This is a genomic window from Streptomyces diversicolor, assembly GCF_057537855.1.
Map to the genome: position 1 here is coordinate 225,500 of NZ_BAAJXA010000009.1, position 57,671 is coordinate 283,170.

A 57,671-nucleotide genomic window follows, 5' to 3' on the forward strand; every position below is an offset into this window, starting at 1 on the left:
CCGCCGTGGTGGAGGACAGTTCGATCAGCGGGCGGGCGAGCCCGCCCAGGGCGGCGTCCAGGACCTGGCGGGTGCCCGAGCCGCGTTCACGCAGGATCAGCGGGGTGGTGGCCAGTTCCTCCGCGGCCAGCGGGCCGCGGCGGCGGGCCCAGGGGTGCGCGGGTGCGGTGACGACGATCAGGTGGTCGTGCGCGATGACCGCGCAGTCCAGTCCCGAGGGGACCGTCAGCCCCTCCACGAAACCGAGGTCCGCCTCGTCCGCGAGCAGCCGCTCGGCCACCGTCGTCGAGTTCCCGGCCAGCAGGGAGACCGCCGTGTCCGGGCGTCCCGCGCGCAGCGCCAGCAGCCAGCCCGGCAGCAGATACTCGGCGATCGTCATGCTGGCCGCCACCCGCAGCCGCGAGTCACGCCGGTCCCGCAGCGCCTGCGCGCCCACGTCGAAGGCTTCGGCCGCCTCCACGATCCGCCGCGCCCAGTCGGTCACCAGCGCCCCGGCGTCGGTGAGCCGGGAGCCGCGCGGCGAGCGGTCCACCAGGGCCACGCCCAGCTGCCGCTCCATGGAGCGGATCCGGCTGCTGGCCGCCGGCTGGGTGACGCCCAGTTCCCGGGCCGCCGCGCCGAGGCTGCCGGTGCGCGCCACCGCCAGCAGCAGTTCCAGCGCGCCGAGATCGGGCACCCGGTGGGCCAGCGACCTCGGCCCGCGCCGCTCCTCCACCTCACTCATAAGACCAGCTTATGCCCTGATAGAGACGGACTCCCTGGTGACCGTCCGCGCCCCGCGTGAGGGTGGACCCATGGTCATCGCAGCCCAGCCCCTGATCCCCCGCCGCGCCCCGCGCGTCCGCCACCTCGGCCCCAACTGGTACGCCGCCGTCATGGGCACGGCGGCCGTCGGCTCGGCCGGCGCCGTGCTCCCCTGGCACACCGGGCCGCTGCGCACCGGCTGCACCGCCGTGTGGGCCCTGGCGCTCGCCCTCCTGGTGGCCCTTCTCGCCGCCCGCGCCCTGCACTGGGCGTACCACGGCGACCAGGCCCGCGACCACCTCCTCGACCCGGCGACGGCGCCCTTCTACGGCTGTCTGTCCATGGCGCTGCTCGCGGTCGGCGGCGGCGCCATGACCGTCGGGCGGGACTGGCTCGGCGCGGCGGGCGCCGTGGCCCTGGACGCCGTGCTGTTCGTCGCCGGCACCGTGGTGGGGCTCGTGGCGGCGGTGGCGGTGCCGTACCTCATGGTGGTGCGGCACCGGATCGAGCCCGCTCAGGTCTCCCCGGTGTGGCTGCTGCCGCTCGTCGCGCCCATGGTGTCGGCCGCGCTCGGCCCGGCGCTCGTGCCGCACCTGCCGCCCGGGCAGGCGCGGCAGACCCTGCTCCTCACCTGTGTCGCGCTGTTCGGGCTCAGCCTGCTCGCGACCCTGCTGATGCTGCCCCTCGTGTTCGCCCGGCTGATCGTCTCGGGCCCGCTGCCGCTCGCGCTGACCCCGACGCTGTTCCTGGTGCTGGGACCGCTCGGCCAGTCCACCACCGCCGTGGGTGCCTTCGCGGACATCGCGCCGGGGGTCGTGGCGGCCCCCTACGACCGCGGTTTCCTGGTGCTCGCCGTCCTGTACGGGGTGCCGGTGATGGGTTTCGCGCTGCTGTGGCTGGCGTTCGCGGCGGCCCAGGTGGCGCGGGCCCGGCGGCGCGGCATGGGGTTCACGATGACCTGGTGGGGGTTCACCTTCCCGGTGGGCACCTGTGTCACCGGCGCGTCGGCGCTGGCCCGGCACACCGGTCTTGCCGCCTACGACTGGCTGACGGCCGGCCTGTACGGGGTGCTGGTCGTCGCCTGGGCGGCCGCCGCCGTGGGCACGGTACGCGGGCTGATCAGCGGTGAGCTGCCCGCAGCGCCCCGGACAGCACCCGCGGCGCCTCGGCCAGCGACGGGCCGTACCACGTCAGATGCCGCCCGCTGACCAGGGCGCAGGGCAGACCCGGGAATGCCTCGGGGCCGTCGTCGGCCGTGAACCGGTACGGCTCGTCGGGCAGCACGACGAGGTCGGGCGCGGCGGCCCGCAGCTCCTTGAGCGGGATCCGCGGATAGCGGTCGGCGTGCCCGGCATGGACGTTGTCCACGCCCAGGCGGGCCAGCACGTCGCCGGCGAAGGTGTCCCGGCCGAGCACCATCCACGGCCGTCGCCAGACCGGCACGACCGCCGTCAGGCGCCTCGCGGGCACCGGCAGCGCGGACCAGACGTCCTCGGCCTCGTCAAGCCAGCGTGGCCGGGCCGTGGCGCCGCACGCGGTCAGCACACGGGCCAGCTCCCCGAAGGACCGCGGCACGTCGCGCACCTCGGTGACCAGCACGGTCAGGCCCGCGGCACGCAGCGCGTCCAGGTCGGGGGCGCGGTTCTCCTCCTCGTTGGCGATCACCAGGTCGGGGGCGAGGGCGACGATCCGGTCCACCCGCGGGTTCTTGGTGCCGCCGACACGGGTGACGGGGAGGCCCGCCGGGCGGACGCACCAGTCGGTGGCACCGACCAGCACGCCGGGCACGGTCGCGGCGACCGCCTCGGTGAGCGAGGGAACGAGAGAGACGACGCGCATCATCCGCTCCACGGGGAAGCGCCCAGGCGCCGCTGACGCGGCCCGCGGGTCGTGTGCCTGGCCACGGTGGGGGCAGCCGGCCTGTTCAGCGGGGTCGGTCGTGGACGGCCTCGATGTGCTCGGCCACGGCGACGACGATCACGCGGGTGTCGGGGACCGTGGCGCGCCAGCGGTGGCGCACCCCGCCCGTCAGATAGAGGGTGTCACCGCGGCCCAGGCGGTAGGCGCGGCCCTCGGCCTCTATCTCCACCGCGCCGTCGGCGACGTACAGCAACTCGTCGTTGCGGTGCTGGAATTCGCGGCCCGCGTCGTGGTCGCCGGTGAACTCGGAGGCGTGCAACTGGTGGTGACCGCGCACCAGCGAGCGCACCCGGGGGGCGAAGTCCGTCTCGGTGACCTCGCCGCGCACGACGTCGACGCTGCACGCCGGGTCGGCGGCGGCGAGAAGTTCGACGGCCGTGGTGCGCAGCGCGTCGGCGACCTTCTCCAGGGAGCCGGTGCTGGGGCGTGCCCGGTCGTTCTCGATCTGGCTCAGGAAGGGCACGGACAGGCCGCTGCGCTCCGCCACGACGGCGAGGGTCAGCTCCAGCGCGCGGCGCCGCCGCCGGACGGCCGCGCCCACTCGGACAGGCTGTTGTTCCTTGTGGTCGCCCATCGCTCCGGCTCCCTCCTCCGCTCGTCGTGCCGCCGCCCTCGGGGCCCGACGCCGGGCCCCGTCGCCCTGTTGGGTTCTCTGCACCCTACGCATGTTCGGCAAACCGTTTCATGCGGCCGTCACATCCACGTCAACGTCGGTAAGCGCGACCCTCACGGTTCGCGCCAGTGGGCGGGCGGTCCGCCGCTCGGTCCGGCCGACCGCGGGACGGTGGGCCCATGGCGACCAGCTCCCGGGGTCGTGGCGCGACCGCTGACCCTCGATCAGCACGGGATCGCGCCCCTTATCTTCAATGCGCCGGCGGCTCGCGGTGTTCCCAGCCCGCGCCCCCGATCCGCGCCGTGCGGCGGAGCCGCTGGTCAGGACGGGTGCGGCGGGTGGCGAAAAGGGTGCGGGCCGGGCCCGGCGGGCGACCGCCCGAACGACCGGACGGCGCACGGTCCGCCGTGCGCGCGGTCGACGGCCCGGCGGGCGGTGTGCGCGGGCTCGGGCGGGACCGTGGCGCTCCGTGGTTGGCCGGATCCTTCTCGTGGGCGGCGGCACCACGGCGGGCCCGGCGCCGGGGGAGAACGGTCCCGACGACCCGGACCCGCCGGCCGAGTACGGCGCTCGCGGACGGCGGCGGGTGAGACAACGGGACAGTACGGGTGAAGCGGAACGGGCGGAGCGGTGGCCACGCCTTTCGACGCGACCACCGCTCCCCTTCGCCGGCGGGCCTCAGGCCACGGGTGCCAGCCTGTCCTCAAGACCCGGCTGGGCGTCCAGCCACTGCCGTGCGGACGCCTTCTCGTGCCCGGCGCCGCCCCTCTGTATCGCGACCTCCAGGGAGGCGAGCTGTTCCTCGGTGAGCTTGAAGTCCTTCAGCCAGCCGGACAGCTCCGGGAAGTCCTGGCTGAACGTCTTCTTGCCGACCATGTGGATCCGTTCGCCCTCGCCCCAGGCGCCCTCGGGGTCCTTCAGTTTCTTCAGGTCGTACTTGCCGTACGCCCAGTGCGGCGACCACAGCGTCACCACCACCGGCTCACGCTTCTTGATCGACCGGTCCAGCTCAGCCAGCATCGACGACGTACTCGACGACACCACCTTGTACTCACCCTCAAGCCCATAAGCCTTCAGGACCTTGCTGTTCAACGTCCCCATCATCCCGGCACTCGCCTCAATACCGATGATCTTCCCGCCGAACTTCTTCCCCTGACCCTTCAGATCGGCCAGCGAATCGATCCCCTTCACATACGAGGGAACCGTCAGCTCCAACGACGTCGGCCCGTACCACGACCCCAGATCCTCCAGCCGCGAACCGTACTTGTCCATGTACGCCTTGTGCGTCGTCGGTAGCCACGAGTCCAGCTGGACGTCCATCTGGCCCTGGGCGAGGGAGCTGTAGAGCGGGCCCGGGTCCAGCTGTTTGAGGGTCGGCTTGTAGCCGCGGTCCTCCAGGATGTTCTGCCAGAGATAGGTGCTGGCGATGGCCTCGTCCCACGGGAAGTAACCCATGTTGACGGTCTTGCCCGCGTCCTTGCCCTGCTTCTTGGCGCCGCCGTCGGGAACGGGGGCGAGCCGGTCGACCAGGCCGGGGTTCTTCTTCAGCCAGGCGCGCACGCCGTCCTGCTCATGGCCCTGGCCGGCGCCCTGGATGTCGTTCTCCAGACCGGTCAGCTGCCGCTCGGTGAGCTTGAAGTCCTTCAGCCACTGCGCGGCGACCGGGTCGTCGGCGCTGAAGCCCTTGCGGGCGACGGTGTGGATCCGTTCGCCCTCGCCCCAGGCGCCCTCGGGGTCCTTCAGTTTCTTCAGGTCGTACTTGCCGTACGCCCAGTGCGGCGACCACAGCGTCACCACCACCGGCTCACGCTTCTTGATCGACCGGTCCAGCTCCGCCAGCATCGACGACGTACTCGACGACAGCACCTTGTACTCACCCTCAAGCCCATAAGCCTTCAGGACCTTGCTGTTCAGCGTCGCCATCTCACCGGCGCTCGCCTCAATACCGATGATCTTCCCGCCGAACTTCTTCCCCTGACCCTTCAGATCGGCCAACGAATCGATCCCCTTCACATACGAGGGAACCGTCAGCTCCAACGACGTCGGCCCGTACCAGGACCCCAGATCCTCCAGCCGCGAACCGTACTTGTCCCAGTACGCCTTGTGCGTCGTCGGCAGCCAGGCGTCGGTCTGGAAGTCGAGGTCGCCGCGGGCCACGCCGGAGTAGAGCGGGCCGGGGTCGAGCTGCTTGACGTCGGTCTCGTAGCCGCGCTGCTCCAGCAGTTCCTTCCACAGGTACGTGGTGGCGGTGCCCTCGTCCCAGGGGATGTAACCGATGGTGATCCGCTTGCCCTTGCCGACGTCGGTGCTCGAACCGGCCTGGGCGTCGCCGGAGCCGACCAGGTTCAGGCCACCCGCGACCAGCGCGAGCACGACGACTCCGACGACCGCGACCGCGCCGGCCGGCCGGTAGTGGGCGAACCGCGCGCGTCCCACGAGGGCCGAGAGCTTGGCCGCGGCGCGCCGGCCCAGCGGGGACACCCGCTCGCCCAGGGCGCCCGTCATCCGGTCCAGATACATGGCGAGGATGACCACCGCCACCCCGCTCTCCGCGGCGAGACCCACCTTGAGCTGGGTGATCGCGGAGTACACCTGCTCACCGAGGCCGCCAGCGCCGGCCATGCCGCCGATGACCACCATCGACAGGGCCAGCATGATGACCTGGTTGACGCCGGCCATGATGGTCGGCAGGGCCAGCGGCAGCTGGACGCGCAGCAGGATGTCCCGCGGGGTGGTGCCGAACGCCTCGGCGGCTTCCACGAGGTCACCGTCGACCTGACGGATGCCGAGTTCGGTCATGCGGACGCCCGGCGGCATCGCGAAGATGATCGTCGCGAGCAGACCCGGGGTCGTGCCCACGCCGAAGAACATCACGCCGGGGATGAGGTAGATGAACGCCGGCATGGTCTGCATGACGTCCAGCACCGGCCGCAGCTGGGCGCTGACGCGCCTGCTGCGCGCGGCCCAGACGCCGAGCGGAATGGCGATCACGACGGTGATGACCGCGGCCACGAGCACCAGGGACAGGGTGTCCATGGCGTCGTCCCACAGCCCCAGCGAGTCGATGAGCGCGAGCCCCACGAAGGCGAGGACGCCGGGCAGCAGGCCGCGCAGCCAGGCGGCGATCACGGCGAGGATGCCGGCCAGCAGCAGCGGTTCACCGCCGCTGAGGACGGTGTCCACAGCGCTGTACATGCCGTCGAGCACGGCGTTGACGATGTCGAAGACCCAGGTCAGATGGGACTGCAGCCAGTCGACCGCGGTCTCCACCCAGTCGCCGAAGTGGATCCTAGGCACGGGCGGCCACCTTCCCGCCGCGCGGACGGCAGGGCGCGGGCTCGCCCTGCTCGTCCCCGAGGAACCCGACGAGGCGGTGCCGCGGCACGACGCCGACGAGGGCGCGGTCGCGGTCGACGACGGCGACCGGGTGGTTCACGCGGGCGCTGATCGCGCACAGCTCCGTGAACGGGGTGTGCGGGGCGGCGGTCTCGCAGTCGCAGTCGGCCTCGTCGCCCCGGACGTCGGTGTCCATGACGGCGGCGGCGGTCAGCACGCGCGCGCGGTCGACGTCCTTGGTGAACGAGGCGACGTAGTCGTCGGCGGGGCGCACGAGGATGTCCTCCGCGGTGCCCACCTGGGCGATCCGGCCGTCGCGCATCACGGCGATCCGGTCGCCCAGGCGCATGGCCTCGTTGAGGTCGTGGGTGATGAAGACGATCGTCTTCTTCAGGCTCTTCTGCAGTTCCAGCAGCTGGTCCTGCATATCACGGCGGATCAGCGGGTCGAGCGCGCTGAACGACTCGTCCATGAGCAGCAGATCGGCGTCCGTGGCGAGGGCGCGGGCCAGGCCCACACGCTGCTGCATGCCGCCGGACAGCTCGTCGGGCCAGGACTTCTCCCAGCCGGCCAGGCCGCACAGGGCGAGCGCCTCGTCGGCGCGACGATCGCGCTCGGCGCGGGGCACGCCCTGCACGTACAGGCCGTAGGCGGCGTTGTCGCGGACGCTGCGGTGCGGGAACAGCGCGAAGTGCTGGAAGACCATGCTGATCTTGCGTGAGCGCAGCTCACGCAGTGCGCTGTCGGGCAGCGCGGTCAGATCTTGGCCGTCGAACCTCACGCGGCCCGCGGTGGGCTCCGACAGGCCGTTGAGCATGCGCAGCAGGGTGGACTTGCCGGATCCGGACAGCCCCATCACGACGAAGATCTCGCCGGGTTCCACCTGGAAGGAGGCGTCGATGACGGCGGCGGTGGTGCCGTCGGCACGCAGTTCCTCCCGGTCGGCGCCCTGCCGAAGTCGCTCCACTGCATCGTCGGGTCGTCTTCCGAACACCTTGTAGAGATGTTCGGCCTCTAGCCTGGGTGACACGCGTACCTCTCGTCTCGGGGGCAGGGGACAGAGGCCGCGCCTGCCCCGATCCGAGGAGGGCAAACGCCAGAGTGGTCCACCTCACACCATGTGTGGGCGGGGCCGTCGCCGCTGGTCGCGGGCGGGTGTCAGTGCCGTACGGCATGATGCGGGGCGTGACCGGACGACTCATGCTTCTCGACACCGCCTCGCTGTACTTCCGTGCGTACTTCGGCGTCCCCGACTCGGTGAAGGCACCGGACGGCACACCGGTGAACGCCGTGCGCGGGCTGCTCGACTTCATCGACCGGCTGGTGCGGGACCACCGGCCCGACCGGCTGGTGGCCTGCATGGACGCCGACTGGCGGCCCGCGTGGCGGGTCGAGCTGATCCCCAGCTACAAGGCGCACCGGGTCGCCGAGGAGCATGCGCCGGGCCCGGACACGGAGGAGGTGCCGGACACGCTGTCCCCGCAGGTGCCGGTCATCGAGGAGGTGCTGGACGCGCTCGGCATCGCCCGGGTGGGCGTCGCTCGGTACGAGGCGGACGATGTGATCGGCACGTTCACCGCGCGCGCCGAGGGCCCGGTCGACATCGTCACCGGCGACCGTGACCTGTACCAACTGGTGGACGACGCGCGCGGGGTGCGGGTGCTGTACCCGCTGAAGGGAGTGGGCACGCTCCAGCTCACCGACGAGGCCGTGCTGCGCGGCAAGTACGGCGTCGACGGCCGGGGGTACGCGGATCTGGCGCTGCTGCGGGGCGACCCCAGCGACGGGCTGCCCGGGGTGCCCGGCATCGGTGAGAAGACGGCGGCGAAGCTGCTCGCCGCGTTCGGTGACCTGGCCGGGATCATGGCGGCGGTCGACGACCCGAAGGCCGGGCTGACCCCGTCGCAGCGCAAGCGTCTGGACGAGGCCAGGGCGTATGTCGCGGTCGCGCCGAAGGTCGTCCGGGTCGCCGCCGACGTGCCGCTGCCGGACGTCGACACGGCGCTGCCGCGCGCCCCGCGTGACCCGGCGGGCCTGGAGGCGCTGACGGCGCGCTGGGGGCTGGGCGGGTCGCTGCAACGGCTCCTCGCCACGCTCGCGGGGTGAGCGACGTCGCCACGCTCGCCGGTGAACGGCGTTCCGGCCTGTTCCGGTCCGTGTTCCTGCCGGCCGCAAGGACGTGGTGCTAACTTAGGTAAACCTAAGGAAGTGACATGGAGGCAGCCATGGCAGAACGTCCGGCACGGAGGCCGCGGAAGCCCCACTCCGCGCAGGTCATCCGCACCGAGCGGCTGAGCCCGCACATGCAGCGGGTCGTGCTCGGCGGCGCGGGACTGGCCGATTTCGCGGCGGACACCTGCACCGACCACTATGTGAAACTGCTGTTCCCGGTCGCGGGCGCGACCTACCCGGAGCCCTTCGACCTGGAGCGGATCCGGGCGGAGTTCCCCCGTGAGCAGTGGCCGGTGACCCGGACGTACACGGTGCGTGACTGGGATGCCCAGCACCGGGAGATGACCCTGGACTTCGTGGTGCACGGCGACGAGGGTCTGGCCGGTCCCTGGGCGCTGCGCGTGCGGCCCGGCGAGACCGTGTGGTTCATGGGTCCCGGCGGCGCCTACGCGCCCGACGCGAGCGCGGACTGGCATCTGCTGGCCGGCGACGAGAGCGCGCTGCCCGCGATCGCCCGCGCCCTGGAGACGCTGCCTGCCGGTGCCCGCGCCCATGCCTTCGTGGAGGTGTCCGGGCCGCAGGAGGAGCAGAAGATCGACTCCGACGTGGCGGTGACCTGGCTGCACCGCGGGGACCGGCCGGTCGGCGACGCCCTGGTCGAGGCCGTACGGGCGCTGGAGTTCCCGGCGGGCCGGGTGCACGCGTTCGTGCACGGCGAGGCGGGCTTCGTGAAGGAGCTGCGCCGGCTGCTGCGGGTCGAGTACGCGATCCCCCGCGAGGACCTGTCGATCTCCGGCTACTGGCGGCTGGGGCATGACGAGGACGGCTGGCAGGCGTCCAAGCGGGAGTGGAACGCCCGCGTCGAGGCGGAGCAGGAGGGCACCGCCGCCGCATGACCAGGGCGGCGTTCCGTACGCTGGGGTGAGATGAGACGAAGGACCCGCATCCCGCCCGCCCCGCTGCCCGCGCGCGACGGTGTGGATCCCGTGCGGGTGCGGCTGCCCGCCGAGGGACCTTGGGAGACGGTGCGCGCGCATCTCGTGGCGCGGCTGTCCGGGGCGCCGCCCGGCCTGGTCGACGGGATGCTGGCGGCGGGCCGGATCGTCGGGGCCGACGGGCTGGCGGTCACACCGGACGATCCGTACGTGCCCGGCATGTATGTGTGGTTCCACCGGGAGCTGCCCACCGAGGTGCCCGTGCCGTTCGAAGTGGAGGTCGTCCACCGGGACGCGCACCTGGTCGTCGCCGACAAGCCGCACTTCCTCGCCACGACCCCGCGCGGCGGCCACGTCGTGCAGACGGCGCTGACGCGGCTGCGCCGGGACCTGGGAATCCCCACGCTGTCCCCGGCGCACCGGCTGGACCGGCTGACGGCGGGGCTGGTGCTGTTCACGGTACGGCCCGAGGAGCGCGGCGCCTACCAGTCACTGTTCCGCGACCGGCTGGTACGCAAGGAGTACGAGGCCGTCGCCCCGTACGATCCCGCGCTCACCCTGCCCCGGACGGTGCGCAGCCGGATCCTGAAGGAGCGGGGGGTGCCGGCCGCCCGGCAGGTCGAGGGCGAGCCGAACGCGGTGACCCGGGTCGAGCTGGCCGAGGTCCGGGAGCGCGAGGCGCTGGCCCGCTACCGGCTGACCCCGCACACCGGGCAGACGCATCAGCTGCGGGTGCACATGAACGCCCTGGGCGTGCCGATCCTCGGCGATCCGCTGTATCCGGTGGAGACCGACCCCGGCCCGGCCGGCGACTTCAGTCGACCCCTGCAACTGCTGGCCCGCCGCCTGGAGTTCACCGATCCAATCACCGGAACGGAGCACACCTTCCACAGCAAGCGAACACTCACAGCCTGGCCCGCAGGCTGACCCGCCCGAAAGGGGCGCGAGGAACCGCGCGAACAACCCCACACAACCCGCACCCACACCCCCACAGCCCCCCCCCCAAAGGGGCGCGGGGAACTGCGCGACCGGCCAAAAGAGACCCGCACCCGCCACCCGCCACCCGTCACCCCACCGACGAGTAGGCCACCACACCCCGCAGCAACTGCTCCACCGCCTTACGCGCACTCTTGGCCACGGTCGAGCCCTCCGCAGGAGCCGCCGCCGAGATCTGCCCGAGCACATCGATCACCTGCTTGCACCACCGCACGAAGTCCCCGGCCGGCATCTCCGCCTCGCGCAGCACCTCGTCCAGCCCCGAACCGGAAGCCCACATGTACGCGGCCCAGGCGAAACCGAGATCGGGCTCGCGCTGCCCCACCCCCTCGGTCTGGGTGATCCGGAACTCCTCCTCCAGGCCGTCGAGCCGCCCCCAGATGCGGACCATCTCACCGAGCGCGGCCTTCGCCCGGCCCGACGGCACCCGAGGCGCCAGCGCATCGTCACCGACCCGCGCCTCGTACACCAACGCCGAGACGCAGGCGGCGAGTTCGGCGGGCCCCAGCCCCTCCCAGACCCGCTCGCGCAGACACTCGCTGGCCAGCAGGTCGAGTTCGCCGTACAGCCGGGCGAGCCGCTTGCCGTGTTCGGTGACCTCGTCGCCCCGCAGATAGTCGAGTTCGGTCAGCAGCGCCACGATCCGGTCGAAGGTCCGCGCGATCGTGTTCGTACGCCCCTCGATACGGCGCTCCAGCTGCGAGGTGTCACGCAGCAGCCGGTGGTAGCGCTCCGCCCAACGGGCGTGGTCCTCACGGTCGTTGCAGCCATGGCAGGGGTGCGCGCGCAGCGCGGCCCGCAGCCGGGCGATCTCCCGGTCGTCGGCGGCCTGCGCACGCTTCTTGCGGTGCCGCTCCGGCGGAATGTGCCCGGCCTTGCTGCGCAGCGCGGACGCCAGGTCCCGACGGGACTGCGGTGAGCGCGGGTTGAACGTCTTCGGGATGCGCATCCGCTCCAGCGCCTCGACCGGCACCGGGAAGTCGATCGACGCCAGCCGCTTGACCTGCCGCTCGGCGGTGAGGACGAGGGGGCGCGGCCCGTCGTGGTACTCGAAGCCGCGGTGGCCGTTGGAACGCCCGGCGGGCAGGCCGGGATCCAGCACCAGGGCCAGGCCCGCGTACTTGCCGGTGGGCACATGGATGACGTCGCCGGGCCGGAGCTTCTCCAGGGCCACGGCGGCCTCGGCACGCCGCTGGGCCGCCCCTTGCCGGGCCAGTTCGTTCTCCCGGTCCTTCAGTTCGCGGCGCAGGCGCGCGTACTCCTCGAAGTCGCCGAGGTGGCAGGTCATGGACTGCTTGTAGCCCGAAAGACCCTCCTCGTTGCGCTGCACCTGCCGGGAGATCCCGACGACCGACCGGTCCGCCTGGAACTGCGCGAAGGAGGTCTCCAGCAGTTCGCGGGAGCGGTGCCTGCCGAACTGCTCGACCAGGTTGACCGCCATGTTGTACGACGGCTTGAAGCTGGAGCGCAGCGGATAGGTGCGGGTGCCCGCGAGGCCCGCGAGGTGTTCGGGGCTCATGCCGCGCTGCCACAGCACCACCGCGTGGCCCTCGATGTCGATGCCGCGCCGGCCGGCCCGCCCGGTGAGCTGCGTGTACTCGCCGGGGGTGATGTCGGCGTGCTGCTCACCGTTCCATTTGACGAGCTTTTCCAGCACCACCGAGCGGGCCGGCATGTTGATGCCGAGCGCCAGGGTCTCGGTGGCGAAGACGGCCTTCACCAGGCCGCGCACGAACAGTTCCTCGACGACCTCCTTGAAGGTGGGGAGCATGCCCGCGTGATGGGCGGCGATGCCCCGTTCCAGGCCCTCAAGCCACTCGTAGTAGCCGAGGACGTGCAGGTCTTCGCGGGGGATGGAGGCGGTGCGCTCCTCCACGAGGTCGCGCACCCGCTGCCGGGCCTCCTCGTCGTTGAGCCGCAGTCCCGCGTACAGGCACTGCTGGACGGCGGACTCGCAGGCGGCCCGACTGAAGATGAAGGTGATGGCGGGCAGCAGGCCCTCGGAGTCGAGTCGTTCGATGACCTCGGGGCGGCCCGGCGTCCACACCCGGGAACGCTGCCGCCGCTCGCGTTCGCGGTCCGCCTCGCGCATCGCACGGCCGCGTCTGCGGTCCTGGTAGGAGGGTCTGCTGGCCTCCATGCGGGCGAGCCGGGCGAGGTCGGGGTTGACCGCCTTCTTGTGGCCCTCGCCCTCCTCGAACAGGTCGTACATCCGGCGTCCGGCGAGCACGTGCTGGAACAGCGGGACCGGCCGGTGCTCGGAGACGATCACCTCCGTGTCACCGCGTACGGTGTCCAGCCAGTCGCCGAACTCCTCGGCGTTGGAGACGGTCGCCGACAGCGAGACCAGGGTGACCGACTCGGGGAGGTGGATGATGACCTCCTCCCACACCGCGCCGCGGAAACGGTCCGAGAGGTAGTGCACCTCGTCCATGACGACATGGCCGAGGCCGAGCAGGGTCCGGGAACCCGCGTACAGCATGTTGCGCAGCACCTCGGTGGTCATCACCACCACCGGGGCGTCGGAGTTGACGCTGTTGTCGCCGGTGAGCAGGCCCACCTTGTCGGGTCCGTAGCGGCGGCACAGGTCGGCGTACTTCTGGTTCGACAGCGCCTTGATGGGTGTCGTGTAGAAGCACTTCTTGCCCTGGCGCAGCGCGAGGTGGACGGCGAACTCGCCCACGATGGTCTTCCCGGAGCCGGTGGGGGCGGCCACCAGCACGCCCTTCCCCGCCTCAAGGGCCTGGCAGGCCTCGATCTGGAAAGGGTCGAGGCCGAAGTCGTACATCTCGCGGAAGGACGCGAGCGCGGTGGCCTGCTCGGCTGCCCGCCTGCGGGCTGCCGCATACCGCTCGGCCGGTGAGAGGTCCTCTGTCATCGTGCTTTCGAGCGTACCGGGCCGCACTGACAACAGGACGATCATTATCCGGAACGCGGGACATACGCCGGGCGCACCGGTGCGCCGCACACGCGGCCTGCCCGCGCCGGCGGGCGCGGGCACGCGTGCGGCGCGAACGCTCAGGTCACGTCGTCGTAGCCGTTGACCCGGTCCGTGCTGGACTGCTCGGGCAGCGCCCGGCTGGCGGAGACCGTCTCGACCTCGCCGATGTCCTCGGGCGTCAGATCCAGCTCGGATGCCTCGTCGTCGGCGGGGCCCTCGGCCTCGCGCCGCCGCCTGCGCCGGTCGTTGAGCAGGGAGAAGGCGACCGCGATGAAGTACAGCACCCAGATCGGCCCGGCCAGCGACAGCATCGAGATGGGGTCGGTGCTGGGCGTGGCCACGGCCGCGAAGACCGTGATGCCCATGATCATGGCCCGCCACCAGCCGAGCATGCGCTTGCCGCTGAGCGCCCCGGTCAGATTGAGCATGATCAGCAGCAGGGGCAGCTCGAAGGAGAGACCGAAGACGACCACCATGCGCGTGACGAGTTGCAGCAGGTCGTCCAGCGGCAGCAGGTTGTCCACGCCGTGCGGCGTGAACTGCATCAGCACCTGGGCCGTCGTGGGCAGCACCCGGTACGCGAAGTACGCGCCGCCGAGGAACAGCGGGGCGCCGGTGCCGACGAACGCGTAGGCGTACTTCTTCTCGTGCTGGTGCAGACCCGGCGCGACGAACCCCCACAGCTGGTAGAGCCAGATCGGCGAGGCCAGCACGACGCCCGCCGTCAGGGAGACCTGGAGGGCCAGCGTGAACGGGGCGAGGAGGCCGTTGATGGTGATCCGCGCGCACTGCTGGGTGTCGTCGCTCGACCGGGCCAGTTCCTCGAAGGTCTTCCCGCAGCCGACCGAGTCGAGGATCGGCTTGGTGAGGAAGTTGATGATGTCGTTGTAGAAGAAGGCGGCGACGACCGTGACGACGACGATGGCCAGAATCGCCTTCGCGAGCCGGTTGCGCAGCTCACGAAGATGATCCGCAAGGGGCATCCGCCCCTCCGGATCCTTCTCCTTCTTGCGGGCAGGCTTGGGCAACCCACGTCCTCATCTCGTGCGGCGGGCCGGGAGCTTCCGGCCCTGCGTCAGCGCTTGGTGGTGTCCGACGGCTCGGTGACCGGCCGCGAACTGGTCACATCGCCGGGGGCAGCCTGGATGGTGCGCTGGGCCGAGGACTGCTCGTCGGAGCTGGGGGCCTGCGCGGAGGCGGCGGTGTTGTTGCCGCCGTCCTCCTTCATCGCCTTGGCCTCGCTCTTGAGGATGCGGGCGGACTTCCCGAGCGAGCGGGCCATGTCCGGAAGCTTCTTCGCGCCGAACAGCAGGACGATGACGACGAGGATGAGAATGATCTCGGGGGCTCCGAGCCTTCCGAACATAAGTCTTTACCTTCTCACCGAGGCGGCTGGGTGGGGTGCTGTCCGACCCTTCGGACATGTGCCCGAAGGACCGTGCTGGCAGCGATCGTAACGCTCAGGGGTGAACGCGAGGCAATCCCTGTGCGTACTCCCGGTCCGCGGTACGGGCCTCGTTCTGCGCACCGCGACCAGCAGCGTACCCGCCCAAACGGGCGGCGTGACAGGGCGAAGTGACACATAGCGCGTCCGGTGCACACGGTCACGGCCGTACACGCCGGCGCTCACAGCGCGTCGGCGGCGCGGGACGCGCTCACCGCGGCCCGCTCCAGATCCTCGGCCGCGCGGCCGATCCGCTGCGCGGAGTCCTCGACCTGCCGGCCCAGCCGCCGCGCCTCCACGAAGACCCGCACGGCGAGCACACCGAGGACGGCCAGCCCCACAAAACCCACGGCCACCGCGAACATCGCCCAGAACATGGCGTCGAGCCTAGAGGGTGGAGTGCAGCCGCAGCGTCTTGACCCCGCCGTCGGTCAGCAGCTCGACGATACGTTCACCCGCGGGCTTGCGGACCAGCACACCGCAGTCGGGACAGGTGAAGGAGTAGAACGTCGTACGGCTGGTGGCGCCGACGGCGAGCCGCAGGGCGCCGGCGGACAGCTCGAAACGGCCCCGGCACTGAGGGCAGCCCGCCCTGAACACCACCGGAACCACCCTTCGCATCCCCGCGAAGGCGGCCGCGACCGTCATCTCCCCCGCATCCGACACCGCAGACTCGCTCACAGCCCTCGCTCCTCACTTCGTGGTAGGTCGCCCCGCGGCGACACCGCAGGCGATACGGGCGCCGCGCCCGGCCCGCCCGGCGCGGCGGCCCCGCGGCACCGGGCGGTCGCCCGCGGCTCACCGCGCCCTGTCGTACAGCCCGTCGCGCTCCGCGGGCGCCGCCTCACACGGCGCGCCCTGCGCCGCCTGAACCCCGTCGTACCCGGCGAGCGCCGCGCGGGCGGCCCGCCGGGCGCTGTCGGCCAGCTCGGGCGGCGAGACGATCCGGCCGTCACGGCCGAGCCGCAGCGCCAGCCGTCTGAGCGAGGCCGGATCCGGGGTGCGCACCGTGATACGCAGCCCGCCGTCGGGAAGCTCATCGGCACGGTCGTGCGGGTAGTACTCGGCGACCCAGCGGCCGCCGGGGCCGACCTCGACCACCACCTCCGGGTCCTCGGCGGCCGGCTGCACCAGCCCCTCCGACAGATCCCGCAGCTCGATCTCCGGCGGCGCCGACGGCTCGTCGAGGATCTTGATCTCGGCGACCCGGTCCAGGCGGAACGTGCGGCGCGCCTCCGAGCGGCGGCACCACGCCTCCACATAGGTGTGCCCGACGCTCACCAGACGGATGGGGTCGATCTCCCGCTCGGTGACCTCGTCACGGGCGGGCGAGTAGTAGCGGATCCACAGGCGGCGCCGCTCGGAGATGGCCCGGTCGACGTCCGCGAACACACCGCCCTCCGACTCGAAGGTCACCGACAGCCGCGAACTGGCACCCGCCGCGTCACCCGCCGCCCCCTCCACCTTGGCGGTGGCCCGCAGCAGCGCCTGCCGGTCGCTCTCCCGCAGCCCCGGCAGGGTGGCCACCGCGCGCGCGGCCACCAGCAGCGCCGTCGCCTCGTCCGCGGCCAGCCTCAGCGGCTCCGCCGCGTCCGCGCCGAGCGCGGCCGGATTGTGCCACCAGATGCGCTCGCCGTCCGTGTCGATGTCCAGCAGATCACCGCCGCGGAAGCTGGTGCCGCACATGGGCAGCACATCGAGGTCCGAGACCAGCTCGTCCTCGGTGACGCCGAAGGCACGCGCCACATCGGCGACCCGGGCGCCGGGACGCTCCCGCAGATACGTCACCAGGGAGAGCATCCGCCGGGTCTGGTCGATGGCGTTCACGGGCCTGACCGGTTTGCCTGCCACTGTTCCGCTCCGCTCCCCCTCAGCCCTTGGCCACGGCACGCAGCCGGTCCACCACGTCGGCCCGCAGCTCGGCCGGCTCCAGGACCACCACATCGGGCCCGAACTCCACCAGCCAGGCGTCCAGACCGTGCCCGTACGGAATCTCCAACTCGTCCCAGCCGTCCCCGAGTTCCCGGACCGCGGTGGCCTTCGCCCGAAGGGGGTAGCCGGCACCGGAACGCAACCGGATCAGCGCCGAACGGTCGGCGATCTCACCCGCCCAGCTCGCGACGGTCTCCCGCACGGTGACGACATCGGGCACCGCGGCGGTGAAGACGCTGCCACGGGAACGGACCCGGCCGGTGATCCGGGACAGCCGGAACACCCGCTCCGCACACCGGTCACGGTCCCAGCCCGCCAGATACCAGTGGCCGCGCCAGCACTCCAGCGCCCACGGCTCCACATGCCGGGTCTCCGGACGGGCCGCGCTCGCCTTGCGGTAGTCGAACACCACCGGGCGGCGATCACGGCAGGCCAGCATCAACGGCTCGAAAGCGGCCTCGTGCACCGGGATGCGCGGCTCCAGCGCGCCATGCGCCTCGTACGGATCGACGTCCTCGGGCAGGCCCGCCGCGCGCAGCTTCTGCAGGGCACCGCTGGCCGCGCCGGCCAGCCGGGCCTGCTGCCACACCTTGGCGGCAAGACCCAGCGCGGCGGCCTCCTCCGCGTCCAGCGTGATGGGCGGCAGCCGATTGCTGTCCCGGCGGGCGAGATAGCCGACCTCGCCGTCGATGTTCTCGACGGTCTCGATGACCAGGCCGAGTTCCCTCAGGTCGTCCTTGTCACGCTCGAACATCCGGCTGAAGGATTCGTCACCGCCGGCCGCGCCCTTGCCCGGCCCGAAAGCCTCGACATACGCCTCGATGGACTCCCGCAGCTCACGCTTGCTGAGCGGCCGCCGCGTCCCGAGCAGACACAGCGCCAGATTCATCAGCCGCTCGGCCTTGGCAATGGCCATCGACGCCCTTCGCCTCCCTGTGGTGCTTACGATCGTCGACCGTACCGCTCCACGGTGGCGCGGCAAAAGCCGAGGGCCCGTGCCCGGGCGGGCACGGGCCCCGGATGAACGGATCCGATCAGACCCCGACCAGGTCGCAGACGAAGATCAGCGTCTCGCCGGGGGCGATCCGGCCGCCGCCCGCACCACGGTCGCCGTACGCCAGGTGCGCCGGAATGGTCAGCTGACGACGGCCGCCGACCTTCATGCCCTGCACACCCCGGTCCCAGCCGGCGATGACCTGACCGGCACCCAGCTGGAACTTCAGCGGCGTGCCCCGGTTCCAGGACGCGTCGAACTCCTCGCCCGTGGAGAAGGCCACGCCCACATAGTGGACGGAGACGGTGTCGCCGGCCTTGGCCTCCGGACCGTCGCCCGCCCAGATGTCCTTGATCTCAAGGTCCGCCGGGGGCTCGCCACCCGGGAAGTCGACCTCGGGCTTCTCGATGCTCACGTCTGTAGCTCCTGCTTGTGTACGACACAGAACGCCAACAGTCTTTCATCCCCGGCCCCGGCACGCCCGCGACGGGCAGGCGCGTCCCCACGCACACGGCCTCACATCGCCGCCAGGATGTCGACGGAGAACACCAGCGTGGAGCCCTTCTTGATGACGTCACCGCTCGGCGGCGTGTCACCGTACGCCAGGTCCGGCGGCACCACCACGAGGACCCGGCTGCCGACCTTCTTACCGGTCAGGCCCTGCGACAGCCCCTTGACGACCTGCTGCATCTGCTGCAAGGAGAACTGGCTCAGCCGGCCCGAACCATAGGTCTGCTCGAAGGTCTTGCCGCCGTCCCAGACCACGCCCCGGAACTGGCACAGGATCGTCTGGTCCGCCTTCAGCGCGGCCCCGTCGCCCTCCAGGACATACGCGGACACCAGCTTGCCCGGCGCCGCCGACTTCGGGATGTCCACGGACGGCGCGTTGCCGTCCGTGTTCGTGCCGACCTTCGGCAGCGCGGCATCGTTCTGCGGGACCTCCTTGCCCCGCGCCGAACTCTTGGAGTTGAACGCGTCCACCAGGTCGACGACGAACACCAGGGTGTCCGTGCCCTTGATCCCGGCCTGCGCATTGCCCGACGCGCCGTAACCCCAGGTCGGCGGCACCGCCATCAGCACCCGGCTGCCGGTCTTCCTGCCGGTCAGGGCATACCGCCAGCCGTCGATGACACCGCCCTCGGCCAGCTGCAGCACCAGCGCGCTCTTGCGGTCGTAGGAGTTGTCGAAGACCTTCGCCGAGTTCCAGATCTGCCCCAGATAGTGCGCCTGGACGAAGTCGTTCTCCGCGACCGTCCTGCCGCCGCCCGCGATCACCGTCTTCACCGCGAGATCCTTCGACGGCTCCCCCGACCCCTTGGCCACGGTCGGCTTCTCGCCGAACTTCTCCCCCGCGGTGATCGCCGGCAACGGCCCCTCCACGATCTTCGGCGGCGGCACCGACGAAGCCGAGCCGGACGGCGACGCGCTCGCCTTGCTGGAGTCCGACTTGCCGTCGCCGCACCCGGCGAGCGTGACCAGTCCTGCGGGAACGGCGGCGAGGAGGAGTGAGCGTCGGCGCACGGTGGGGGCCTCGTAATCGATCGATCTTGCGGATGGCGTGCCCGCGCAACTCTACGGCGTGCGAAGGGCGCCGTACGGGAAACGTACGGCGCCCGTGTGGCGTTCTCCCCGCATCCCCCTTTCGAGCGAACTCGAACAGAGGAACACGGCAACGCCCCGCTCACATGCCGGCGATGAGCTTCTCCACCCGGTCGTCCACCGAACGGAACGGGTCCTTGCACAACACCGTCCGCTGCGCCTGGTCGTTGAGCTTGAGATGCACCCAGTCCACCGTGAAATCACGGCGCTGCTCCTGGGCCCGCCGGATGAAGTCGCCGCGCAGCCGCGCCCGAGTCGTCTGCGGCGGAACCGACTTGCCCTCGAAGATCTTCAAGTCGTTGCAGATCCGGGCGGCTTGGCCCTTCTTCTCCAGCAGGTAGTACAGGCCACGACGCCGGTGGATGTCGTGGTACGCGAGGTCTATCTGCGCGACCCGCGGATGCGACATGGTCATGTTGTGCTTGGCCCGGTACCGCTCGATGAGCTTGTACTTCATCACCCAGTCGATCTCGGTGGCGATCCGGTCCAGATCCTCCGATTCGATCGCGTCGAGCGTACGGCCCCACAGCTCCAGCACCTGCTCCACCGTGCCGGTGCGGGTACCACGACGCTCACAGAAGTCCACGGCCTTCTCGTAGTACTCGCGCTGCACCTCAAGCGCCGACGCCTCCCGGCCGCTGGCCAGACGCACCTTGCGCCGGCCCGTGATGTCATGACTGACCTCACGGATCGCCCGGATCGGGTTCTCCAGGGTCAGATCACGCATCACCGTGCCCGCCTCGATCATCCGCAGCACCAGATCGGTGGCCCCGACCTTGAGCAGCATCGTCGTCTCGGACATGTTCGAGTCGCCCACGATGACATGCAGCCGGCGGTAACGCTCCGCGTCCGCGTGCGGCTCGTCCCGCGTGTTGATGATGGGCCGGGAACGCGTCGTCGCCGACGACACGCCCTCCCAGATGTGCTCCGCCCGCTGGCTCACGCAGTACACCGCGCCGCGCGGCGTCTGCAGCACCTTGCCCGCACCGCACAGCAGCTGCCGGGTGACCAGGAACGGAATGAGGATGTCGGCGAGCCGGGAGAACTCCCCGTGCCGCGCCACCAGATAGTTCTCGTGGCAACCGTAGGAGTTGCCCGCCGAGTCCGTGTTGTTCTTGAAGAGGTAGACGTCGCCCGCGATTCCCTCCTCGTGCAGGCGTCGCTCCGCGTCCACCAGAAGCCCTTCGAGAATGCGCTCGCCGGCCTTGTCGTGGGTGACCAGTTCGGTCACGTTGTCACACTCGGGTGTCGCGTATTCCGGATGTGACCCCACGTCGAGATAGAGGCGGGCACCGTTGCGCAGAAAGACATTGCTGCTACGGCCCCATGACACGACACGGCGGAAGAGGTACCGCGCCACCTCGTCAGGAGACAGGCGGCGCTGTCCCCTGAACGTGCACGTGACGCCGTACTCGTTCTCCAGCCCGAAAATGCGGCGGTCCATGACTGAACATTACGCCCGATCCCCTGAACTGAAACGAGGTTCGACGGCACGATTTGGATCATTTTCCGCTGACCCCGCAACCACCGCCCGCCGGGCGGGAACTGCGAGGACCCGCCCCGTGGCCAGCAACACCAGCAAGGACACGGCCCCCGCGGCACCCGGAACGGCGAACCCCCACAGCGCGCCACCCGCCTCGACCACCGGACCCGCCAGGCCCGTTCCCACCGAAGCACCCACCGTGAACGTCGTCACAAGCCAGGAGAACGCCTCCGTGACCGTACCGCTCGGCGCGTGCCGGTCGACGATGACGAACGCACAGGCGATCGACGGCGCCAGGAACACCCCGGCGACCACGGTGAGCAACACCATCGCCACCGCACCAGGCATCAGCATCAGCGGCAGATAACACAGCGCCAGAAGCGCCACCAGCACCCGCAGTCGCCGCTCCGGAACGCCACCCCACCGCCGCGCCCCGTACACGGTGCCGCCGGCCAGCGCACCGAGCCCGAGGGCCGCCATCAGCCAGCCGTACACCGCGTCACCACCGTGGTCGTCGGCATAAGGCACCGAGGCCACCGTGATCGAGCCGAGCGCGACACCCACGAACAGGAACGCGCCGAGCAGCGCCAGCAGCCCAGGCGAGCGCAGCGGGCCCAGCCAGTGCGCGTCCCGCGGCGCCGAACGCCACGCGCGCGAAGGCGGCGACAGCACCACCGACAGCGCCCCGAGCACGCCCACGGCGTTCAGCACCAGCAGGGCCGCCCGCTCCGACCACACCGACACGCACAACGTGACCAGCAGCGGACCGACGGTGAACATGACCTCCTGGGCGACCGCGTCCATGGCGTACGCGGTGTGCACCTGCTCCTCCCGGCGCAGCACCGACGGCCACAGCGCCCGCAGGCCGCCCTCCAGGGGAGGCGCGAACAGGCCCGCGGCCGCCACGGCGGCATAGGCGAGGGGCAGCGGGTCCGTGCCGCCAAGGGCGAAGACCGCCATCGACAGCGCCGCCAGCACCGCCGCGGGCAACTGGACCCGGGGCTGCCCGTGCAGGTCGACCAGCCGCCCCAGGACCGGCTGCCCGACGGCGTTGGCCACGCCGTAGACCGCGGCCAGCGCCCCCGCGAGGCTGTAGCTGCCGCCCTCGGCGCGCACGAACAGCACCAGCGCGATCGCGGCCGTCGCGTTCGGCAGCCGGCCCACCAGCGTGCCCGCAAGCAGCCGCGCCGCATGCCTCGCCCTGAGGATCTCCAGGTATCCCGCGGCCATCTCCAGCCCTCCACCGGCTCGCCCGACGTCGGTCGCCACCCTCAAGTGTTACGTATAACGACCGGGGTCATACGTACCATGTGCGCTGTTCGCACGTCCAGACGAAGGAGCGCACCCCGGTGCCACCCAGCAACACGCGCCCGACGAGCCGCGACGTCGCCCAAGCCGCCGGCGTCTCCCAGGCAGCCGTCTCCCTCGTCCTCGGCGACAAATGGCACGGCCGGGTCTCCGCCGCCACCGCCCAGCGCGTCCGAGACGCCGCACACCACCTCGGCTACCGCCCCAACCTCGCCGCCCGCAACCTCCGCCTCGGCCGCACCCGCACGGTCCTCCTCGTCGTCCCCGCCCTCACCACCGAGTTCTTCGCCGGCGTCTACACCGGAGCCGCCCGCATCGCCGCCCGACACGGCTTCGGCGTGGTCCTCTACCCCTCCCCGGAAGGCGTCGGCCCGGCCCGCGACCCCTTCGCCTCGGCACAGGCCGCACTCGACGGAGTCATCGCCTCGTCCATGGCCGCCGACGCACTCACCGCCATCCACGGCGACCAACTCCCCCTCATCATGCTCGACAGCGACCCCGCCGGCAGCCTCGGCGCCGCCACCGTCAACCTGGACATCGCCGACGGCGTCCGCCAGATCACCGAACACCTCCTCGGACTCGGCCACCGCAGCTTCCTGCACCTCGCCGCCGACGTACCCTCCTGGACCTTCCAGGTACGCGCACACGAACTGGCCACCCGCCTCGCCGCCGTCCCCGGCGCCACCGTACGGACCGTCCGCACACCCCTGACCATCGAGGACGCCACAACCGCCACCCACACCGCCCTCACCACCCCCGGACCCCACCCCACCGCCCTCGTCTGCGACGACGACAAACTCGCGGCCGGCGCCTACAAGGCACTACGCCGCCGAGGACTCCACGTACCCTCCGACATCTCGGTCACCGGCCTCGACGACCTCGCCCTGGCCACCGCCATCGACCCCGAACTCACCACCGTACGACTCGACGCCGAACAGTTCGGCGAACGCGGCATGCAAGCCCTCCTGGACGTCCTGGAAGGCCGCGAACCGGACCGCACCGACATCCCCGTACACCTCGTGGTACGGGGCTCCACAGCGCCGCCCAGGCCCCGCTGACGGCCACCACGCGGGCACCCCGACGGCACCACGCGACCGTCCCGCCGACACCACGCGCCGCGCCCCGGACGGCGAGGCCGACCGGGGCGCGCAAGGCATGACACAGCAGACGCGGACTACTCGTCCCCAGAACCCTCACCTTCGGCGCCCTCACCCTCGGCGCTCTCCGCCTCCGTGGCCGCGCCGTCCCCCGCCAGCAGCCGCGACAGCTGCCGGCCCACGATGCGCTTGAACTTACGCTGCTGCGGTCGCGTCCGATCCAGCACGGCGACCTCCAGACGCTCCGCCGGGATCTCCCGCTCACTGCCGTTCGTGTCCCGCGACAGAGCCTGCACCGCCAGCTTCAGCGCCTCCGCAAGACTCATCCCGTCACGATGCCGCTGATCCAGGAAGCCACTGATCTGCTCGGCATTGCCGCCCACCGCGACCGAACCGTGCTCATCCACGATCGACCCGTCATGCGGCAGCCGATAGATCTGGTCACCCTCCGGGGTCTCCCCGACCTCGGCCACCACCAGCTCCACCTCGTACGGCTTCTCCGCCGCACTGGAGAAGATCGTGCCCAGCGTCTGGGCATACACATTGGCCAGACCCCGGGCCGTCACATCATCCCGGTCATAGGTGTAGCCACGCAGATCCGCATAGCGCACACCGCCGATACGAAGGTTCTCGTACTCGTTGTACTTACCGGCCGCGGCGAAACCGATCCGGTCGTAGATCTCGCTGAACTTGTGCAGCGCACGGGACGGGTTCTCACCGACGAACACGATGCCGTCGGCGTACTGCAGCACGACCAGGCTGCGGCCACGGGCGATGCCCTTGCGGGCGTACTCCGCCCGGTCGGCCATGGCCTGCTGAGGTGAGACATAGAACGGCGTCGACACCGGTTATCCGTCCCTTTCTGTCGAAGTCACTGGACCACCTAGCAAAGAAACAACCGGCTACAGCAGCGCGGCCCGCGGGCCGTCCGGCTGCTCCAACCGCCGCTCCAGGATCGAACGGGCGATCTCGGAGGACTCCTCCTCGGTGAGCCGGCGGAAGCCGTCCTCGGTGATCACGGTGACGATCGGATAGATCCGGCGCGCGACATCGGGACCACCGGTCGCCGAGTCGTCGTCGGCCGCGTCATACAGGGCCTGCACCACGAGGGTCGTGGCCTGCTCCTCGGTCAGGTCGTCACGGAACAGCTTCTTCATCGCACCCCGCGCGAACACCGAGCCGGAACCCGTCGCGGCGAAGTTGTGCTCCTCGGAGCGGCCCCCGGTGACGTCATAGGAGAAGATCCGGCCCTTGTCACGATCCACGTCATAACCGGCGAACAGCGGCACCACGGCCAGCCCCTGCATCGCCATGCCCAGATTGGACCGGATCATCGTCGACAGCCGGTTCGCCTTGCCCTCCAGCGACAACTGGGCGCCCTCGACCTTCTCGAAGTGCTCCAGTTCCAGCTGGAAGAGCTTGACCATCTCGACCGCCAGACCCGCGGTACCGGCGATCCCCACGGCCGAGTACTCGTCGGCGGGGAAGACCTTCTCGATGTCACGCTGCGCGATCACATTGCCCATCGTGGCCCGGCGATCACCGGCCAGCACCACGCCTCCCGGGAAGGTCACGGCCACGATCGTCGTCCCGTGCGGCGCCTCGATCACCCCCTGTGTGGGCGGCAGCTGCCGCCTGCCCGGCAGCAGGTCCGGCTGGTGATCGGCGAGAAAGTCCATGAAGGAAGAGGACCCAGGCGTCAGGAAGGCAGCCGGTAGACGCCCGGTGCTACGAGTGTTGGCTTCCACGAGGTTCCTTCCAGGTAGGCGGCAGCCCGTCGAACGGCGTCGGGATCATCCCCCAACTTTCCGATGGCCGAATTGCAGTTGAAGCACAGTACGCCACGGACCTTACCCGTCTTGTGGCAGTGATCCACATGCACGGCAGGGGCGGCAAGGCACACACAGCAGACGCCTTGCTGCTCGGCGATCAGCGCGTCCACCTCCGCCGGCGTGAGTCCGTACTCGCGCTTGAAGTAGCCGACCCGGTTCCGCTCCGCCCGGCACACGCGGCAATAGCTGGCCCAGCCGTCCGACGAGGACTTGTTGCGCTCCCATGCGGAGTGCGGCTTCACCTCTTCGCACTGGGGACATCGCTTGTGTCCCGGCGGGACCCGAACCTTGGCCCGGACCTTCTTTCCCTTGGCCTCCTGACGCTGCCGGTAGTACTCGGCAGAGCACTCCCGGCAGTACGCCTGGAGGCCACCGGGCATGGCCTTGTTGCTCGCGAACGCCGCACGCGGCAGGTCCTGCTTGCACCGCGAACAGCGCTTCGACTCCGGCTCTTCGTCCACTTCGAGCGCCCCCCGATTTCACCTTCGAATCAAAGGTGAAATCACTCTCCACCCTTCTGAACGAAGGACCTCACGAAGTCTTCGGCGTTCTCTTCCAGGACGTCGTCGATCTCGTCCAGTACCGAGTCCACGTCGTCGCTCAGTTTTTCGTGTCGTTCCTTGAGGTCTTCCGAGCCCTGCGCGTCCTGCGCCTGCTCCTCGACCTCCTCGGTAGAGCGCGTGGCCTTCTGCTGGCCGCCGCCGGTGTCCTTGGTCGCCATAACCCTCACCCCGCTCAGTTCGCCCGACATGGTCGGCAGGTCGGCATTCCTGCCGATCGGTGATGATCAGACCCTACAAGCCGGGTCCGACATCGGCCCCGCAGTTTCTCCAACGTACGGGGGCCACCTCGATGATTCCCGGGCGCCGGGATTTCCACCCCGGGCGCCCGGTGGCGGGCCGCCGGCCCGTTCAGCCGCCGTCAGCCGCCGGACAGGACCCTGACCAGGTCTTCCGCCGTGCGGCAGCGGTCCAGCAGTTCCTTGACGTGATTTCGCGTTCCGCGAAGCGGTTCCAGGGTTGGAACGCGCTGGAGGGAGTCCCGGCCGGGCAGGTCGAAGATCACCGAGTCCCAGGAGGCGGCCGCCACGTCGTCCGCGTACTGCTCCAGGCACCGGCCCCGGAAGTAGGCGCGGGTGTCCTCGGGCGGCTTTGTGCGCGCCCGTTCGACCTCGGTCTCCCGCAGGAGCCGTTTCATGCGTCCGCGGCTCACCAGGCGGTTGTAGAGGCCCTTCTCGGCGCGTACGTCCGCGTACTGGAGGTCCACGAGGTGCAGCCGGGCGGCGTCCCAGTCCAGGTTGTCGCGGCGGCGGTAGCCCTCCATGAGTTCGCGCTTGGCGACCCAGTCGAGTTCGCCGGCGAGGCTCATGGGGTCGTTCTCCAGCCGGTTCAGGGTGTCTTCCCAGCGGATCAGCACGTCTTTGGTCTGTTCGTCGGCGTCCGCGCCGTGGCGTTCTTCGACGTACTTGCGGGCCAGTTCGTAGTACTCCATCTGGAGCTGGACCGCGGTGAGTGTGCGGCCGCTGCGGAGGGTGACCAGGCGCTTGAGGGTGGGGTCGTGGGAGACCTGGTGGAGGGTGCGTACGGGCTGGTCGACGGCGAGGTCGACGGCGATGAAGCCGTCTTCGATCATGGACAGGACCAGGGCTGTCGTGCCCAGTTTCAGGTAGGTGGAGATCTCGGAGAGGTTGGCGTCGCCGATGATCACGTGGAGCCGCCGGTATTTCTCGGCGTCCGCGTGCGGCTCGTCGCGGGTGTTGATGATGGGGCGTTTGAGGGTGGTCTCCAGGCCGACCTCGACCTCGAAGTAGTCGGCGCGCTGGCTGAGCTGGAAGCCGTGTTCGTGGCCGTCCTGGCCGATGCCGACGCGGCCGGCTCCGGCGAAGACCTGCCGGGAGACGAAGAAGGGCGTGAGGTGGCGCACGATGTCGGAGAAGGGGGTCTCCCGCCTCATCAGGTAGTTCTCGTGCGTGCCGTAGGAGGCGCCCTTGTTGTCGGTGTTGTTCTTGTACAGGTGGATGGGCTGGGCGCCGGGGAGCTGGGCGGCTCGCTCGGCGGCCTCGGCCATGATCCGTTCGCCGGCCTTGTCCCAGAGGACGGCGTCGCGCGGGTTGGTGACCTCGGGGGCGCTGTATTCGGGGTGTGCGTGGTCGACGTAGAGGCGTGCGCCGTTGGTGAGGATGACGTTGGCGAGGCCGATGTCCTCGTCGGTGAGCTGGCTGGCGTCGGCGGCTTCGCGGGCGAGGTCGAACCCTCGTGCGTCGCGCAGCGGGTTCTCTTCCTCGAAGTCCCAGCGGGCTCGGCGGGCCCGGTGCATCGCTGCCGCGTAGGCGTTCACGATCTGGGATGAGGTGAGCATGGCATTGGCATTGGGGTGGCCGGGGACGGAGATGCCGTACTCCGTCTCGATGCCCATTACTCGCCGTACGGTCATGCGGCCCTCCTTGCCCGGCGGCGTCCTCGGTCGTGGGCGCCGCTCAAGTACCGCTGGCGCTCCGGTGCGTGTGCGGTGCCCGTCCCCGCACTGCGCGACTCGGCGGTACCGAAGAGCCTAGAACGCCTTTGCGCTGGTGGGGAGATCATTTGCGTCATTGCCTGTCCGGCGTGGCCTGGAAAACAGTCGGCTGCGGGTACCCGGTGGGGGCACCCGCAGCCGCCCTGTGTTTACAGGTACTGTCCGGTGTTCGCCACCGTGTCGATGGAGCGTCCGGTGTCCGCGCCCTGCTTTCCGGTGATGAGGGTGCGGATGTAGACGATCCTTTCACCCTTCTTGCCGGAGATCCGGGCCCAGTCGTCCGGGTTCGTGGTGTTGGGCAGGTCTTCATTCTCCTTGAACTCGTCCACGCATGCCTGGAGGAGATGGGAGACCCTGAGGCCCTTCTGGTTGTGTTCGAGGAATTCCTTGATCGCCATTTTCTTGGCGCGTCCGACGATGTTCTCGATCATCGCTCCGGAGTTGAAGTCCTTGAAGTAGAGGACTTCCTTGTCGCCGTTGGCGTAGGTGACCTCCAGGAAGCGGTTCTCCTCGGATTCGGCGTACATGTGCTCGACCGCGGTCTGGATCATGCTCTGGACCGTGGTGGCCTTGTCGCCCTCGTGTTCTCCGAGGTCGTCCGCGTGCAGCGGCAGGCGCTCGGTGAGGTACTTCCCGAAGATGTCCTTGGCCGCTTCGGCGTCCGGACGCTCGATCTTGATCTTCACGTCGAGCCGGCCGGGGCGCAGGATGGCGGGGTCGATCATGTCCTCGCGGTTGGAGGCTCCGATGACCACGACGTTCTGCAGGCCCTCGACGCCGTCGATCTCGGCGAGCAGCTGGGGGACGATGGTGTTTTCCACGTCGGAGCTGACGCCGGAGCCGCGGGTGCGGAAGAGTGATTCCATCTCGTCGAAGAAGACGATCACGGGGGTGCCCTCGCTGGCCTTCTCCCGTGCGCGCTGGAAGACGAGGCGGATCTGCCGCTCGGTCTCGCCGACGTACTTGTTGAGCAGCTCGGGGCCCTTGATGTTCAGGAAGAAGCTCTTGCCTGCGGCCTGGCCGGTGACCTCGGCGACCTTTTTGGCCAGCGAGTTGGCGACGGCCTTGGCGATGAGCGTCTTGCCGCATCCGGGGGGTCCGTAGAGCAGGACGCCCTTGGGTGGGCGCAGCTCGTGCTCCTTGAAGAGGTCGGGGTAGAGGTAGGGCAGCTCGACCGCGTCGCGGATGGCCTCGATCTGGTTGCCGAGGCCGCCGATCTGCTCGTACCCGATGTCGGGTACCTCTTCGAGGACGAGTTCTTCGACCTCGCTCTTGGGGACCACTTCGTAGACGTAGCCGGAGCGGGGTTCGAGCAGCAGGGCGTCGCCGGGGCGGATGGTGACGTCCAGCAGCGGCTCGGCGAGCCGTACCACCCGTTCCTCGTCGGTGTGCCCGAGCACCAGGGCGCGCTCGCCGTCCTCCAGGACTTCCTTGAGGGTGACGATGTCCCCGACGCGCTCGAACTCCATGGCTTCGACCACGTTGAGCGCTTCGTTGAGCATGACTTCCTGGCCGCGTCGCAGGACGTCGAGGTCGACGCTGGGGCTGACGTTCACCCGGAGCTTGCGGCCGCCGGTGAAGATGTCGGCGGTGCCGTCCTCGTTCGCCTGCAGGAAGACTCCGAAGCCGGCCGGTGGCTGGGCGAGCCGGTCGACTTCTTCTTTGAGGGCCACGATCTGGTCGCGGGCCTCGCGGAGTGTGTTGGCGAGTCGCTCGTTCTGTGCGGACACGCCGGCCAGGTTGGTCTGCAGCTCGACGATCCGCTCTTCGAGAATCCTCGTGTGCCGCGGAGAGTCGGCGAGCTTGCGTCGCAGGACGGCGATCTCCTGCTCAAGGTAGGCGATCTGCCCGGCAGGGTCCTCGGACCCTCGTCCCGGGCGGATGCCGCGGTTCATGTCGTCGTCGTGGGCTGCCACGGTCCTCACCTCCTCCAAGGGGAGCTGGACGCTTCCAGACCCTACCTGGGTGGGTGTCGATTGAAACCCCTAGATCACAAAGACTGTCAAGGTGTGTCCGATCTTCACCCTTGCGCTCTCCCTCACGCCAGGGGAATACCCACCGAACATGATTGGGAAGCCGTCGCGGGTAGGGTCGTGGGTTCAACACCCGTCAGAGCTGGCCGGATTCCCGTCGGCTCGGTCCGTGAACGGCAGGAGGGATGACCGTGCGGCAGGAGGTGCCAGGCGGTGGTGGGTCGCTGGAGGTCTGGATCGACCAGGATCTGTGTACGGGGGACGGTATCTGCGCCCAGTACGCGCCCGAGGTGTTCGAGCTGGACATCGACGGGCTGGCCTATGTGAAGGGGGCGGATGACGTGCTGTTGCAGGCCAAGGGGGCAGTGGCGGCGGTGCCGTTGCCGCTTGTCGCGGATGTGGTGGACTCGGCGCGGGAGTGTCCGGGCGAGTGCATCCATGTGCGTCGGATTTCGGACAGGGTCGAGGTGTACGGGCCCGACGCGGAGTGATGTCCGGGTCACCCCGCGTGACCGGTGTCTGATTTCTCACATTCCCGCCGGGACGGGGTGTTTCATACGCTGTGGGCGGCCGCCGGTGTGGAGCGGATGAACGCGCTGCCGTTCCACTGCCACTTGGCGGGCGTCTTCACGTCGGGGCAGCAACTCGGTACGTCGGCCGTGGAGTAGCCGAGGAGGGTCGCGGTGACCGCGCCGGAGCGCACGGCGAAGTCGGTGACGGTGAGCCGGTCCTTGGGGTCGACGAGGGTGGCGACGACGCGGGCCCGGTCGGTCCGTGCGTCCAGGGTGAGGACGTACACCCCGTCGGGCGGGGTGCCCATGGGGGCGTCGCAGTGCACCACGGCGACGGTTTCGGGGCGGTGGTCGCCGTCGAGGTCTCCTGTGGCCTTCTGTTTGACGACGGCCTTCACGGAGCCGCAGTCGACGGGGAAGGCGACGCCTGTGGTGCCGGGCGCGGTGGCCGCGGGGGCGGGCTTCGTCTCCCGGTCCGCGGCGGGCTGGGCGGCCTTGGCCGAGCCGGGCTGGAGCATCGAGGAGAGGGCGACGACGCCGGCGACAGCGGTTGCGGTGGCCATCCAGTGGACGGGGCGGGTGTGGGTGTGTGCGAGTTCCGGGACCGCGGATTGCACGAGGAGTGTCTCCTGTGAGGGCTGTGCCGGTGGGGGTGGCCAGCATGGTGCCACACGTCACACTGCGGGGGAACGGCGGGGTCCGGGTTTGCCCCGGGTGCTCGGTCCGCGGGTGGCGGCGGCGCGTGGATGGTGCCGTGTGCCGGTCTGTGCTGCCTCAACGCGCGGGCGCCGTCGCCGAGTTCCCCAGGGGTCCGGGAACTCGGCGACGGCGCCGTCGCGTTGGTCGGTTGTACGGGGGTCAGCGGCCGGTGGTGCCGCCGTCGGGGTTGGGGCCCGCGTAGTCCTCGCCGTAGGCGCCCTTGGCGGGGCGGCGGCGGCGCATGGGCGGCTCGACGCCGTCGGCGAGGCGCCGGGCGGTGAGCAGGAAGCCGGTGTGGCCGATCATCCGGTGGTCGGGGCGGACGGCCAGTCCCTCGATGTGCCAGTTGCGGATCATCGTCTCCCAGGAGGTCGGCTCGTTGAAGCAGCCGATCTCGCGGATGGACTCGACGGTCCGGGCGAGCTGTGTCGTGGTCGCCACGTAGCAGCACAGGATGCCGCCGGGTACGAGCGCCTTGGAGACGGCCTCCAGGCATTCCCAGGGGGCGAGCATGTCGAGGATGACACGGTCGATGTCGGTGTCGGACAGGTTGTCCTGGAGGTCGCCGACGGTGAGCTGCCAGGCGGGGTGCGGTCCGCCGAAGTAGCGCTCCACGTTCTGCCGGGCGATGCCGGCGAAGTCCTCGCGGCGCTCGTAGGAGTGCAGCATGCCCTGGTCGCCGATGGCCCGCAGCAGGAAGCTGCTGAGCGATCCGGAGCCTACGCCGGCCTCCACGACGCGGGCGCCGGGGAAGATGTCGGCGAAGGCGAGGATCTGTCCCGCGTCCTTCGGGTAGACGACGGCCGCCCCGCGGGGCATGGACAGGACGTAGTCGGGGAGCAGGGGGCGCAGCGCGAGATAGGCGACGTTTCCGGTGGTGCGGACAACGCTGCCCTCGGGAGCGCCGATCAGTTCGTCGTGCGGGAAGGAACCCTTGTGGGTGTGGAAGTTCTTCCCGGCTTCGAGCGTGAACGTGTAGTGGCGGCCCTTGGGGTCGGTCAGCTGTACCTGGTCCCCGACCTTGAAGGGCCCGCGCCTGCGGGCGGCACCGGTCGGTTCGGACATGTGACCAGCCTACCGGTTCCCTGCCGGGGGCTTGGCCGACGGAGGGGGTGGGGGCTGCTGTGTGTGCGGACAGTGCGGGTGCCTTGTGGCTGGGCGCGCGGTTCCTCGCGCCCCTGGGACGTGTTCCGCGCGGCCGTGCCATTACCTTGACCTGGGACGGACACGGGTCGGGGGCGGTGGTGCTTCGTGCGCCGGTGCGGGTGCGTTGTGGCTTGTCGCGCCGTTCCCCGCGCCCCTGAGGGGCGCTCATGTGCGGCGCGTTGTCAGGCCGGGCGGGCCATTGCCTTGACGAAGGCTCGTTCTACGTCTGCTGCGGACAGGACGCCGTAGATCTCGCCCGTGTTCTCCACCACCAGGTACTCGGTCGCCGGGGTGGCCCGCAGGACGTCGAGGAGGTCTTCTCCCGCGAGTTCCGCGGAGACGCGCATGCCGTCGGTGAGTTCCTGGGCGAGACCGCTGACCGCCACCCAGGGGCGGCGGTGCTCGGGTACGCCGACGATGGCGGCCTCGCGGACCAGGGAGAGCGGGTGGCCGTCGGCGTCGACGACGACAAGGGCGCGGGCCCCTGCGGCGTTGGCGCGGCGCAGCGCCTCGGACAGCGGGGTGTCGGTCTCCACCGGGACCGCGCGCCGGGTCAGGGTGCGGGCCCGCAGCTCCGGCAGGTGCTCGCGCAGCCGGGCCATGCGCAGGCTGTTGCCGGCGCCCGTCCAGATGATCGCGGCGAGGATGGCGGCGAGCAGGGCGTCGGTGACGGTGTCCATGCCGCTGATGTCCTGGGCGTCGGAGCCGAGGGCACCGGACTGGTTGAGCAGCGGGAGGCCGATCAGGACGGAGATGGCGAGGGCGCGGCCGACCCAGGCGGCGGCGACGGTGCCGCTCATGGGCCTGCCGGTGATCTTCCAGACGACGGCGCGGAGCATCCGGCCGCCGTCGAGGGGAAGGCCGGGCAGGAGGTTGAACGCGGCGACGATGAGGTTGGAGATCATCAGGCCGGCCAGCAGGACGCCGGGTACGGTGCCGGGCTCGACGGGCTGCATGGCCAGGTAGAACAGGCCGGCGAGGACGAGCGAGAGCAGCGGTCCGACGAAGGCGAGGACGAACTCGCGTCCGGGGGTCTCGGCCTCCTTCTCGATCTCGGAGACGCCGCCGAAGAACTGGAGCTGGATGCGCCGGACCGGGAGTTTGAAGCGGACGGCGGCGACGGTGTGGGCGAGTTCGTGGACGAGGACGGAGGCGTAGAAGGCGACCGCGAAGAACAGGGACACCAGGTAGCGGGCGGCGCCCAGTTCCGGCAGCACCCGGTCGAGCTGGCCGCCGAACACCCAGGTGATCAGCGCGGCTACGAGGAACCAGCTGGGCGCCACGTACACGGGCACGCCGAAGGGCCGTCCCATGAGCAGCCCGCCGCCGGGGCCCTTGGGGCGCTCGGGCGGCTGTCCGAGCCCCTTGCCGGTGCCGGAGTCGGCGTGAGCACGCGGCTCACCGTTGTCGTCCGGCCGCCCGGGGGCGGAGGTGGGCTCGGATCGTGTGGGTGGGGCCGCGGGGGCGGGGCGCTCGGTGGGGGTGTCGCCGGTGGCGGGCGGTTCGGCCGGTGCGGGCGCGGGCCGGGTGCCGTCCTGGTTTTCGGGCGGGGCCGGGGAGGGATGCGCGGCCGAGTCGTACGACGGGTCGTGCCCGGTCGTGGCGGCGGCGTCATGTCCGGGTTCGGATACGCGTTCGGAGTGGGGCTCGGCCGCGGTGTCCGCGTCGGACGCGGGCTCGGTCCGTCCGGTGGGTTCGGTGGCTGCGGCGCTGTCGTCGGTGCCGTTGCCGTTGCCGTCGCTGGTGTCGGTGTCCGGGGCCGTAGGACCTGCGGGGCGCTCGGCCGGCTCGTCGTTGCCGGACCGCGGCTGCCCGCTCCCGCCGCTCACGTCCACGGTGTCCCCTCGTTCGAAGCGTCCTCCGCGCCTGCCGGGCGGAAGGGTCTGTGGTCGATGGTATGCGGCCGTCGTCGTGCGTTCCGCCCCGGCACCCCCCGAGTTCGCCCCGCGGACGACGGACGGACGGCGCCGCTGGGTCACTGTCAGTGGCGGCACGTATGGTCTGTGCTCATGGACAGCAGCATCGAGAGTGCCACGGGGGCCGCTCACGGCGACAGCGGGGAGGCGGATCCACCGGTCGCGGGGGCGGCGGCACAGGGGGCAGAGGCGCAGGGGGCGGCGGTGCACAGGGCAGCGGCACAGGGAGCGGCAGACGGCGCATCGGGCCGTCCGGCCGAGACGGGTACGACCGGGACAGCCGGCACGGGTACGGCCGGGACTGCCGGCACGGGTACGGCCGGGACAGGTACAGCTGAGGTGCGTGCGGCCGAGACGGGTACAGCCGAGACGGGTACAGCCGAGGCGGGTGCGGCCGAGGCGGGTGCGGCCGAGGCGGGTGCGGCCGAGGCAGGTGCGGCTGAGGCGGGTGCGGCCGAGGCGGGTGTCGCCGGTGCGAGCGAGGGGCGTGCTGCCGGGGGCGTCGGGGGCGGGGCCGTGCCGCCCGTCTCGCTGTCGCCCTCGCGGGCCGGTGACTTCATGCAGTGTCCGCTGCTGTACCGGTTCCGGGTGATCGACCGGCTCCCGGAGAAGCCCAGTGAGGCGGCGACCCGGGGCACCCTGGTGCACGCGGTGCTGGAGCGGCTTTTCGACGCGCCCGCGGCCGAGCGGACCGCGCCCCGCGCCAAGTCGCTGATCCCCGGCCAGTGGGACCGGCTGCGGGAGACGCGGCCCGAGGTCGTGGAGTTGTTCGCGGACGACCCGCGCGGCGAACGGCTCGCGCGGTGGCTCGGCGAGGCGGAGCAGCTGGTCGAGCGCTGGTTCACGCTGGAGGATCCGAGCCGGCTGGAACCGGCCGAGCGGGAGATGTTCGTCGAGGCCGAGCTGGAGTCGGGGCTGCGGCTGCGCGGGATCATCGACCGGGTCGACGTGGCTCCCACCGGCGAGGTGCGGATCGTCGACTACAAGACGGGTAAGGCGCCGAGACCGGAGTACGCGGAGGGCGCGCTGTTCCAGATGAAGTTCTACGCGCTAGTCGTGTGGCGGCTCAAGCGGGTGGTGCCGCGCCGGCTCCAGCTCGTCTACCTGGGCAGCGGCGATGTGCTGACGTACGACCCGGTGCTCGCCGATCTCGAACGGGTCGAGCGCAAGCTGCTGGCGCTGTGGGAGGCGATCCGGCAGGCCACCGAGACGGGTGACTGGCGTCCGCGGCCGACCCGGCTGTGCGGCTGGTGCGACCACCAGGCGCACTGCCCGGAGTTCGGTGGCACTCCCCCGCCCTATCCGCTTCCGGTGAGGGGGGCCGAGTCCCGGGACGTCCCGCAGGGCAGAATGGGGCCGGGCTAGCTAAGGAGACTTATGGCCATCCGCGTCCTACTGGTGGACGACCAGCCGCTGCTGCGTACCGGATTCCGGATGATCCTGGAGGCGGAGCAGGACATCGCGGTCGTGGGCGAGGCCGGCGACGGCCTCCAGGCCCTCGACCAGGTGCGTGCCCTGCAGCCGGATGTGGTGTTGATGGACATCCGCATGCCGCGGATGGACGGGGTGGAGGCGACCCGGCAGATTTCCGGTCCGGGGCGTGACGGCCCGGCGAAGGTGCTGGTGCTGACCACGTTCGATCTGGACGAGTACGTGGTGGAGGCGCTGCGGGCCGGAGCGAGCGGCTTCCTGTTGAAGGACGCGCCCGCCCATGAACTCGTCCAGGCGATCCGGGTGGTGGCCGACGGTGAGGCGATGCTGGCGCCGAGCATCACGCGTCGGCTGCTGGACAAGTACGCGACGCATCTGCCGTCCGGTGAGGAACCGGTGCCGGACACGCTGCACACGCTCACCGAGCGTGAGGTGGAGGTGTTGAAGCTGGTGGCGCGGGGCCTGTCGAACGCCGAGATCGCGGCGGACCTGTTCGTCAGCGAGACCACGGTGAAGACGCACGTCGGGCATGTGCTGACGAAGCTGGGCCTGCGGGACCGGGTGCAGGCGGCGGTGTACGCGTACGAGAGCGGGTTGGTGCGCCCCGGCGCGCAGTGACGCTCCGGGCGTGGCGTACGGCGTACCGGCACGCCCCCGGGGATGTCCGCAGGGGAAGTCCGCAGGGGGTGTGCGTCGGCCGTACGAGAGCTACGAGAGCCCCGGGGCGCCCCTTCCGTGGAAGGGGCGCCCCGGGGCTCTCGCGGGTGCGGGGCCCGGGGCGGCCGGGCCCCGGACCGGCGGGGTGTGGGTCAGCCGCTCACGCCGCGGCCGAGCTCCCACAGCTGGAGCGAGGAGGACGAGTTGATGGCGTACGCGGCGCCCGTGATGTCGTCCCGCGCGGCGACGTACTGCTTGCCCTGCCACAGCGGCAGGACGGGGACGTCGTCGGCGACGATGTCCTGGATGCGGGTGAGGGTCTTGGCGGCGCCGAGCCGGTCGGCCTCGCGACGGGACTCCGGGATCAGGGTGTTGATGATCTCGGGGTTGGCGTAGGGCGAGGCGAGGAAGTTGTCCTTGTCGAGGAACGGCGCCAGGTAGCTGTCCGGGTCGGGGAAGTCGGGGAACCAACCCATGCCGTAGACGTCGTACTTGCCCTTGCGTTCGTCGGTCTGGTAGATGGACCAGGGCCAGCCCTTGACGCTGACGTCGAACAGGCCGCTGTCGTTGAGCTGCTTCTGCAGGACCTCGAACTCCTGCTTGGTGGCCGCGCCGTAGTGGTCGGTCGTGTAGTGCAGGGTCAGCTTCACGGGGGCGGTGACGCCGGCCTTGTCGAGCAGGTCCCTGGCCTGGTTGACGTCGGGCTCGCCGTACTTGTTGAAGAACGAGTTGGAGTGCCCGGTGATGCCGGCCGGGACCAGCGAGTACAGCGGCTCGGCCTGGGAGCCGTACACCTTGGAGACGAGTTCGGCGCGGTTGATGACCTTGGCCATCGCCTGGCGGACGGCCTTGTCCTTCACGGTGGGCGCGTCGGTGTTGAAGCCGAGGTAGCGGATCTCCAGGCCGGCCATCTCGACGAGGCTGACGTGCTCGTCGGTGCCGGCGTCGAGCTTGCGGATCTGTGCCGGCGTCATGGCGCGGGTCATGACGTCGATGTCGCCCTTTTCGAGGGCGGTGCCCATCGCGTCCGCGTCGCCGAAGGAGCGCATCTCGACCTTGTTGTTGTTCACCTTCAGACTCCCCTTGTAGTGGGGGTTCTTGGTGAAGGTGGCCGAGACGATCTCGTTGTCCTTGACGTCGGCCTTCATCGAGTAGGGGCCGGAGCCGTCCACGCCGAAGCCGTCGCGCAGCTTGTCCTTGGCGTAGTCCTTGGGATTGACGATGCCCGCGACCGGGGTGGACAGCTTGTACGGGAAGGTGGCGTCCGCGGTGGTGAGGTGGAAGATCACCTCACGGTCGCCCTGGGTCTCGATGGTGTCGATGGTGGAGAGCAGGGCGAACACACCGCTGTCCGCCTTGATGCGCAGCGCCCGTTCCATCGAGTACTTGACGTCCTCGGCGGTGACGTCGTCGCCGTTGGCGAACTTCAGCCCGTCACGCAGCTTGCAGGCGTAGCGCTCGTTGCCGCTGTCGGTGAAGCCGCAGCTCTCGGCGGCCTCGGGCACCGGTTCACCGTCGCCCTTGGGCTGCGTCATCAGGGTCTGGACGGTCTGGCGCAGCACGTTCCACGAGCCGACGTCGTATGCGTAGGCGGGGTCGAGGGGGGCCGGGGCGTCCTTGGTGGCGGTGAACCGGTCGGTGGTGCCGACGACGATCGCGCCGCCGCCATCACTCCCGCTGTCGGAACCACCGCATGCGGCGAGCACCGGCGCGAGCAGGCCCGCCATGGCCGGCAGCACCAAAGTCTTGCGGTTCATGCTCGAAATTCTCCAGGGCTGTTCGAGTCCGTGTACGCGGCATGCAGGGGTGTTGCGGCCGATCACGGGGGTAAGGGCGATGTTCTCGCGACGAGATTAGTCCGCGCCCGCACGACGCTTCACGACCACGGGAGTTGAGCGCCCATCACGCAGTGAAACCGGGCGTGGACGCACCGAAAACCCGACAGCAGCAGGATTAGTGCAGCGTTCCATCAATCGGGACACATGGTCGTGCGGAGGGTGCCTGGGCGGGGAGGGCTGGCACAGGTCCCGGCGGATGTCGACCCTCAGGAAAGTGGCAAACCTCACAACCTCAACTCGGCCGCGCATCAGCGTGATTCAGCCAGTCGGCCGACTTGGCATGGGCCGTGCGTACGGCGGCGGACTGCGGCCCAATGGGCTTGGCACGCGGGGTGGACGGCTAGTGCATATCCGTCATGAGGCCGCGCAGAAAGGCGAGGTCGACCTCTTCGAGGGAGCCGACGACGGTGCGGCGGGCGGCCGGCGTGATGGGGGCGACGGACGGTACGGCGACCACCCGGCAGCCGGCGGCCTCGGCCGACGCGACGCCGGTCGCGGTGTCCTCGACGACCGCGCATCTGGCCGGGTCCACGCCGAGGCCGGCCGCGGCGAGCAGATACGGGTCGGGGTGCGGCTTGGTGCGGGAGACCTCGTCGCCCGCGATGGACAGGCCGAAGTGGTGGGGGCCGAGGGAGACCATGACGCGGTCGATGATCCGGCGGTGGGAGGCGGAGACCAGGGCCGTGGGGATCTCCTGCTCGTACAGTTCGGCGAGCAGCCGGATGGCGCCGGGCATCAGCGGCAGGGTGCGGCCGATGCGGTCCTCGAACCCCTCGTTGAGCAGGCTGGACAGTTCGGCGAGGGTGATGTCGGCGCCGGTGGCCTCGATCAGGAAGCCGGCGCTGCGGGTCATCGGGCCGCCGACGACGACATGGCGCCAGGACTGGTCGAGGGTGTGGCCGAGGGCGGCGAAGACCTCGACCTCGACCTCCCACCAGAAGCCTTCGGTGTCCACCAGAGTGCCATCCATGTCCAGGAGGACGGCCTGCAGGGCCGAGCCTTCCGCCGAACGGGTTCCGAGCGCGGGGACCGTAGCGGTCATCCTGGCGCACCTCCTTGAGGGACGATCAGGCCGGTTCCCATGCGGGGAACCGGCCTGCGGTGGACCGACCAGTGTACGTCCCCACCACCCAAACCGCGCACCACGACCCACCCCCACCCGCTACCCCAGGTAACCCCTCACCCCCCAACACACCACCCGTGACCAGCCAAAACCCACCCACGACGCCGGCCGGCACCTGCGGACGGGACGCACGAGCACGGGCAGTTCGGCCGGGCATGGCGGGCGGTCGGGGTCGGACATGGTGCGCGGGCGCGGGCATGGTGGGCGGGCGGGCGCGGGCACGGTACGCAGATGCGGGGACGGCAACAGCGGGCGCGGTGGGCGAGGCGCGGGCGCGGCAGGCGGGCGGGGGCTGGCACGGTAGCCCAGGGGCGCGGGCATGGCGGGCGGGCATGGACGCAGCGGGCAGGCGCGGGCGCGGTGAGCGGGCACGGAGGGCAGGCGGGGGTGCGCGGGCCAGCGCGGGCACAGGCGTTGCTGACAGGGGGCGGCGGGCGCAGGTGCGGGCACGGCGGTGGGTCTGGGCGCCGTGGGTGGAGAGAGGCCCGGGGGCGCCCTGCGGGCCCAGCGGTCCGCTCCCGTGGCTGGACACCCGGTCGTGACGTGCGCGAACGAGATCACGCGCCCGCCGACGAGACGCACACCGGCACCAACCGCACGCAAGGGGCACCCCTGAGGGCCCGCCTGCGCCGCAATCAGGCAGATACCCGAGGCCCGGAGCCCAGCCGGACGCGCGCGGACGCCGCCGAGCGGCCCGGGGGCCGGATATGCGCGGACGCAGGGCAGAGCGGGCGGACGTGAGCGCAGCGGCCGGGCACGGCACAGCGGGCGCGGTGGGCGAGACTCGGGCCCGGCAGGCGGGCGGGGCGCGCATGATGCGCGGGCGCAGGCACGGTGGGCGGTCACAGCGGGCGGTGGCAGGCACGCGGTACGCGGGTGTGAACACGGTGGGCGAGGGCGGGCACAGCGGGCCCCGATTGCGAGCGTGGTGGCCGGGAGCCGGGGTTGCCGGGTCGACGGTCGGCCCGGCGAACGCCGGCGCGGGCCCGGCGTGGCGCCACGGCCGGGCGTGGGCACGGCGGCCCGGCGTAGCGCGGTGGCTGGGCAGAGCACCGGGCGTGTCCAGCAGGCCCGGCGGGGCGCGCCATGGACGGATGCCCGGCCGCAACACAGGGACGAGGACAAGACCCCGCGCCCGCCGACCAGACACGCAGTCGGCGCCGACCGGACGCACACGGGCGGCAACCGGTCGCCGCATGGGGCACGCGGGCACCCCGTGGCCCGGCGCCGGGCCGGGCGCCGGGCGGATGCCGTCGAGGTCCCGGGACAGGGCCGACACATGGTGCCCCCGAGAGTCCCCTGGCCAGGCCGGATACCTGACGCCCTCGCAAGGGCCCCGGCGCAGGCACCCCCCTGGACCCCCCACGTGGGAAGCCACCCCGCCCCGAAGACGCCTCAGGGGGAAGAAGCCGACCTCTGGAGGAAGCCGGCCCAGGCAGGAACCAACCCACCCGCGAAGCCACCCACGCGCAAAGCCCCCCGCCCGGGAAGGCGCCCCACGCCGGAAGGCGGGCCGCGTTGAAACCCGCCCTGCCCGAGAAACCAGCCCACGCAGAACCAGCCCACCCGCGAAGCCACCCGCCCGGGAAGGCGCGCCCACGTGCGAAGCCACCCGCACGGGAGGGCGCCCCGCGTGGGAGGCCCCATGCGGGAGGGTGCCCCACGTTGGAGGGCCGCCCTGCCCGGCAAGCCAACCCACGCCCGACGTCGGCTCGCGTTACCGGTGTTGGGGGTCAGCGGGCGTTGAAGTACTTGGCTTCTGGGTGGTGGATGACGATGGCGTCCGTGGACTGTTCGGGGTGGAGCTGGAACTCCTCCGAGAGGTGGACGCCGATGCGTTCCGGGCGCAGGAGTTCGGCGATCTTCGTCCGGTCCTCCAGGTCGGGGCAGGCGCCGTAGCCGAGGGAGAACCGGGCGCCCCGGTACTTCAGGGCGAACATGTCCTCCATCTCCGCCGGGTCCTCCCCGGCGAAGCCCAGCTCGGAGCGGACCCTGGCGTGCCAGTACTCGGCCAGCGCCTCCGCCAACTGCACGGACAGGCCGTGCAGTTCGAGGTATTCCCGGTAGGAGTCGGACGCGAAGAGCCGCGCCGTCTCCTCGCCGACCCGCGAGCCGACCGTGACGACCTGGAGGCCGACCACATCGGTCTCGCCCGACTCCTCCGGACGGAAGAAGTCGGCCAGGCACAGCCGGCGGCCACGCCGCTGGCGCGGGAAGGTGAACCGTGTGCGTTCGTTGCCCCGGTCGTCCAGGATGATCAGGTCGTCGTCCTTGGACACACAGGGGAAGTAGCCGTAGACGACGGCGGCTTCGAGCAGGTTCTCGGTCTGCAACCGGTCGAGGAGGCCGCGCAGCCGGGGGCGGCCCTCGCTCTCCACCAGTTCCTCGTACGAGGGTCCGTCGCCGGTGCGGGCCTGCTTCAGCCCCCACTGCCCCTTGAACAGCGCGCCCTCGTCCAGCCAGCTCGCGTACTCCTTGAGCTGGATGCCCTTGATGACGCGGGTGTCCCAGAACGGCGGCGTGGGCACGGGGTTGTCGGTGGCGACGTCCGAGCGGACGTGACCCTCCTCCGGCCGTACGTCGGTCTGGACGGCGGCCACCGGCCGCACCCGGCGCTGCCTCAGCTCCGGCAGCTTCGCCCCGGGCAGGCCCCGCTTCACGCCGACGAGCGCGTCCATCAGGCGCAGGCCCTCGAAGGCGTCGCGGGCGTAGCGGACCTCGCCCTCGTACAGCTCGTGCAGGTCCTGCTCGACGTAGGCCCGGGTCAGGGCTGCGCCGCCGAGGATCACGGGGTAGGTCGCGGCGAGGCCCCGCTGGTTCAGCTCCTCCAGATTCTCCTTCATGATCACCGTGGACTTGACCAGCAGGCCGGACATGCCGATGACGTCCGCCCGGTGTTCCTCGGCCGCCTCCAGGATGGCCGAGACCGGCTGTTTGATGCCGAGGTTGACGACGTTGTAGCCGTTGTTGGACAGGATGATGTCGACGAGGTTCTTGCCGATGTCGTGCACGTCGCCACGCACGGTGGCGAGCACGATCGTGCCCTTGCCCACGTCTTCCTGCCCGTCGGCCACCTTCTCCATGTGGGGTTCGAGGTGCGCGACGGCCGCCTTCATCACCTCGGCGGACTGCAGGACGAACGGCAGCTGCATCTGACCGGAGCCGAACAGCTCGCCGACCACCTTCATGCCGTCGAGGAGGGTTTCGTTGACGATGTCGAGGGCCTTGCGGGTCCGCAGGGCCTCGTCGAGATCGGCCTCCAGGCCGTTGCGTTCGCCGTCGATGATGCGCCGCTTCAGGCGCTCCTCCAGCGGCAGGGCGGCCAGTTCCTCGGCCTTGCCCGCCCTCAGTGACTTCGCGGTGGCGCCCTCGAACAGCGCCATCAGTTTCTGCAGCGGGTCGTAGCCCTCCGCGCGGCGGTCGTAGATGAGGTCGAGGGCCGTGCGTACCTGTTCCTCGTCGAAGCGGGCGATCGGCAGGATCTTGGAGGCGTGCACGATGGCCGAGTCCAGGCCGGCCTTCACGCACTCGTCCAGGAAGACCGAGTTGAGCAGGATGCGGGCGGCCGGGTTGAGACCGAAGGAGATGTTCGACAGGCCGAGCGTGGTCTGCACGGCGGGGTGGCGACGCTTGAGTTCGCGGATCGCCTCGATGGTGGCGATGCCGTCCCTCCGGGACTCCTCCTGGCCGGTGCAGATGGTGAAGGTCAGGGTGTCGATGAGGATGTCGTCCTCGCGGATGCCCCAGTTCCCGGTCAGGTCGTCGATCAGCCGTTCGGCGATCTCGACCTTCTTCTCCGGGGTGCGGGCCTGGCCCTCCTCGTCGATGGTCAGCGCGATCAGCGCAGCGCCGTGTTCCCGGGCGAGCCGGGTGACCTTCGCGAACCGGGACTCCGGGCCGTCGCCGTCCTCGTAGTTGACGGAGTTGATGACCGCACGGCCGCCCAGTTTCTCCAGACCGGCCCGGATGACGTCCACCTCGGTGGAGTCGAGCACGATCGGCAGGGTGGACGCGGTGGCGAAGCGGCCGGCGAGTTCGTCCATGTCGGCGACGCCGTCGCGGCCGACGTAGTCCACGCACAGGTCGAGCATGTGCGCGCCCTCGCGGATCTGTTCGCGTGCCATCTCGACGCAGTCGTCCCAGCGGCCTTCCAGCATGGCCTCGCGGAACTTCTTCGAGCCGTTGGCGTTGGTCCGCTCCCCGATCGCCAGGTAGGAGGTGTCCTGGCGGAACGGCACCGACTGGTACAGGGAGGCCGCGCCGGGCTCGGGCCGCGGGCTGCGCTCGGGCGGGGTCAGGCCCTGGACGCGCTCGACGACCTGGCGCAGATGCTCGGGGGTGGTGCCGCAGCAGCCGCCGACCAGCGAGAGGCCGTATTCGCGGACGAAGGTCTCCTGGGCGTCGGCCAGTTCCGGCGCGGTCAGCGGGTACTCGGCGCCGTCCTTGCCGAGGACCGGCAGGCCCGCGTTCGGCATGCAGGACAGCGGGATGCGGGCGGTGCGGGCGAGGTAGCGCAGGTGTTCGCTCATCTCGGCCGGGCCGGTGGCGCAGTTCAGGCCGATCATGTCGATGCCGAGTGGTTCCAGCGCGGTCAGGGCCGCGCCGATCTCGGAGCCGAGCAGCATGGTGCCGGTGGTCTCGACGGTGACGGACACGATGACCGGCAGGTCCAGGCCGAGGGCGGCAAGGCCGCGGCGGGCGCCGAGGACGGCGGCCTTGGTCTGCAACAGGTCCTGGCTGGTCTCCACCAGCAGCGCGTCGGCACCGCCCGTGACCAGGCCCTCGGCGTTGCGCTGGTAGGCGTCGCGCAGGGTGGTGTAGGCGGCGTGGCCGAGCGTGGGCAGTTTGGTGCCGGGGCCGATGGAGCCGAGGACCCAGCGCTGCCGGCCGTCGCCCGCGGTGAATTCGTCGGCGACCTCGCGGGCCACGCGGGCACCGGCCTCGGACAGCTCGTACACGCGGTCGGCGATGTCGTACTCGGCCATGGCCGCGTGGTTGGCCCCGAAGGTGTTGGTCTCGACGCAGTCCACGCCCACGGCGAAGTATGCCTCGTGGACCGAGCGGACGATGTCGGGGCGGGTCAGGTTGAGGATTTCGTTGCAGCCCTCAAGGTTCTCGAAGTCGTCGAGTGTGGGCTCCTGGGCCTGGAGCATGGTGCCCATCGCTCCGTCGGCGACCACCACACGGGTGGCGAGCGCTTCGCGGAGTGCGGACACACGGGTCCGGCTGTCGGCTGAAGGGGTCGGTGGCGACAAGGCCATGTAGGGGCTCCCTGGAGTGCGACGGCTGTCGGCTATGCGGTCGTCCGGTCGGGCCCGGAGCAGGCGCACGGCGCCAGCGTAACCGGGAGTGGGCTTGGATGGGCAGGGCGTCCACGGGACGGACGGATGGGGCGGACGGGTCACGCGGGCGCCGGGAAACCCCGACAGACCCCGACAGACGCCGACAGACGCCGACAGACGCCGGGAGACGCCGGGAGACGCCGGGAGACGCCGGGAGACGCCGGGAGACGTCGGGAGACGTCGGGAGACGTCGGGAGACGTCGGGAGACGTCGGGAGACGTCGGGAGACGTCGGGAGGGGCTGTCACGCAGGGCGATCGACCCGTTGGCGAGAGGTCGGCATGGACCGGTAGTGTTCGACATTGCCGAACGACGGCGGGGGTTGCCGCCGGGGTCGCACAGCCGAAGGGACGGAGGGCGGTACGGCGATGACACGGAACATCCAGTCGCTCGAACGGGCGGCCGCGATGCTGCGGCTGCTCGCGGGCGGCGAGCGACGGCTCGGCCTGTCGGACATCGCCTCCTCGCTGGGCCTCGCGAAGGGCACCGCCCACGGAATCCTGCGCACCCTCCAGCAGGAGGGGTTCGTGGAGCAGGACGAGCCCTCGGGGCGCTACCAGCTCGGCGCCGAGCTGCTGCGCCTGGGCACCACCTACCTCGATGTGCACGAGTTGCGGGCGCGGGCCCTGGTCTGGACGGACGACCTGGCCCGCTCCAGCGGCGAGAGCGCCTACCTGGGCGTCCTGCACCAGCACGGCGTGCTGATCGTGCACCACGTGTTCCGGCCGGACGACAGCCGGCAGGTCCTGGAGATCGGGGCCATGCAGCCGCTGCACTCCACGGCCATGGGCAAGGTGCTGTCGGCCTACGACCCCGTGGCGCACAGCGAGGCGCTGGAGGCCGACCGCAAGGCGTTCACCGATCGCACCGTGTGCGACCCGGAGGGCTTTGAGCAGGTCCTGGACCTCACCCGGGCGCGGGGGTACGCGGCGGACGTGGAGGAGACCTGGCAGGGCGTGGCCTCGGTGGCCGCGCCCATCCACGACCGGCGGCGGATGCCGGTGGGCGCGGTCGGTGTCACCGGCGCGGTGGAGCGGCTGTGCCGGGACGGTGAGCTGCGGCCCGAGCTGATCGCGGCCGTGCGGGACTGCGCCCGCGCGGTGTCGCGCGACTTGGGCGCCGGGCGGTTCTGAACCCCGCTCCCTGCTTCCTTCGGCCGATCACTCCGGCTGATCACTCCGGCCGATCGCCTCCACGGAACGCTTCGACGGATCGCCTCGACGGAACGCCTCGACCGATCACTTCGACCGATCGCTCCGACCGGGCCGGTTCGCCCGTCGGCGTGCCGGCCTTCGCCGTGTTCCGGAACCGGTAGCCCGCGGCCATCCCCGGAACCGGCCACCCGCGGCCATGCCCGGAACCGGTAGCCCACGGCCATCCCCGGAACCGGTGACCCGCGGCGCCGCCCGGGAGCGGTCACTCGTGGCGATTGGCGGGACCGCCGACCGTAGCGATGTCCGGGACCGGTCACCCGCAGCGATCAACGGCGATCAATAACGATCGGAGTTTCGCAACCAAACACTTGACTCATGCGTAACACCGGAGCAAGACTCCCGTCCAACGGTCGGCATTGTCGAACACTTACCGGCAATACGCGCTAGAGTGTGACAACGCCAAGGGCCGGCATCGCTCTCACCCCGAGGGCACCAGAACCCCCGGAGGGACCCGGGGTTCGGCTTCCCTGGACGAAGGACAAAGGAGTCGCGGGTGTCCAGCTCCGACATCTTCATCGGCGAGACCATCGGTACCGCCATACTCATCCTGCTCGGCGGTGGCGTCTGCGCCGCCGTGACGCTGAAGGCTTCCAAGGCCCGTAACGCCGGCTGGCTCGCCATCGCCTTCGGGTGGGGTTTCGCGGTGCTCACGGCGGTCTACACCTCGGCGCCCCTGTCCGGCGCCCACCTCAACCCGGCCGTGACGCTCGCGCTCGCGATCAAGGACGACGACTTCGGCAACCTGCCCGTCTACTGGGGCGGCCAGCTGCTCGGCGCCATGATCGGCGCCGCACTGGTCTGGGTCGCCTACTACGGCCAGTTCCACGCGCACCTCACCGACCGGGAGATCGTCGGCGGTCCGGGCGCCCAGGCCACCACGCCCGCGCGGGCCAAGGCCGTCGAGGCCGAGGAGCCCGCCGCCGGTCCGGTCCTCGGCGTCTTCTCCACCGGTCCGGAGATCCGGCACGCGGTCCAGAACCTCGCCACGGAGATCATCGGCACGCTGGTGCTGGTCCTCGCCATCCTCACCCAGGGCCTGAACGACAAGGGCAACGGCCTCGGCACCCTGGGCGCCCTGATCACCGCGCTGGTGGTCGTCTCCATCGGTCTGTCCCTCGGCGGCCCGACCGGGTACGCGATCAACCCGGCCCGTGACCTCGGCCCGCGCATCGTGCACGCCCTGCTGCCCCTGCCCAACAAGGGCGGCTCCGACTGGAGCTACGCCTGGATCCCGGTGGTCGGTCCGCTGATCGGCGGCGCCGTCGCTGCGGGCATCTACAACGTCGCATTTGCTTAGAAGCACTCCCGCTTCCCCCGAGCCGCACAGCAGGCGCCGCCCCGCAAGCCCTCACCCACGGAACCTCCAGGAGCACACAGTGACCGACGCCCACACCGCAGGGCCCTTCATCGCCGCGATCGACCAGGGCACGACCTCCAGCCGCTGCATCGTCTTCGACCGGGACGGCCGCATCGTCTCCGTCGACCAGAAGGAGCACGAGCAGATCTTCCCGAAGCCGGGCTGGGTCGAGCACGACGCGAACGAGATCTGGACCAACGTCCAGGAGGTCGTCGCCAAGGCCGTGGAGAAGGCCGGCATCACCCGCGACGACATCAAGGCCATCGGCATCACCAACCAGCGCGAGACCACCGTGCTGTGGGACAAGAACACCGGCCGGCCCGTCCACAACGCCATCGTCTGGCAGGACACCCGCACCGACGCCCTGTGCAAGGAACTCGGGCGCAACGTCGGCCAGGACCGCTTCCGCCGCGAGACCGGTCTGCCGCTGGCCTCCTACTTCGCCGGCCCCAAGGCCCGCTGGCTGCTCGACCACGTCGACGGGCTGCGCGAACGCGCCGAGGCCGGCGACATCCTCTTCGGCACCATGGACTCCTGGGTCATCTGGAACCTGACCGGCGGCGTCGACGGCGGCCGGCACGTCACGGACGTCACCAACGCCTCCCGCACCCTGCTGATGAACCTGCACACGATGCAGTGGGACGACAAGATCTGCGAGTCCATCGGCGTCCCGCAGCAGATCCTCCCCGAGATCCGTTCGTCCGCCGAGGTCTACGGCGAGGTCACCGGCGGCAAGCTCGGTGACCTGCTCGGCGGCATCCCGGTGGCCTCCGCGCTCGGCGACCAGCAGGCGGCCCTGTTCGGGCAGACCTGTTTCGCCGAGGGCGAGACCAAGTCGACGTACGGCACCGGCACCTTCATGGTGATGAACACCGGTGACAAGATCATCAACTCGTACGCGGGGCTGCTGACCACCGTCGGCTACAAGATCGGCGACCAGCCGACGGTCTACGCCCTTGAGGGCTCGATCGCCGTCACCGGCGCGCTGGTGCAGTGGATGCGCGACCAGATGGGCCTGATCTCCACCGCCGCCGAGATCGAGACGCTCGCGCTGTCGGTCGAGGACAACGGCGGCGCCTACTTCGTGCCGGCGTTCTCCGGTCTGTTCGCCCCGCACTGGCGCTCCGACGCCCGCGGTGTGATCGCCGGCCTGACCCGGTACGTCACCAAGGCGCACCTGGCGCGCGCCGTCCTGGAGGCCACCGCCTGGCAGACGCGGGAGATCGCGGACGCCATGACCAAGGACTCCGGCGTCGAACTGTCCACCCTGAAGGTCGACGGCGGCATGACCGCCAACAACCTGCTCATGCAGAACCTCGCCGACGTCCTGGACGCCCCGGTGGTGCGCCCCATGGTCGCCGAGACGACCTGTCTGGGCGCCGCCTACGCCGCCGGTCTCGCCGTCGGCTTCTGGAACAACACCGACGACCTGCGTGCCAACTGGCGCCGGGCCGCCGAGTGGACGCCCCGCATGGACGCGGAGACCCGCGACCGTGAATACAAGAACTGGCTCAAGGCCGTCGAGCGGACCATGGGCTGGATCGAGCACGAGGAGTAAGCACCCGACATGACCAGTCAGCCCACCCTGCAGTCCGTGCCCGCTCTGGGGACGCGCCCGGCCTACGGCGCCAACCCGAGCCGCGCCGAGACCCGGGAACAGCTCGCCAGGGCGTCGTACGACCTTCTTGTGATCGGCGGCGGCATCCTCGGCATCTCCACCGCCTGGCACGCCGCGCAGTCCGGTCTCAGGGTGGCTCTGGTCGACGCCGGCGACTTCGCCGGTGCCACCTCGTCCGCCTCCTCCAAGCTGCTCCACGGCGGCCTGCGCTATCTGCAGACCGGCGCGGTCAAGCTGGTCGCGGAGAACCACTTCGAACGGCGCGCGGTCTCCCGCCAGGTGGCCCCCCATCTGGCGAACCCGCTCACCTTCTACCTCCCGGTGTACAAGGGCGGGCCGCACGGCGCGGCGAAGCTCGGGGCGGGTGTCTTCGCGTACTCGGCGCTGTCCGCGTTCGGGGACGGCGTGGGCCATCTGCTCTCCCCCGCGAAGGCCGCGCAGGACGTGCCCGAGCTGCGCACCGAGAACCTGAAGGCCGTGGCCGTGTACGGCGACGACCAGATGAACGACGCCCGCATGGCGCTGATGACGGTCCGCGCGGCCGTCGAGGCGGGCGCCGTCGTCCTCAACCACGCCGAGGTGACCGGGCTGCGCTTCACCCGGGGCCGGGTCACCGGCGCCGAGCTGACGGACCGGCTGTCCGGCGACGAGTTCGGCGTGAACGCCCGGCTGGTGCTGAATGCGACCGGCCCCTGGGTGGACCGGCTGCGCGCGCTGGAGGACCCGAACGCGGCGCCGTCGATCCGGCTGTCGAAGGGCGCGCACCTGGTGCTCAGGCGCACCGCCCCCTGGAAGGCGGCGCTCGCCACCCCGATCGACAAGTACCGCATCACCTTCGCCCTCCCTTGGGAGGACATGCTGCTGCTCGGCACGACCGACGAGGCGTACGAGGGCGACCCCGCGGATGTCGCGGTCACCGACAAGGACATCGCCCAGATACTCGACGAGGCCGCGTTCTCCGTGCGCGACCAGCAGCTCGACCGCGACCTGATCACCTACGCGTTCGCCGGTCTGCGGGTGCTGCCGGGCGGCCCCGGCGACACCGCGAAGGCCAAGCGGGAGACCGTGGTGACCGAGGGCAGGGGCGGCATGCTGTCCGTCGCCGGCGGCAAGTGGACGACCTTCCGGCACATCGGCCGTACGGTCATGAAGAAGCTGGAGTCGCTGCCCGGCCATCCGCTGGGCGACGACTTCGAACCGGTCTCCGCGCTGCCGAGGAAGCTGCCGCTGCCCGGCGTGGCCAATCCCCGTGCGGTGGCCCACCGGCTCCTCGTGGACCGTCCGGCTCCCGGCCCGCGGATGGCCGCCGACACGGCGCGGCACCTGGCCACCCACTACGGTTCGCTGGCCTTCGACATCGCCCGGCTGACCAACGAGGACCCGCGGCTGGCCGAGCGGGTCCACCCGGACGCGCCGGAGATCTGGGCGCAGGTGGTGTGGGCACGGGACCACGAGTGGGCCGAGACACCGGAGGACGTGCTGCGGCGCCGGACGACGCTGACGATCCGCGGGCTCGCCACGGACGCGGTGCGCGACGAGGTCGCCGGGGTACTGGCCGAGAAGCGGGCGTAGACAGGTCTTCCGGCCGTGCCGAGGGCGGTCCCGCTGCGGTGGGGTCGCCCGGAGGCGATGCCCCCATAATGTGGCCTGAGACATCGGATGTCTGAGCGCAGGGAGGCCCGTCATGGCAGTCACCGATGAGGCGATCGAGAAGATCAAGGACATGATCGTCTCCGGCGCGCTGCGCCCCGGCGACCGGCTGCCCAAGGAGAGCGAGCTGGCGGCGGAACTGGGGCTGTCCCGCAACTCGCTGCGGGAGGCGGTGCGCGCGCTGTCGCTGATCCGGATCCTGGACGTGCGTCAGGGCGACGGTACGTATGTCACCAGCCTCGATCCGCAGGTGCTGCTGGAGGCGATGAGTTTCGTCGTGGACTTCCACCGCGACGACACGGTCCTGGAGTTCCTTGCGGTGCGCCGGATCCTGGAGCCGGCCGCGACGGCGATGGCGGCCCCGCGGATCAGCGAGCGGCAACTGGACGCGCTGACGGACCAGTTGGACGCGCTGGGCGCGGCGCCCTCGGTGGAGGAACTGGTCGCCTGCGACCTGGAGTTCCACCGCGGCATCGTGCGGGGCTCCGGGAACTCGGTGCTGTGCTCCCTGCTCGACGGGCTGTCCGGGCCGACGACCCGGGCCCGGATCTGGCGCGGGCTCACCCAGGAGGACGCGGTGGCCCGCACGCTGCGTGAGCACCGGGCGATCCTGGCCGCGCTGCGGGACCGGGACGCGGAGGCGGCACGGTCGTGGGCGACGGTGCATATCGCTAGCGTGGAGCACTGGCTACGGTCCACTCTGTGAGTTCGGCCGGGGGCGCCGTGGGGGTTGGGGGTGGGGTGTTGGTGCGGGTTTGTGGGGGCCGGTCGCGCAGTTCCCCGCGCCCCTTGGGCTTCTCCAGTGGGGCGGAGTGATGAGTCGGGGTGGGCTGGTGGGGGCGTTTGGTGTCGGCGGTGGGCGTGGGTGTTCCTTGGTGGTGAACGGGGCAGTGATGCGTTCACTCGGGTGTGCAAGGGGGCTGCGGGGGGTCCCGCTGGACGCCGTAAGGTTGGGACGTACGCGAGGGCACGTCGGAAGGAGGCGCTGGGTGATCGAGCTGGAGGGAGTTCCCGAGCTGATCGACCCAGTCATGGTGGCCGCGTTCGAGGGCTGGAACGATGCCGGCGACGCCGCCTCCACCGCGGTCGCTCATCTTGAGCGGGAGTGGAAGGGCGAGGTGTTCGCGGCGCTGGACGCCGAGGACTACTACGACTTCCAGGTGAACCGCCCCACGGTGTTCATGGACGGCGGCGTACGCAAGATCACCTGGCCGACGACCAGACTGTCGGTGGTCCGGGTCGGCGGCGACAAGCCGCGGGACCTGGTGCTGATCCGCGGCATCGAACCGTCCATGCGGTGGCGCTCGTTCTGCAACGAGCTGCTGGGCTTCGCGCACGAGCTGGGCGTGGAGCTGGTGGTCATCCTGGGGGCGCTGCTCGGCGACACCCCGCACACGCGTCCGGTCCCGGTCAGCGGGGTCACGTCCGACCCGGACCTGGCCGACCGCATGGACCTGGAGGAGACCAAGTACGAGGGCCCCACGGGCATCGTCGGTGTGCTGCAGGAGGCGTGCACGCACGCGGGCGTGCCGGCCGTCAGCCTGTGGGCCGCGGTGCCGCACTATGTGTCGCAGCCGCCCAACCCGAAGGCGACGCTGGCCCTGCTCAACCGCCTGGAGGACCTGCTCGACCTGCGCATTCCGCTGGGCGAGCTGGCGGAGGACGCGCGCGCCTGGCAGGTGGGCGTGGACCAGCTGGCGGCCGAGGACAGTGAGGTCGCCGAGTACGTGCAGACGCTGGAGGAGGCGCGGGACACCGCCGAGCTGCCGGAGGCGTCGGGCGAGGCGATCGCCCGGGAGTTCGAGCGGTATCTGCGGCGCCGTGACGTCAGCCCGCCGGGCGGGCACGCCACGGCGGACGGCGGGGACGGCCCCTCCCCGTCGTCGTACCGGCGGGACAATCCGCCCGGCAGGACCCGGCCGCCGAAGCCGCCGAAGCCCGGCGGTTCCGGTACGCCGGACAGCGACGACGAGGACACCTCGGAGGACTGAGCGGGGCGGTGCGCACGGCGTACCGCCCCCGTCGTGTCACGCGTCGACGGCGGTCACGAAGTACGCCGAGTTCGAGGCCGACGCCGGGTCAGGGCTGGTGCGGAGGAGCCGTGTCCGGGTGCCACGGGGTGACCTTCCGCGAGGGGACCGGCAGTTGCCCGATCCAGGGGTCAGCTGACACGCCCCACCCCATCACAGCAACCGCACGGCTCCCCGTACGAGCCCACGACCGTCATGCCATCGCCCCCGCCCCGAGCACGCCCCCGGGCTCCCCCCGCCCGCGGCCGACGGGCTGACGGGCCGCGGGCGAAGGGCTTGTCGGGGGCGGGGTCACAGGGCGACGCCCAGTAGGGCGTCCACCGTGCGTGAGACGATGCCCGGGGCGCCCGGGTCCGTGCCGCCGTGTTCCTGCTGCTCGGCGGCCCACCGGTCGACGGCGGCCAGCGCGGCCGGGGCGTCGAGGTCGTGCGCCAGCGCCTCGCGGATCTCCTCGACCAGCGCCTCGGCGGGCGGCCCGTCGGGCCGGGAGACCGCGGCGCGCCAGCGGCCGAGCCGGGCCACCGCGTCCGCCAGCACCCCGTCGGTCCACTCCCAGTCGGACCGGTAGTGGTGGGCGAGGAGGGCGAGCCGGATGGCGGCGGGGTCGACGCCGTCGCGGCGCAGCCGGGAGACGAAGACGAGGTTGCCCTTGGACTTCGACATCTTCTCGCCGTCCAGGGCGACCATGCCGGCGTGGACGTACGCCTTGGCCATGGGGAACTCGCCGGTCAGCACCTGGGCGTGCGAGGCGCCCATCTCGTGGTGCGGGAAGGCGAGGTCCGAGCCGCCGCCCTGGACGTCGAAGCCCATGCCCAGGTGGTCCAGGGCGATGGCGACGCACTCGATGTGCCAGCCGGGGCGGCCGGGGCCCAGTGAGCCGCCGTCCCAGCGGGGTTCGCCGGCGCGTGCGGCCATCCACAGCATCGGGTCGACGGGGTTCTTCTTGCCCGGGCGGTCCGGGTCGCCGCCGCGCTCGGCGGACAGCAGCCGCATGGCGGCGGCGTCGAGGCGCGAGACGCTGCCGAAGTGCGGGTCGGACTCCACGGAGAAGTAGATGTCGCCTTCGAGTTCGTAGGCCGCGCCCAGGTCCCGCAGCCGCTCGATGAGCGGCACGATGCCCGGTATGGCCTCGACGGCGCCGATGTAGTGCTCCGGGGGCAGCATCCGCAGCGCGGTCATGTCCTCGCGGAACAGGGCGGTCTCCTGCTCGGCGAGGGCGACCCAGTCGACGCCGTCGCGCTGGGCGCGTTCCAGCAGCGGGTCGTCGACGTCGGTGACGTTCTGGACGTAGTGCACCTGGCGCTTCGTGTCGAGCCACACGCGCTGGACGAGGTCGAACGCGTTGTAGGTCGCCGCGTGACCCATGTGGGTCGCGTCGTACGGCGTGATGCCGCAGACGTAGATACGGGCGACGGGACCGGGGACGAGAGTGACCAGGCCGCCGGTCGCGGTGTCGTGGATCCTCAGGTCGCGGCCCTGACCGGGCAGGGCGGGGACGTCGGAAGCGGGCCAGGCATGCATGTACATGAGACTAACCGGCGGCGAGTTCGGCCCACGAACCGGACCAGGCCGGATGGCCGGAAAGGCGATCTTGCGGGCGGGCCGCCGATGTGCTGCGCCGCCCGCCGGACGCTCCGCGGGAGGGGCCGTACCGCGCCGTCGGCCGACCGCGGTGGCGCGCAGCCGCCCGCGCGGTTGCCCGCGCCGCCCCTTCGGGGCCCCGGCGCAGCACGGCGGACTCCGCTCGGTCCGCTCAGACGGGCGGCCAGGGAATGGCGGGCCATTCCCCGCTCGGCTCCGGATGGGTCCCGGACGTCAGCAGCGCCTCGACACGCGCGCGAGTGGCCGCCAGCTCCGCCGCCGTGATCAGCCCGGCCAGCCGGCCGGCCAGTGCGCCGCCGTCGCCCAGGGCGTCGCGCAGGCCCTTGAGGACGTCGACCGCCTCCGGGGTGAGCGGTTCGCCCGCCCAGCCCCACAGCAGCGTGCGCAGCTTGTTCTCGGCGTTGAAGGTGACCCCGTGGTCGATGCCGTACAGCCGTCCGTCGGCGGTCGGCAGCAGATGGCCGCCTTTGCGGTCGGCGTTGTTGATCACCGCGTCGAGGACGGCGAGCCGGCGCAGCCGCTCGTCGTCGGCGTGCACCAGCAGCGCCGTGCGCCCCTCGCCGACCTCGGCGAGGCCGATCGCCTTCCAGCCCGGTTCGGGTTCCTCGCCGTCGACCAGGGCGAGCAGTTCGGCGTCGGGGGCCGCCTCGACCCACAGCTGGCACATGCCCTCGCCGTAGGGCCCCTCCCGCAGCACCGTGGGCGGCACCAGGCCCCAGCCGGTGGCCTCGGAGACCTCGTACGCGGCCACCTCACGCTCGGCGAGGGTGCCGTCGGGGAAGTCCCACAGGGGGCGCTCCCCGGCGACCGGCTTGTAGACGCAGGACGCCTCCTGCCCGTCGTGGACGACCGTGCAGAACAGTGCGGCGTTGGACGCGTCGCGGATGCGGCCGCGTACCTTCAGCTCGCCCCTGGCCAGCAGCTCGGCGGGGGCGGTGGCGGGCGTCACGCTCCGCGGCGGTATCCGTTCTGGCGCGGACATACGTGTCCTTCCGGATCGAGCGGCAGGCTGCACAGCGGGCACGGCGGCCTTCCGGCGTTGACGACGTCGAGGGCGCGCTTGGCGAAGGCCCTGGCCTGGGCGCCGGTGAGCCGGACCCGCAGCATCGGGGGCCCGTTCTCCTCGTCCTGGAGCAGCCGTTCCTCGGCCTCGGCGAGGTCCTCGTCGGAGTCGGCTTCCAATTCCACCAGCGCCTGCGCCTCGACGATCATGCGCTGTTCGTCGCCGTCCCAGGCCAGGGCCATGGTGCCGACGCGGAACTCCTCGTCGATGGGGGTGTCGAGCGGGGCGGAGTCCGTGATCTCGTTCGGGGCGACCGCGGGCACCGGCGCGCTGCCGCCGCTACGGCGTACCACCTCGTCGAGCAGTTCGTCCATGCGCTCCGCGAGTGCGGCCACCTGGGTCTTCTCCAGGGCCACGCTGGTCACCCGGGGGCCGGCGGAGGCCTGGAGGAAGAACGTACGGCGTCCGGGCAGCCCGACCGTGCCGGCCACGAAGCGGTCCGGGGGGTCGTAGAGGAACACCTGACGGGACACGTCCTGTCTCCATTGGAATCGAGAATGCGTGAAGGTCCATGCGTGAACGCGATGATGTCAACCGCTTCACCCTACTGCGGCCGACGATCACGGTGCGCCCGCACCGCCTCCGACCGGAGCGTCTTCACCGGGCGGTTCCTCGCGGGGCACAAGGGAGGCGAAATCCCCGGTGTCACCGAGGCGAACGAGGAACGGCCGCAGCCGCGTGTACCGGATCGCGGTGACGGAGCAGGGTTCGACGGAGATCCGCTGGAACAGGTCGAGGTGCAGGCCGAGGGCGTCGGCGACGAGGGACTTGATGACGTCGCCGTGCGAGCACATCAGGTACACGGCGTCCGGGCCGTGGTCGCGTTCCACGCGCGCGTTCCATTCGCGCACGGCCTCCGCGGCGCGGGCCTGCATGGCCCGCATGGACTCGCCTCCGGGGAACGCGGCGGCCGACGGGTGCGCCTGTACGACCTGCATCAGCGGCTCGTCGTTCAGCTCGGCGAGTTTGCGTCCGGTCCAGTCTCCGTAGTGGCACTCCCCGATCCGGTCGTCGGTGTGGGCGGTCAGCGCCGGCCGGGAGTCCAGGAGTGGCCGGATCGTCTCCTGGCAGCGTTGCAGGGGGCTGGTGACCGCTTCGGCGAGGGGCAGCGCGGCGAGCCGTCCGGGCAGTGCGGCGGCCTGCGCGGCGCCGCGCTCGTCCAGGGCGACGCCGGGCGTCCAGCCGGCCAGCTCGCCCGCGGTGTTGGCGGTGGAACGTCCGTGCCTTACGAGGATCAGCGTGGGCATGCGGCCCAGGGTAAGCGCCCGTCCGAGGTGCCCGGGGGCGCCGGTGCCGTCGGGTGCGGGCGTGACGGTCCGCTCCTCCCGCGTTCCTCGCCCCGGTCACGGAGGAGTACGGACCGCGTTCGCCGGCCTGCAGCGGTCCGGCCGACACACTGAATCCCCGTCAGCGACCCGGCCCGGCGACCTCGATGACCGCCTCGCGCGCGTGGAGGTGCCGCAGGGCGTTCGGTGTCAGGCGAACTCGGGGGCGGTCGGGGCCGGGCCGCCCAGGGCGTTGCGGCGCTCGGGCATCCGCAGGGACACCATGCGCCGCCAGCCCGCCGCCCGCTCGTACCCGTACACGGCGTGGATGCCGGCCGCGAGCAGCGCGGACTTGGCCTTCGGCCAGCCGAGGATGCGGCCCATGTGGGCCATGACGGCGAGACTGACGTCCCGGTAGATCCGGATCTCGGCCAGGGCGCACTCGCGCAGGGCGCGCCGGATGGCGGGGCCGTGTCCGGCCTGCGCGAGGCGCAGCAGTTCCTCGTGGCAGTAGGCGAGGTGGTTGTCCTCGTCGTTGGAGATCATCTTCACGGCGCGGCCGAGATCGGGGTGGTCGCCGAAGTGCTTGCGCAGCATCGTCATCTGCTCGCAGGCCCGCTGCTCGGTGACCCGGCTGTGGGCGAGGTAGACGATGAGGTCCTGGACCGTCAGCGGCTCCTCGGCGTTGAGCTTGTCGTGGGCGAGTCCGATGCCGTGGCGTTCCAGGAGCATGGTGTAGTCCGTCTCCGGCGGGACCGGGGCGGGCCGCAGACCGCGCTTGTTCATCAGTGCGTTGAAGATGCGTCCGTGCTTGTCCTCGTCGGCGCCGTGGCGGGTGATCTTGGGGGCGAGCGCGCGTTCGCCCGGTGGCACGCGTGCGGCGATCCGCGCGTTCTCCCAGCCGCCCTGCGATTCCCCGCTGGCCGCGATGGAGCAGAAGAGCCGGAAGGACTCGTCGTTGTCGAGGATCTCCTGGAACAGACTCTTGGCCGAAAGCATCGTGGGCACCTTCCTGCGGGATGCGTGCGTTCCGCGGGGCTCCGCCGGTTTCCATGGGATTCCGCAAAGAACGAGTCAAATGCCGCACAGAAGGCGCCGCAACAGGTATGTCGGACAACTCCGCCGAACGGATGAGCAGTCGGGGCGTGGCGGGGGCGTAACCGCGCGGGCGCGGGCGCGTTGGTCCCCGTGACGGCCGTGGCGGGGAAGACCCCCGAGCCCCCACCACGGCCGTGAGAACACCCTCCGTGGACGCCGCGGGCCTTGCCTCAGGCGAGGCCCGCGCGGTCCAGGGCCTCGGTGCCGGCCCGCAGGGAGGCGATCCGCTCGTCGAGCGTGAAGCCCGCGGGGGCGAGGGTGAGGGTGGTCACCCCGGC

The 57,671-nt window shown here is 71.0% G+C and carries 48 protein-coding genes (2 of these 48 running past the window's edge); 14 read left to right on the forward strand and 34 right to left on the reverse strand.

Annotation, left to right across the window (positions count from 1 at the left end; all coding sequences use genetic code 11):
* Positions 1 to 724 carry the 5' portion of a LysR family transcriptional regulator gene (locus AC27LF_RS13495; protein ID WP_479656551.1) on the reverse strand. It extends 197 nt beyond the left edge of the window, so 724 of the gene's 921 nt are visible here — the first part of the coding sequence; it begins with the start codon at positions 722 to 724; its stop codon lies off the left edge, out of view.
* Between the two features lie 70 nt (positions 725 to 794).
* Between AC27LF_RS13495 and AC27LF_RS13500 the strand changes: the two genes are divergently transcribed.
* Positions 795 to 1,952: a TDT family transporter gene (locus tag AC27LF_RS13500; RefSeq protein WP_479656552.1), complete on the forward strand. Its 1,158-nt coding sequence runs from the start codon at positions 795 to 797 to the stop codon at positions 1,950 to 1,952.
* On the opposite strand, the gene AC27LF_RS13505 is transcribed toward AC27LF_RS13500, so the two are convergent.
* The 4 genes from AC27LF_RS13505 to AC27LF_RS13520 form a co-directional block, all read right to left on the reverse strand.
* Positions 1,864 to 2,583 carry a helical backbone metal receptor gene (locus tag AC27LF_RS13505; protein WP_479656553.1) on the reverse strand — a complete coding sequence of 240 codons (720 nt, stop codon included), beginning with the start codon at positions 2,581 to 2,583 and terminating at the stop codon, positions 1,864 to 1,866. The genes AC27LF_RS13500 and AC27LF_RS13505 overlap by 89 nt on opposite strands.
* Before the next feature lie 85 nt (positions 2,584 to 2,668).
* Positions 2,669 to 3,238 carry a helix-turn-helix domain-containing protein gene (locus AC27LF_RS13510; protein ID WP_479656554.1) on the reverse strand — a complete coding sequence of 190 codons (570 nt, stop codon included), beginning with the start codon at positions 3,236 to 3,238 and terminating at the stop codon, positions 2,669 to 2,671.
* Positions 3,239 to 3,955: 717 nt separating this feature from the next.
* Positions 3,956 to 6,574, reverse strand: a complete 2,619-nt coding sequence (locus AC27LF_RS13515) for an ABC transporter permease/substrate binding protein (RefSeq protein WP_479656555.1) — start codon at positions 6,572 to 6,574, stop codon at positions 3,956 to 3,958.
* On the reverse strand, positions 6,567 to 7,643 hold the full coding sequence (locus tag AC27LF_RS13520; RefSeq protein WP_479656556.1) for a quaternary amine ABC transporter ATP-binding protein: 1,077 nt from the start codon (positions 7,641 to 7,643) through the stop codon (positions 6,567 to 6,569). The genes AC27LF_RS13515 and AC27LF_RS13520 overlap by 8 nt, the downstream gene beginning before the upstream one ends.
* Before the next feature lie 146 nt (positions 7,644 to 7,789).
* Between AC27LF_RS13520 and AC27LF_RS13525 the strand changes: the two genes are divergently transcribed.
* The 3 genes from AC27LF_RS13525 (at position 7,790) to AC27LF_RS13535 (ending at position 10,647) form a co-directional block, all read left to right on the forward strand.
* Positions 7,790 to 8,719: a 5'-3' exonuclease gene (locus tag AC27LF_RS13525; protein ID WP_479656600.1), complete on the forward strand. Its 930-nt coding sequence runs from the start codon at positions 7,790 to 7,792 to the stop codon at positions 8,717 to 8,719.
* A gap of 119 nt (positions 8,720 to 8,838) precedes the next feature.
* Positions 8,839 to 9,681 (forward strand): siderophore-interacting protein, encoded by an 843-nt coding sequence (locus tag AC27LF_RS13530; RefSeq protein WP_479656557.1) that lies wholly within the window; start codon positions 8,839 to 8,841, stop codon positions 9,679 to 9,681.
* 30 nt (positions 9,682 to 9,711) lie between these two features.
* Positions 9,712 to 10,647 carry a pseudouridine synthase gene (locus AC27LF_RS13535; RefSeq protein WP_479656558.1) on the forward strand — a complete coding sequence of 312 codons (936 nt, stop codon included), beginning with the start codon at positions 9,712 to 9,714 and terminating at the stop codon, positions 10,645 to 10,647.
* Between the two features lie 139 nt (positions 10,648 to 10,786).
* Here the strand turns inward: AC27LF_RS13535 and AC27LF_RS13540 are convergent, their stop codons facing one another.
* The 11 genes from AC27LF_RS13540 to AC27LF_RS13590 all read right to left on the reverse strand — a co-directional run bounded on the left by AC27LF_RS13540 (position 10,787) and on the right by AC27LF_RS13590 (position 22,339).
* Positions 10,787 to 13,639, reverse strand: a complete 2,853-nt coding sequence (locus AC27LF_RS13540; protein ID WP_479656559.1) for a DEAD/DEAH box helicase — start codon at positions 13,637 to 13,639, stop codon at positions 10,787 to 10,789.
* Positions 13,640 to 13,734: 95 nt separating this feature from the next.
* A complete protein-coding gene (gene tatC, locus AC27LF_RS13545; RefSeq protein ID WP_479656560.1) occupies positions 13,735 to 14,685 on the reverse strand; it encodes a twin-arginine translocase subunit TatC in 951 nt (316 codons plus the stop codon).
* 47 nt (positions 14,686 to 14,732) lie between these two features.
* Complete coding sequence (gene tatA / locus AC27LF_RS13550; protein WP_404035401.1) at positions 14,733 to 15,023, reverse strand: Sec-independent protein translocase subunit TatA; 291 nt, start codon at positions 15,021 to 15,023, stop codon at positions 14,733 to 14,735.
* A gap of 260 nt (positions 15,024 to 15,283) precedes the next feature.
* The gene (locus AC27LF_RS13555) at positions 15,284 to 15,478 is read right to left on the reverse strand and encodes a hypothetical protein (RefSeq protein ID WP_479656561.1); all 195 of its coding nucleotides are present in this window, start codon (positions 15,476 to 15,478) and stop codon (positions 15,284 to 15,286) included.
* Between the two features lie 10 nt (positions 15,479 to 15,488).
* Positions 15,489 to 15,782 carry a hypothetical protein gene (locus AC27LF_RS13560; protein WP_479656562.1) on the reverse strand — a complete coding sequence of 98 codons (294 nt, stop codon included), beginning with the start codon at positions 15,780 to 15,782 and terminating at the stop codon, positions 15,489 to 15,491.
* Between the two features lie 117 nt (positions 15,783 to 15,899).
* A complete protein-coding gene (locus AC27LF_RS13565) occupies positions 15,900 to 16,952 on the reverse strand; it encodes a helix-turn-helix transcriptional regulator (protein ID WP_479656563.1) in 1,053 nt (350 codons plus the stop codon).
* Positions 16,953 to 16,971: 19 nt separating this feature from the next.
* Entirely contained in the window at positions 16,972 to 17,949 is a 978-nt protein-coding gene (locus AC27LF_RS13570) for a helix-turn-helix transcriptional regulator (RefSeq protein WP_479656564.1), read from the reverse strand.
* A 118-nt stretch (positions 17,950 to 18,067) separates the two neighbouring features.
* Positions 18,068 to 18,442 (reverse strand): FKBP-type peptidyl-prolyl cis-trans isomerase, encoded by a 375-nt coding sequence (locus AC27LF_RS13575; protein ID WP_404035389.1) that lies wholly within the window; start codon positions 18,440 to 18,442, stop codon positions 18,068 to 18,070.
* A 101-nt stretch (positions 18,443 to 18,543) separates the two neighbouring features.
* Positions 18,544 to 19,548 carry an FKBP-type peptidyl-prolyl cis-trans isomerase gene (locus AC27LF_RS13580; RefSeq protein WP_479656565.1) on the reverse strand — a complete coding sequence of 335 codons (1,005 nt, stop codon included), beginning with the start codon at positions 19,546 to 19,548 and terminating at the stop codon, positions 18,544 to 18,546.
* A 160-nt stretch (positions 19,549 to 19,708) separates the two neighbouring features.
* Positions 19,709 to 21,070, reverse strand: a complete 1,362-nt coding sequence (pafA, locus tag AC27LF_RS13585; RefSeq protein ID WP_479656566.1) for a Pup--protein ligase — start codon at positions 21,068 to 21,070, stop codon at positions 19,709 to 19,711.
* A gap of 9 nt (positions 21,071 to 21,079) precedes the next feature.
* The gene (locus AC27LF_RS13590; RefSeq protein WP_479656567.1) at positions 21,080 to 22,339 is read right to left on the reverse strand and encodes an MFS transporter; all 1,260 of its coding nucleotides are present in this window, start codon (positions 22,337 to 22,339) and stop codon (positions 21,080 to 21,082) included.
* Positions 22,340 to 22,458: 119 nt separating this feature from the next.
* Between AC27LF_RS13590 and AC27LF_RS13595 the strand changes: the two genes are divergently transcribed.
* On the forward strand, positions 22,459 to 23,475 hold the full coding sequence (locus AC27LF_RS13595; protein ID WP_479656568.1) for a LacI family DNA-binding transcriptional regulator: 1,017 nt from the start codon (positions 22,459 to 22,461) through the stop codon (positions 23,473 to 23,475).
* Positions 23,476 to 23,591: 116 nt separating this feature from the next.
* On the opposite strand, the gene prcA is transcribed toward AC27LF_RS13595, so the two are convergent.
* The 6 genes from prcA to arc form a co-directional block, all read right to left on the reverse strand.
* On the reverse strand, positions 23,592 to 24,359 hold the full coding sequence (gene prcA / locus AC27LF_RS13600) for a proteasome subunit alpha (RefSeq protein ID WP_479656569.1): 768 nt from the start codon (positions 24,357 to 24,359) through the stop codon (positions 23,592 to 23,594).
* Between the two features lie 57 nt (positions 24,360 to 24,416).
* Entirely contained in the window at positions 24,417 to 25,262 is an 846-nt protein-coding gene (gene prcB, locus AC27LF_RS13605; protein ID WP_479656570.1) for a proteasome subunit beta, read from the reverse strand.
* Positions 25,214 to 25,807, reverse strand: coding sequence for an endonuclease VII domain-containing protein (locus AC27LF_RS13610; protein WP_479656571.1), 594 nt, complete (start codon positions 25,805 to 25,807; stop codon positions 25,214 to 25,216). The genes prcB and AC27LF_RS13610 overlap by 49 nt, the downstream gene beginning before the upstream one ends.
* Before the next feature lie 41 nt (positions 25,808 to 25,848).
* Complete coding sequence (locus AC27LF_RS13615) at positions 25,849 to 26,067, reverse strand: ubiquitin-like protein Pup (RefSeq protein ID WP_014671690.1); 219 nt, start codon at positions 26,065 to 26,067, stop codon at positions 25,849 to 25,851.
* 200 nt (positions 26,068 to 26,267) lie between these two features.
* Positions 26,268 to 27,779 (reverse strand): depupylase/deamidase Dop, encoded by a 1,512-nt coding sequence (gene dop, locus AC27LF_RS13620; RefSeq protein WP_404035368.1) that lies wholly within the window; start codon positions 27,777 to 27,779, stop codon positions 26,268 to 26,270.
* A gap of 230 nt (positions 27,780 to 28,009) precedes the next feature.
* The gene (gene arc, locus AC27LF_RS13625) at positions 28,010 to 29,776 is read right to left on the reverse strand and encodes a proteasome ATPase (RefSeq protein ID WP_479656572.1); all 1,767 of its coding nucleotides are present in this window, start codon (positions 29,774 to 29,776) and stop codon (positions 28,010 to 28,012) included.
* A gap of 242 nt (positions 29,777 to 30,018) precedes the next feature.
* Here arc and AC27LF_RS13630 point away from each other — a divergent pair, with 242 nt between their 5' ends.
* Positions 30,019 to 30,324, forward strand: coding sequence for a ferredoxin (locus AC27LF_RS13630; protein WP_479656573.1), 306 nt, complete (start codon positions 30,019 to 30,021; stop codon positions 30,322 to 30,324).
* Positions 30,325 to 30,386: 62 nt separating this feature from the next.
* On the opposite strand, the gene AC27LF_RS13635 is transcribed toward AC27LF_RS13630, so the two are convergent.
* The 3 genes from AC27LF_RS13635 to AC27LF_RS13645 form a co-directional block, all read right to left on the reverse strand.
* Positions 30,387 to 30,908: a hypothetical protein gene (locus AC27LF_RS13635; RefSeq protein WP_479656601.1), complete on the reverse strand. Its 522-nt coding sequence runs from the start codon at positions 30,906 to 30,908 to the stop codon at positions 30,387 to 30,389.
* 295 nt (positions 30,909 to 31,203) lie between these two features.
* Positions 31,204 to 32,109: a tRNA (adenine-N1)-methyltransferase gene (locus tag AC27LF_RS13640; protein ID WP_479656574.1), complete on the reverse strand. Its 906-nt coding sequence runs from the start codon at positions 32,107 to 32,109 to the stop codon at positions 31,204 to 31,206.
* Positions 32,110 to 32,372: 263 nt separating this feature from the next.
* Positions 32,373 to 34,025: a site-2 protease family protein gene (locus AC27LF_RS13645; RefSeq protein WP_479656575.1), complete on the reverse strand. Its 1,653-nt coding sequence runs from the start codon at positions 34,023 to 34,025 to the stop codon at positions 32,373 to 32,375.
* 420 nt (positions 34,026 to 34,445) lie between these two features.
* On the opposite strand from AC27LF_RS13645, the gene AC27LF_RS13650 reads away from it, so the two are divergent.
* Positions 34,446 to 35,471 carry a RecB family exonuclease gene (locus tag AC27LF_RS13650; RefSeq protein ID WP_479656576.1) on the forward strand — a complete coding sequence of 342 codons (1,026 nt, stop codon included), beginning with the start codon at positions 34,446 to 34,448 and terminating at the stop codon, positions 35,469 to 35,471.
* Between the two features lie 12 nt (positions 35,472 to 35,483).
* Positions 35,484 to 36,155, forward strand: coding sequence for a response regulator (locus tag AC27LF_RS13655; RefSeq protein ID WP_479656577.1), 672 nt, complete (start codon positions 35,484 to 35,486; stop codon positions 36,153 to 36,155).
* Between the two features lie 191 nt (positions 36,156 to 36,346).
* Here the strand turns inward: AC27LF_RS13655 and AC27LF_RS13660 are convergent, their stop codons facing one another.
* From AC27LF_RS13660 to metH, 3 genes are all read right to left on the reverse strand, one after another.
* Positions 36,347 to 37,951, reverse strand: coding sequence for an ABC transporter substrate-binding protein (locus AC27LF_RS13660; protein ID WP_479656578.1), 1,605 nt, complete (start codon positions 37,949 to 37,951; stop codon positions 36,347 to 36,349).
* A 421-nt stretch (positions 37,952 to 38,372) separates the two neighbouring features.
* On the reverse strand, positions 38,373 to 39,074 hold the full coding sequence (locus AC27LF_RS13665; protein WP_479656579.1) for an HAD family hydrolase: 702 nt from the start codon (positions 39,072 to 39,074) through the stop codon (positions 38,373 to 38,375).
* Between the two features lie 1,814 nt (positions 39,075 to 40,888).
* Positions 40,889 to 44,416: a methionine synthase gene (metH, locus tag AC27LF_RS13670; protein WP_479656580.1), complete on the reverse strand. Its 3,528-nt coding sequence runs from the start codon at positions 44,414 to 44,416 to the stop codon at positions 40,889 to 40,891.
* Positions 44,417 to 44,864: 448 nt separating this feature from the next.
* On the opposite strand from metH, the gene AC27LF_RS13675 reads away from it, so the two are divergent.
* The 6 genes from AC27LF_RS13675 (at position 44,865) to AC27LF_RS13700 (ending at position 52,326) form a co-directional block, all read left to right on the forward strand.
* A complete protein-coding gene (locus AC27LF_RS13675; RefSeq protein ID WP_479656581.1) occupies positions 44,865 to 45,629 on the forward strand; it encodes an IclR family transcriptional regulator in 765 nt (254 codons plus the stop codon).
* A gap of 574 nt (positions 45,630 to 46,203) precedes the next feature.
* Positions 46,204 to 47,007: an MIP/aquaporin family protein gene (locus AC27LF_RS13680; RefSeq protein ID WP_479656582.1), complete on the forward strand. Its 804-nt coding sequence runs from the start codon at positions 46,204 to 46,206 to the stop codon at positions 47,005 to 47,007.
* A gap of 79 nt (positions 47,008 to 47,086) precedes the next feature.
* The gene (gene glpK / locus AC27LF_RS13685; RefSeq protein WP_479656583.1) at positions 47,087 to 48,625 is read left to right on the forward strand and encodes a glycerol kinase GlpK; all 1,539 of its coding nucleotides are present in this window, start codon (positions 47,087 to 47,089) and stop codon (positions 48,623 to 48,625) included.
* A gap of 9 nt (positions 48,626 to 48,634) precedes the next feature.
* A complete protein-coding gene (locus AC27LF_RS13690) occupies positions 48,635 to 50,257 on the forward strand; it encodes a glycerol-3-phosphate dehydrogenase/oxidase (RefSeq protein WP_479656584.1) in 1,623 nt (540 codons plus the stop codon).
* 112 nt (positions 50,258 to 50,369) lie between these two features.
* The gene (locus tag AC27LF_RS13695) at positions 50,370 to 51,041 is read left to right on the forward strand and encodes a FadR/GntR family transcriptional regulator (protein ID WP_479656585.1); all 672 of its coding nucleotides are present in this window, start codon (positions 50,370 to 50,372) and stop codon (positions 51,039 to 51,041) included.
* Positions 51,042 to 51,324: 283 nt separating this feature from the next.
* Positions 51,325 to 52,326: a PAC2 family protein gene (locus tag AC27LF_RS13700; RefSeq protein ID WP_404030479.1), complete on the forward strand. Its 1,002-nt coding sequence runs from the start codon at positions 51,325 to 51,327 to the stop codon at positions 52,324 to 52,326.
* Positions 52,327 to 52,656: 330 nt separating this feature from the next.
* On the opposite strand, the gene mshC is transcribed toward AC27LF_RS13700, so the two are convergent.
* The 6 genes from mshC to AC27LF_RS13730 form a co-directional block, all read right to left on the reverse strand.
* Positions 52,657 to 53,886 carry a cysteine--1-D-myo-inosityl 2-amino-2-deoxy-alpha-D-glucopyranoside ligase gene (mshC, locus tag AC27LF_RS13705; RefSeq protein WP_479656586.1) on the reverse strand — a complete coding sequence of 410 codons (1,230 nt, stop codon included), beginning with the start codon at positions 53,884 to 53,886 and terminating at the stop codon, positions 52,657 to 52,659.
* 232 nt (positions 53,887 to 54,118) lie between these two features.
* Positions 54,119 to 54,949 carry an SCO1664 family protein gene (locus AC27LF_RS13710; RefSeq protein WP_479656587.1) on the reverse strand — a complete coding sequence of 277 codons (831 nt, stop codon included), beginning with the start codon at positions 54,947 to 54,949 and terminating at the stop codon, positions 54,119 to 54,121.
* Positions 54,913 to 55,503 carry a DUF3090 domain-containing protein gene (locus tag AC27LF_RS13715; RefSeq protein WP_479656588.1) on the reverse strand — a complete coding sequence of 197 codons (591 nt, stop codon included), beginning with the start codon at positions 55,501 to 55,503 and terminating at the stop codon, positions 54,913 to 54,915. The genes AC27LF_RS13710 and AC27LF_RS13715 overlap by 37 nt, the downstream gene beginning before the upstream one ends.
* 87 nt (positions 55,504 to 55,590) lie before the next feature.
* On the reverse strand, positions 55,591 to 56,277 hold the full coding sequence (locus tag AC27LF_RS13720; RefSeq protein ID WP_479656589.1) for a histidine phosphatase family protein: 687 nt from the start codon (positions 56,275 to 56,277) through the stop codon (positions 55,591 to 55,593).
* Between the two features lie 228 nt (positions 56,278 to 56,505).
* On the reverse strand, positions 56,506 to 57,294 hold the full coding sequence (locus tag AC27LF_RS13725; protein ID WP_479656590.1) for a ferritin-like domain-containing protein: 789 nt from the start codon (positions 57,292 to 57,294) through the stop codon (positions 56,506 to 56,508).
* 269 nt (positions 57,295 to 57,563) lie between these two features.
* Positions 57,564 to 57,671, reverse strand: the 3' end of a protein-coding gene (locus AC27LF_RS13730) for an LLM class F420-dependent oxidoreductase (RefSeq protein WP_479656591.1). Its footprint extends 948 nt past the window's final position; 108 of the gene's 1,056 nt are visible here — the last part of the coding sequence; its start codon lies off the right edge, out of view — the gene reads right to left on this strand; its stop codon occupies positions 57,564 to 57,566.

Excerpts from the sequence above, each read along its gene's own strand:
- metH (WP_479656580.1), bottom strand. The coding sequence starts at position 44,416 with ATGGCCTTGTCGCCACCGACCCCTTCAGCCGACAGCCGGACCCGTGTG.
- AC27LF_RS13525 (WP_479656600.1), top strand. The coding sequence starts at position 7,790 with ATGCGGGGCGTGACCGGACGACTCATGCTTCTCGACACCGCCTCGCTG.
- AC27LF_RS13720 (WP_479656589.1), bottom strand. The coding sequence starts at position 56,277 with ATGCCCACGCTGATCCTCGTAAGGCACGGACGTTCCACCGCCAACACC.
- AC27LF_RS13500 (WP_479656552.1), top strand. The coding sequence starts at position 795 with ATGGTCATCGCAGCCCAGCCCCTGATCCCCCGCCGCGCCCCGCGCGTC.
- AC27LF_RS13655 (WP_479656577.1), top strand. The coding sequence starts at position 35,484 with ATGGCCATCCGCGTCCTACTGGTGGACGACCAGCCGCTGCTGCGTACC.
- tatA (WP_404035401.1), bottom strand. The coding sequence starts at position 15,023 with ATGTTCGGAAGGCTCGGAGCCCCCGAGATCATTCTCATCCTCGTCGTC.
- mshC (WP_479656586.1), bottom strand. The coding sequence starts at position 53,886 with ATGCATGCCTGGCCCGCTTCCGACGTCCCCGCCCTGCCCGGTCAGGGC.
- AC27LF_RS13695 (WP_479656585.1), top strand. The coding sequence starts at position 50,370 with ATGGCAGTCACCGATGAGGCGATCGAGAAGATCAAGGACATGATCGTC.
- AC27LF_RS13690 (WP_479656584.1), top strand. The coding sequence starts at position 48,635 with ATGACCAGTCAGCCCACCCTGCAGTCCGTGCCCGCTCTGGGGACGCGC.
- pafA (WP_479656566.1), bottom strand. The coding sequence starts at position 21,070 with ATGGACCGCCGCATTTTCGGGCTGGAGAACGAGTACGGCGTCACGTGC.
- AC27LF_RS13570 (WP_479656564.1), bottom strand. The coding sequence starts at position 17,949 with ATGGCCATTGCCAAGGCCGAGCGGCTGATGAATCTGGCGCTGTGTCTG.
- AC27LF_RS13640 (WP_479656574.1), bottom strand. The coding sequence starts at position 32,109 with ATGTCCGAACCGACCGGTGCCGCCCGCAGGCGCGGGCCCTTCAAGGTC.
- AC27LF_RS13725 (WP_479656590.1), bottom strand. The coding sequence starts at position 57,294 with ATGCTTTCGGCCAAGAGTCTGTTCCAGGAGATCCTCGACAACGACGAG.
- AC27LF_RS13665 (WP_479656579.1), bottom strand. The coding sequence starts at position 39,074 with ATGACCGCTACGGTCCCCGCGCTCGGAACCCGTTCGGCGGAAGGCTCG.
- AC27LF_RS13535 (WP_479656558.1), top strand. The coding sequence starts at position 9,712 with ATGAGACGAAGGACCCGCATCCCGCCCGCCCCGCTGCCCGCGCGCGAC.
- AC27LF_RS13710 (WP_479656587.1), bottom strand. The coding sequence starts at position 54,949 with ATGTCCGCGCCAGAACGGATACCGCCGCGGAGCGTGACGCCCGCCACC.
- AC27LF_RS13615 (WP_014671690.1), bottom strand. The coding sequence starts at position 26,067 with ATGGCGACCAAGGACACCGGCGGCGGCCAGCAGAAGGCCACGCGCTCT.
- AC27LF_RS13540 (WP_479656559.1), bottom strand. The coding sequence starts at position 13,639 with ATGATCGTCCTGTTGTCAGTGCGGCCCGGTACGCTCGAAAGCACGATG.
- AC27LF_RS13505 (WP_479656553.1), bottom strand. The coding sequence starts at position 2,583 with ATGCGCGTCGTCTCTCTCGTTCCCTCGCTCACCGAGGCGGTCGCCGCG.
- AC27LF_RS13675 (WP_479656581.1), top strand. The coding sequence starts at position 44,865 with ATGACACGGAACATCCAGTCGCTCGAACGGGCGGCCGCGATGCTGCGG.
- dop (WP_404035368.1), bottom strand. The coding sequence starts at position 27,779 with ATGACCGTACGGCGAGTAATGGGCATCGAGACGGAGTACGGCATCTCC.
- AC27LF_RS13660 (WP_479656578.1), bottom strand. The coding sequence starts at position 37,951 with ATGAACCGCAAGACTTTGGTGCTGCCGGCCATGGCGGGCCTGCTCGCG.
- AC27LF_RS13510 (WP_479656554.1), bottom strand. The coding sequence starts at position 3,238 with ATGGGCGACCACAAGGAACAACAGCCTGTCCGAGTGGGCGCGGCCGTC.
- AC27LF_RS13530 (WP_479656557.1), top strand. The coding sequence starts at position 8,839 with ATGGCAGAACGTCCGGCACGGAGGCCGCGGAAGCCCCACTCCGCGCAG.
- AC27LF_RS13630 (WP_479656573.1), top strand. The coding sequence starts at position 30,019 with ATGACCGTGCGGCAGGAGGTGCCAGGCGGTGGTGGGTCGCTGGAGGTC.
- AC27LF_RS13635 (WP_479656601.1), bottom strand. The coding sequence starts at position 30,908 with ATGGCCACCGCAACCGCTGTCGCCGGCGTCGTCGCCCTCTCCTCGATG.
- AC27LF_RS13555 (WP_479656561.1), bottom strand. The coding sequence starts at position 15,478 with ATGTTCTGGGCGATGTTCGCGGTGGCCGTGGGTTTTGTGGGGCTGGCC.
- AC27LF_RS13590 (WP_479656567.1), bottom strand. The coding sequence starts at position 22,339 with ATGGCCGCGGGATACCTGGAGATCCTCAGGGCGAGGCATGCGGCGCGG.